Below are 57,671 nucleotides of genomic sequence, written 5' to 3' on the forward strand. Positions count from 1 at the left end.
CCATTGCGGCCCGGGAACTGGACGGTCGTGGCCTCGGCGTGGGTCTCGGCCGAGATCAGCTGCGGATTCATCAGGTCCGTGGCGAAGCGCAGCAGATCGTCTGCGCTGGAACGACAGGCGTGTGCGGGGCCCTTTGGGTCCGCGCGACACCGCACCCGCTGCTGCCCTCCGGCTGGCGCCGGGGTCGGGTAGACGCGAGACGGGCCGCGAACTGTGGGGCTCGGTCTCGCTTCGCTCGAAATTTGGGGGTGACCGACTGTCGTATCGGGTTGTGCCCGCAAGTAATCGGCGGCTTTCTTGTTTGTCGTGGGGTGGCCGATTTCGAGGTGAACTGCCTACGCGCTGTCGCGCTGCTCACGGAAGCCGGGCATCCAGGTGGCGGCCATCTGCATGAAGGGCACCTCGGCGTCGAGTTGGGCGCAGATGCCGATCGAACCAGCCAGGACCCGGAAGATCATCACATGCTCGGCGGGCAGCACGAGCGCGCGTGCGGTCTTCATCTCCGGGCTGGTGAAGTCCGAGGCCCGTCCGGCCACACGCTGCATCCACTTGCGGGTGAAGTGGAATGAATCAGATCTGATCGGATCGGTGAACGGGCGCAGATAGTCGGCGATCTCCTGATGAGTCAGCACGCGCCCTGGAATCACCCAGTTGTTATCGTGCAGCAGCGCGGTGAGCTGCTCGAACTCCTCATCGACCGCCAGCGCCAGGATCCGGCCGAGCAATTCGGGAAAGCCGTTGGGCAGCGGCGCGCAGGCACCGAAATCGATGACGGCGAGCTTGCCCTCCGGCGTCACCATGAAGTTGCCTGGATGCGGATCGGCATGCAGCCGACCGGCCAGTTCTGGTGAGGAGAAATGGAATCGGCCCATCAGCGTCGCGACCCGGTTGCGGAGTTCGCGGGTACCTTCGGGATCGGCGTTGCCCGCCGCGATGATCGCCGAAACCGCTGTGCCGTCGAGCCATTCGGTGACGATCACCTTCGGTGAGCTGGCCACTACTTTGGGCACCACGAACTCGGGATGGCCGTCGAAGGCCTTGGCGAAAGCGCGCTGATTGTTCGCCTCGTTGCGATAGTCGAGTTCTTCTTCGGTGCGCTCGGTGATCTCGGCGAGGATCGGCTTCACATCGGCGCCGGGAATCACCGAGGAGATGAGCCCGGTCATCCGCGACAGCGTCTTCAGATCCGCGCGCAGCGCCTCATCGGCGCCCGGATACTGCACCTTCACCGCGACCGCGCGCCCATCCGACCACACCGCCCGATGCACCTGGCCGATGCTCGCGGAGGCAGCGGGGGACTCGTCGAAGGAATGGAATCGGCTCCGCCACTGGGTGCCGAGCTGCTGATCGAGTACCCGGTGCACGGTCTCGATGGGCATCGGCGGTGCGGCCGCCTGTAGCTTGGTCAGCGCTTCCCGATAGTGCTCGCCGAACTCCTCGGGGACCGCCGCCTCCATGACGCTGAGCGCCTGCCCGAACTTCATGGCCCCGCCCTTGAGTTCGCCGAGCACGGTGAACAGCTGTTGTGCGGCCTTCTGGTTCAGCTGCGCGTTGATCTCACCCTTATCACCCCCGGCGAGCTTCTTGCCGAAACCTACGGCGGCTCGTCCAGCGATCCCGAGGGGAATCTTGGCTAACTTCGCATTGCGGGAGGAGCTGCGGCGCACGATCTCGGACACGTACCCATCATGGCCGACCGGACCGGTGCTGTGCCATGGAAATCCGCTGAGAATCGCGCTTTCGGAGTGGTAAGCGTCACGTCGCAGCGTCGATAACGGCCGGAATGCGGCGGCAGACACAGCGCGCGTGCGGCGCCCAGCGCCGGAGGCCGAGCCGATACGAATCCAGATCCAGCTCCAGCTGAGCGTCCAGTACCGCCGGCGGTCGCCGGACCGAACACGCGATGATCGACTCCACTTCGCGCAGCGCCAACGCCGCGGTGGCGTCGATACCGGATCGCGAACCGTGCCCGACGCGGCCGAGTAGTTGTGCGGCCAGCCGTGGCCAATCCGGGTCGTAGTCGGCGCGCAGCAGGTCGGCGCAGCGCAGGCAACTGGTCTGGCCGGGCAGCACCATCGGCCCGACCACACCGAGACCGTCGCGCAACCGCACCGGCAGGTGGGGGATTCGCTCCCGCAGCAACTGGTCGATGAGACGGGGGTCCGGCATCAGCGTATCGGTCAGCAGGACCAGGTCCGGCCGCTGGCGAAGATCGAGTCGGGCACCGCGCGAACGCACCGGACGCAACCCGAACCGGCGCAGACCCGCCGCGAGGGCATCGGTGAGCGGACCGAGGCCGTGTACCCGGACCCGGTGCACGCGCACCGCCGGAGTGTCGGGGTACACCAGCAGATCGGCGTCGTCGAGGAGGGCGAGCAGTTCGTTCGCCCGGCGCGCGGTGAGACCGAGTTCATGCGCCCGCCAGATGATCTGCGGCCGGGTGCGCAGGCCGTCGAGCAGATCGAGGAAGCGCAGGACAGTGTCGGCGTCGAGGCCGGGGATGGCCAGTTGACGGGCGGATTCCGGGTCCCAGCCGAGCTGGATCACACCGGAGGGCCTGGTCAGCACCAGCAGGCGCGGATGCAGCATCGGCCCGCGAACACACAGGGAAGTCATGGCGAGCAGTATGCGGAGCCACCCGCTGCGCATCCGGCGCGAAATCGGTGGTTATCCACAGGCCCGCGCCGGATCCCTCGCGGTCAGATGGCGGAACCACTCCCGGAATCGTCCGGCTTCTCACCGGCATCGCCGGACTTGTTGCGCTCATCGCGTTCGCGCGCCTCGGTTTCGGCCAACTGCGCCAACGGATCGTCGAAGGCGTTCGTACCGCCGCCGATCACCGTATCGATGAAACCGGCGGGCGAGTCGAGATCGCTGGCATCGGGCAGCAGATCGGGATGGGCCCAGACACCATCGCGTGCCTCCATCCCCGCGTCGGTGGTCAGCCGCTGCCACAGCGCCGCCGCCTCACGCAGCTTGCGCGGCCGCAACTCCAGCCCGACCAGGGTGGCGAAGGTCTGTTCGGCCGGACCTCCGGTGGCGCGGCGCCGGCGCAGAGTCTCGGCCAACGCGCCCGCACCGGGCAACCGTTCGCCGACCGCCTCGGCCACCACCACCTGCACCCAGCCCTCGATCAGGGCGAGCAGCGTCTCCAGCCGTTCCAGCGTCTGCTTCTGTTCCGGCGTGGTCTGCGGCTCGAACGTGCCCTGCGACAGGATCTCCTCGAGCTTGCCCGGATCGGTCAGCGACATCGGATCGATGCCCTGCGCCGCCTCCTCCAGCGCCGAGAAATCCATCTTGATACCGCGCGCGTAGCTCTCGACCGCGCCGAGCACCTGCGTACGCAGCCACGGCACATGCGCGAACAACCGCTGATGGGCCGCCTCGCGGGCGGCGAGGAACACCATGATCTCGCTCTCGGGCTGCTCGAGACCGGCGCTGAACTCCGAGATCGCGGCAGGCAGCAGCGCGGCGGTGCCAGCGGGTCCGAGCGGCAGACCGATATCGGTGGAGGTCAACACCTCCTTGGCGAGCTGGCCGAGCGCCTGGCCGAGCTGCGAACCGAACGCGAGCCCGCCCATCTGGCCGAGCATGCCCATCATCGGCGCCGCGAACTGTTTGGCCTCCTCGGGCAGGTTCGCTGTCCACATACCGGAGATCTGCTGGGCCACCGGATCACACAACCGCTGCCAGGTGGGCAGGGTCTCCTCGATCCAGTCGTTGGCCGTCCATGCGGTCGTCTTCGTCGCGCCCGCGGGCAATGTCGTCGCACCGTCGAGCCACAGCTCGGCCAGATGCGCGGCATCGGCCACCGCGCTGACGGTGCCCGCGGAGACCGGGGTGACGCTCGCACCGAGCTGCTGACGGGCCAGCCGCTTGGCGACGTCGTAGTTGACCGGACCGCTCTGCGCACCCGGCTGGGCCATACCCTGACCCATACCGCTGAGCATCTGGCCGAGCGAGGTCAACATCTGCCCGAGCTGGGAGGGATCGAATCCGCCCGCACCGGAACCGGCCATGCCGAAGCCGAACGGGTCGCCCGCGCCGGAACCGCTCGGCTCATCGCCTCGTTTGCGGTCATCGTCGTCGTCGCGGTTCGAGAATCCGAACGGATGGTCACTCATACCCATCACGTTACGCGGCGCGGACCGGCGGCGATGTTCGCGCGCCGCGAAATCGCCCGCGGCGCTCGCGCGGGTGTGCGGGCACCCACACGGCAGCCGATCCCGGCACTCGCGAACCGCGAAACCTCCGCCGGTTCCGCCCATGGACCGCGGCGATCGCTACTGTTGGCCGCGTGAATCGTCGGATCATCACTCTGCTCGCCGCGCTGCTCCCGGTGCTCGTGCTGGGCATCGCGGGGAGCTGGTTCAACGTGCCCTTCGTCGCGCTCGGCCCAGGGCCGACGTTCAACACCCTCGGTGAAGTGGACGGCAAACAGGTCGTCGACGTCACCGGTGTCGAAGTGGATCCCACGTCGGGCAACCTCAATATGACGACGGTCTCGGTACGTGACGGACTGAACATCTTCGAGGCGATCGGCTTCTGGTTCAGCGGTGAGCACGGCCTCGTCCCGCGCTCGGAGGTCTATCCCCCCGGTGTGTCGCGGGAGGAGATCGATAAGTCCAATCAGCAGGACTTCAAGGACTCCGAGAGCAATGCCGAGGTCGCGGCGATGAACTTCCTCGATCTGCCCACCGTCGTGCTCGCCCGCACCGTCGTCGACGACGGCCCGGCCAAGGCGGCGCTCGAAGCGGGCGACGAGATCGTCAGCATCAACGGCATCCCGATGGTGGAACCGAAGGACGTGGTCGACACCATCGGCAAGCTGCCGCCCGGTAGCGAGGTCACCGTGGTGAGCCGCCGCGACAACACCGAACGCACTGCCACCGTCACCCTCGGTGCACGCGAAGACGACCCGGCCAAAGGCTATTTCGGCGTCATCCCCGGTGCAGGCGCACGCCCACCCATGGAGGTCACCTTCAACCTGGCCGATATCGGCGGCCCGTCCGCCGGACTGATGTTCAGCCTCGCACTCATCGACAAGCTCACCCCGGGCGAACTCGACGGCGGCACATTCGTCGCGGGCACCGGATCGATCGACCAGGACGGCAAGGTCGGCCCGATCGGCGGCATCCAGTACAAGATGATGGCCGCACGCGAAGCGGGCGCCGAGACATTCCTCGTCCCGGCCGCCAACTGCAACGAGGCCAGACAGCGCACCCCCGACGGGCTGCGCCTGGTGAAGGTGGACGATCTCGCCGGCGCGGTCCGGTCGCTCGAAGATCTCAGCGCCGGACGCCCGACGATCGGCTGCGGCTAGCCCGAACCCGGACAGCGGTCGGCCCCGCTGCGGTGAGCGCGACGATTCGCGCCGCAGCGGCTCAGTCCAGCGTGTGCCGCAACGCCTCGGCCACATTCGCGGCCAGATTCGGATAGGTCCGCAACTCCAGATCGGCGAACTCGTCGGCGTCGTCATCGGGACGCACCTGGAGCAGACACAACGTCTGCCCCTCCCGCAGCGCCGCCGCGAACAACCGGGCCTCCCGGCGCTCGGGATGCGCATGCGCCGCCGCGCGGCCCGCCGCATCGGCGGCATCGTCATCGGCGAGCAGCGGCGTCAACGCATCATCGAGAGTGCTCTCCGCGGTGGGCGGCAACACCACGATCTCCTGAACCAGTACACATCCCGCGACCGCGGGCGGCCAACTGGTGGTGGCCAGCACCTCCTCCAGCGCAATCGAACCGCCCCTGACGTCCTCCGGGAACGGTTCCTGAGCGACCGGCGTGAGTTCGTCGCCCGCATCGAGCTGATCCATGAGCCCCGGCTCGGCGGCTACCAGATCGGCCGTCGGGACCAGCGCGAACATCTGCGGCGGACGTCCCCACCCCTCGCCGTCGACGAACTCGGCCACCTCCCGGACGGCCCGGGACAACACCACTTCGGCATGCAGTTCAGCGCTCACTGTGTCCATTCTGCGCCGCCTGCGGCGGCGCGTGTTCGCGGGGCTGTGTCTGATTTGCGGCGCCTTCGGCGCCGCGGGTTCGCGGCCCCTTGGGGTCTCGCGTCTCCGCTGCCGCTGCTTGCCTTCGGCTTGCGCAGCGGCAGGGGAGACGCGAGACGGGCCGCGAACTTTGGGGTTCGGTCTCGCTTCGCTCGAAAACGGGGTGCGACCTGCCGTTGTTCGGGATGCCGGTGCTGGTGCGGTGGCTGTGTCGGATTTGTCCTGGTTTGTCTCGGCGGGCGGGTCGACCATCTTTGTGCTGCCCTGCCAGCTGCGTGGTGTCCGATTTTCCGTAGAGTGGGCGCAAACGGTCCGAAACGGACCATCCGCAACATCGGACTGCGGCGTGCAGGCCTTGGCGCCGCCGGACCCTGGAGAGTGGCATCGTGGGCATGCGGCCCCCCTCGGGCTTACCTTCGTTGTCCCGCCGCAGCCGTGTGCTGCTGGTGGCGGCCGTCGTTCTGGCGGCGCTACTGCTGGTGGGACCACGACTGGTCGACACCTATACGAACTGGCTGTGGTTCGGCGAGGTCGGCTTCCGTGACGTCTACGTCACGGTCCTGTGGACCAGAATCCTGATCTTCGCCGTGGTGGGGCTGTTCGTCGGACTGGTGGTGTGGGCGGCGCTGCTACTGGCGTATCGCTCCCGGCCGGTGTTCGTGCCGACGGCGGGGCCCAACGATCCCATCGCGCGCTACCGCACCACCGTCATGAGCCGACTGCGGCTGTTCGGCATCGGCATCCCGGTGCTGTTCGGTGTGCTCTCCGGCCTGGTGGCGCAGTCGAATTGGGTCACCGTGCAGTTGTTCCTGCACGGCGGTTCCTTCGGCCAGACCGATCCCCAGTTCAATCTCGACGTCGGCTTCTACGCCTTCGATCTGCCGTTCTACCGGATGATCCTGAACTGGCTGTTCGTCGCCATCGTCATCGCGTTCTTCGCGAATCTGGTCACCCACTACATATTCGGCGGGCTGCGCCTGTCCGGCCGCGAGGGCACCCTCACCAACGCCGCGCGCATCCAGCTCGCGGTGCTGGCCGGAACATTCGTGCTGTTCAAGGCCATCGCGTACTGGTTCGACCGCTACGAACTGCTGATGAGCAGCCGTAAGGAACCGACCTTCAACGGTGGTTCGTTCACCGATATCAACGCGGTGCTGCCCGCCAAGCTGATCCTGATGTCGATCGCCATCATCTGCGCGATCGCCTTCTTCGCCGGCATCGTGCTGCGTGATCTTCGAGTGCCGGCAATGGCCGCTGCCCTGCTGGTGCTGTCCTCGGTGCTGGTCGGCGCGGTGTGGCCGCTGATGGTCGAACAGTTCTCGGTGCGTCCGAACGCCGCGGAGAAGGAAAGCGAGTACATCGAGCGCAATATCGCGGCCACCAGGAACGCCTACGACATCACCGACGACAAGATCGACTACGTCTCCTATTCCGGTGAGAGCAGTAAGAACCCGGCCACCATTCCGGTCGACAACGCCACCATCGCCAACGCGCGGCTGCTCGATCCGAACATCCTGTCGCCGACGTTCACCCAGCTGCGTCAGCTGAAGAACTTCTACGGCTTCCCCGAGTCACTGGATATCGACCGCTACACCCTCAACGGCCAGGTACAGGACTTCATCGTCGGCGCACGCGAACTGTCGCCGTCCTCGCTGAGCGGTAACCAGACCGACTGGATCAACAAGCACACCGTCTACACCCATGGCAACGGCTTCGTCGCCGCGCCGGCCAACCGCGTCAACCGGCCGCAGTCGGAGGATCCCAACGCGGCCGGCGGCAGCAGCGACTCCGGCTATCCGATCTTCATGGTCAGCGATCTGTCCACGAAGAAGGAAGATCAGCGCATCCAGGTCGATCAGCCGCGTATCTACTACGGCGAGCTGATCTCGCAGTCCAACCCGGACTACGCGATCGTCGGCGCCGCGGAGGGCCAGACTCCGCGTGAGTACGACACCGACAACGCCCGATTCACCTACGACGGCGCCGGTGGCGTGCCGATCGGGAACTGGTTCAACCGCCTGGCCTTCGCGGCGAAGTACGCCGAGCGCAACATCCTGTTCTCCTCGGCCATCGGCGACGAATCCAAGATCCTGTTCAACCGCGACCCACGAGACCGGGTGCAGAAGGTGGCGCCGTGGCTGACCACCGACGGCAACACCTACCCGTCGGTCGTCGACGGCCGGATCGTCTGGATCGTCGACGCCTACACCACGCTGGACAACTACCCCTACGCCCAGATCTCCTCGCTGGAGGGTGCGGTCGAGGACAGTATCGACCGCAAGACCGGCCGATTGCTGCCGCGCAAGGAGGTCAGCTACATCCGCAACTCGGTCAAGGCCACCGTCGACGCCTACGACGGCTCGGTGACCCTGTACGAGGTGGATTCCTCCGACCCGGTGCTGAAGGCCTGGCAGGGAGTGTTCCCCGACGCCGTGAAGCCCGCCAGCGAGATCAGCCCCGAACTGCGTGAACACTTCCGGTACCCGGAGGATCTGTTCAAGGTGCAGCGCGACATGCTCACCAAGTATCACGTCGACGATCCGCGCGAGTTCTTCACCAACAACGCGTTCTGGTCGGTGCCCGCCGATCCCACCGTCGAGGGGGTGACGGCCAGCCAGCCGCCGTACTACGTGCTGCTCGGTGACCCGGAGACCGGTAAGCCGGTGTTCAACCTGACCAGCGCGATGGTCGGCTACAACCGGCAGTTCCTGTCCGCGTACATCTCGGTGCGGTCGGATCCGGACGGTTACGGCAAGTTCCGCATCCTGCAATTGCCGACCGACACCCAGACCCAGGGTCCGCAGCAGACGCAGAACACGATGACGACAGCGCCGCAGGTCTCGCAGGAGAAGACGCTGCTGTCGAACTCGAACAAGATCAGATACGGCAATCTGCTGACGCTGCCGGTCGCCGACGGCGGCATCCTGTACGTCGAGCCGTTCTACAACGAGCGTAATACCGGCCCGAACACCGCGACCTTCCCGCAGCTGCTGCGCGTGCTGGTCAGCTATCGCGATCAGGCGGGCAGTGTGAAGGTCGGCTACGCCTCGACGCTGGCCGAAGCGCTGAACCAGGTGCTTCCGGGTGCGGGTGCGCTCGCGACGCCGCCGGGCGGTGATCCGGCCATCCGGCCACAGCCGGGAACGGCGCCACCGGTCGAAGGCTCGACGCCACCACCGGCGGAGAACGGTACCGAGCCGCCGGTCGAGGGTTCGACGCCACCACCGGCGGGCTCCTCCGGTGCCAAGGATGCCGCGGCCGCCGAGCTGAACCGCAAGATCGAGGCGGTCCGCACCGCGATGCGGACGGGCAACTTCGCCGACTTCGGTCAGGCGCTCGACGAGTTGGAGGCCGCGGTCAAGGCGTATCAGGACGCCGGACGCTGATCCGCTGAACACAGAAACGGCGCTGTCATCCGGGTGGATGACAGCGCCGTTTCGTATGCACTGCCGAGTCGGGCATCAGCGGCCGAGCCGCATGCCTATCGAACTCAGAGGTAGGCGCCGCAGGTCGGCCAGGCGCCGGCACCCTGGGTGGCCAGCACGTTCTCGGCCACGCGGATCTGCTCCTCGCGGCTGGCGTTGTGCGCGTAACCGCTACCGCCGTTGGCCTCCCAGGTGCTCTGCGAGAACTGGAGGCCGCCGTAGTAGCCGTTACCGGTGTTGATGGACCAGTCGCCACCGCTCTCGCACGCGGCGACGGCGTCCCAGTTGCCCGAGGCAGCCGAAGCGGTGGCGGTGGAAAGACCGAACGGGACGGCAACGAGAGCCCCTGCAATGGCGGCGAGGCCGAGGGCGCGGGTGCTGAACTTCCGGTTCTGAGTCATGTGGTTTCCCTCCCTGTGCCCACCAGCTCGGCGGATGTTCTCCGTCGGCCCCTGTCCCCAGGTGAATGTCGGGGTACTCCGAACCGTGGGACAGGGTCTCCGGTGTTCGTCGGTTCGGGTTCGAGCCCATCTCGGTTTGATCCGGGCCGTGGCAACGACGGTAACGAACAAATCTCGTTCAATCACGTCTTGATAACTTCCAATTTATTGCCCGTGAATCGGTAGCATTAGATCGTATTCGCTGGTGAGAAACCGGATTCGCCCCTACCCAATAGGCATTGTGATAACACCGTTATGTGTTCGGGATCACTCCGAAATCGTTGTTCGGGTCACAGGATCTGCCGGTTTCCGGCGTCTCGCTACCGTCGGGCAACCGTGTCGCCGGAGTCCGTGGCGTCTGGCTCGACCGGGTGCGGGCACCTGTCGGTGGGGTGGGTGCCCGGCGGCGCGTGGACGTGTCGGTAGGGCTGCTCGTTGATGGCTGGATGCCACGGGAAGCGGCTGCGGACATCGTCTGTGACCGGCCGAAAAGGCGCTCGACCTGCTGGTTTGCGATCGTCTCGAACCCGTGTGTAATGTTGTGTTCACCGACGCGGGGTGGAGCAGCTCGGTAGCTCGCTGGGCTCATAACCCAGAGGTCGCAGGTTCAAATCCTGTCCCCGCTACTACAGGCCCGGCCTGAAGGTATACAACCTTCAGGCCGGGCCTTTCCGTTTCCGGTGCCGGATCGGCCCTCATCCGCTGGCGCAGCGCCCCAGCATCCCAGTCGAGCGGAAACCGGCAAGTATCCAGCAGATCGACCATATGACGAATAGCCGCTCATCGAGATATAAAGGCGGCACAATTGCGCCGAGCCCCGCCCATCACCGAATAATGACCGAACCGCGCCGTCATGCACCCGGCCGCGTGATATCCACCGTTGCGGCCCGCCCTGATGGCAGTATCGGCTCATGTCCGCCTCGCCGCATCCATCCGCCCGATCCGATGACGGACGCTCCTTCCTCGTCCCCGACGCCGCCGACAGCGCCTACATCCCCGGTTCGCTCGTGGTCATCGACGCCGACGGGCACCGGCAACTCGGACTCGTCGAACAACGATCGGAAACCACACCCGTCCAACTGCGTGGCCGACTGATCGGTGAACTCACCGCCGAGGGCATCGACACCCGCACCAGCCACGCCTTCGGATACGGCGGCCTGGAAACGGTCGACACGGGCACGGTCCAAGCCCTGCACGAGACCACCGGCGCCGTCCTCGACATCGGCGTCGCCCTCGCCGCCCCCGGCGGACCCGCACGACTGCTACCGAAACGATTCAACCGCCACACCTTCTGGTGCGGGCAGAGCGGCTCCGGCAAGACCTATGCACTCGGCGTCGTCCTCGAACAACTCATCGCCCACACCGCCCTTCCCGTGGTGATCTTCGACCCGAACTCCGACTTCATCCGCCTCGGCGAAGTCGCCCCCGAGGCCACCGGCCCCACCGCGGCCGCGCTCCGGGAACGCGACATCCGCGTGCTGCGCCCCAACGCCGACACACCCCAGTCACTGCTACGGGCACGATTCACGACGATGCCGCTGGCCTCCAAGGCGGCCATCCTCCAGATCGACCCCATCGCCGACCGCGAAGAATTCAACGAACTGCTCCACATCGGCCCCCTGCTGGCGACCACCGATCTCGGCCAGCTGCTGCCGACCCTGCTCGAATCGGGCACCGGCGTACGACGCAGCCTCGCCCAGCGCGTGGAGAATCTCGGCCTGCTCGACTGGGAGGTCTGGGCGCTGGACAACGCCGCGGTCACCGAGATCGTCGCCGAACGGCCCGACGCCACCGTGCTCGACCTCGGCGGCTTCTCCACCCCCGAACAACAGCTGGTGGTCGCGCTGTCGCTGCTCGACGAACTATGGGAGCGCCGCGAGGAACGCAAGCCGGTACTGCTGGTCATCGATGAAGCCCACAACCTGGCCTCACCGCGCCTGGACTCCGCGCTCGCCATCGCCGTGCGCGAGCGACTCATCCAGATCGCCGCGGAAGGCCGCAAGTTCGGCCTCTGGCTCCTGCTGTCCACCCAGCGCCCGTCCAAAGTGCATCCCGGCATCACCTCCCAATGCGACAACCTGGCACTGATGAAGATGACCTCACCGGTCGACCTCACCGAACTGGGCACCTACTTCGGCTACGCCCCCAGCGCACTGCTCGCCCGCTCACCATGGTTCCGCCAGGGCGAGGCCCTGTTCGCCGGTGGATTCGTCCCCGCACCCACCCTGGTGAAGGTCAACACCAGGATCACCCCCGAAGGCGGTATCGACGTCCCCGTCCCACTGCGCTGACCACCCGATATGCCCCCGCACCGCAGCCGATTACGTTCTCACGCCACAGGTGTGTAAGCTGATGATTACCGACGCGGGGTGGAGCAGCTCGGTAGCTCGCTGGGCTCATAACCCAGAGGTCGCAGGTTCAAATCCTGTCCCCGCTACTAGGGAAAGGCCCGGAACGCACAGTTCCGGGCCTTTCTTGTGTCCTGCGGCAGCGCACCCGACTCGCCGCACGCGGTAGCGATCAGCGGGTTCGGAGCACAGCGATGATCGGGTTGAGTGGTTCGCAGGTCATGCCGTGTTCTTCGGCTTCGCGGGTCAGGTCGTCGATGCCTACGGTGCGCCAGATGTGGTCGGCGGTGAACTCGCGGACGACGGTCTCACCTTCCCGGACCACGTAGCGCATCGTCCAATGCTGGGATTCCGCGTCGGCGGGTTCGCCGCTGATGTGGACCTCGTTGTCGCGCTGCCCGATTCGCTGGTTGGCGATCATCATCTCCGGGACGGGTTGCGGGCGATCCAGTGGCATGTACTCGACGACGATGGGAGCTTGCGGGGTGAGTCGGTCGCGCAGGCGAGCCCAGAGCTGTTGGCGCGCCGGTCGATCGAGATATCCGATCACACCGAAGAGTACGGCCGCGCCGAGGGTCTCGGGCAGGGCGACCTTCTCGGCGATTTCGGGATGGACGGTGACACGGGCGGCGTGGTCGGGGTGGGCGAGCAGGCGGGAGACGAGTGCCGCGCGCATGGCCGCAGACGGTTCGACCGCGTGGATGGGTACCTCGGGTACGGTCTCGGCGATCGTCATGGTGGATAGACCGCTACCCGCGCCGATGTCGATGATCGGCGCGGTGATCGGCCCCGAGCCGGTGAGCGCCTCGACGAGAACGGCACGCTTTAATTCCCAGTGCGGCGCCGCCATCACATCGTAGAACTCGGCCGACAGCGCATAGGGATCATTGTTGGTAATGGTTGTCATTTCAGTAGACTAGCCGCTGTGTTCGGCGAGTGTTCGAAAGTCTCCGCGGCTGTGCGGCGATACCGGTGGTCGGTTGTGTTGCTGACGGCCGGGCTGTGGCTGCTGGTGGCACCTCCAGCGGTCGGCTCCGCCGAAAGTGACGCTTCAGGGCTGGAACTGGCGATATCCGAACCGATGCTGACGCGGGCTCTGTCGTGCCCGAATGAACTGGTCCACATCGACCGTCCGGTCGTCCTCCTCATTCCGGGTACCGGCCTGACCGGAGCGGAATCCTTCGCGCACGGGCTCGGACCGCGGTTGGTGGCCGCGGGCTTCGATTGGTGCACGGTCGAATTCCCGGACCTCGGTCTGGGAGATGTGCACACCAATGTCGAATTCGTGGTGTCGGCGGTGCGGGCACTGGTCGAACGGGCCGGACGCCAGGTATCGCTGGTCGGACACAGCCAGGGCGCGGTGCACGCACGTGCCGCGGTGCGCTGGTGGCCGGACCTGCGTGATCGAGTGTCCGCGGTGGTCACGGTCGCGGGGGCGAATCAGGGGCTGGCGCTGGCCTCGGCGCGGTGTGCGCTCGCTCCGTGCTATCCCGTTGCGTGGCAGCTGGATTCGAATTCCCGATTCATGGCGGCACTGAACGACGGACCGGTTCCGCCGGGGCCCACCTATACCGCGATCGGCAGCATCGATGATCTGGTCATCAATCCCGGTCGCCTGCCGGGGGAGGCGGCACCGTACTTTCTCCGCGGCCTCGGGCGGGCGAACATCCTCGTGCAAGAGGTGTGCCCGGGACGGGCGGTCGGGCATATGACCGCACTGTTCGATCCGGTCGTCGCCGCGATCGTGGTCGATGCGCTGTCGCACTCGGATGGTTTCCGTGGGCTTCCCGCCGGCGGGTGTGCGTCGGTGGGTGAGCCGGACCTGCTCCGGGCAGCCGCGAGGTTGGCCGATTCGATGGTCCGCCAGAGCAACCCGTTCGATCCTCGATTGGTCTCCGCCGAGCCGCCCTCCCCGGACTACGTCCGCGACTGACGGTCGCGTCGGCGCGCCTCATCGGCATTGCCCGTGCTGGGGAGGCTGGATTGCAAATGACAATCATTATCATCTAAGCTCGCTCCAGCTCTGCCCGATCGCTCGGGGCCGAGTGCCCGTCCGTGCGGTGGGTGCCGGTGTTCGCGTGGTGATCAAGGCGGGTGGTCGCTGGTCGCGGTAGGGCCGGTGACAGGCGGAGGTGTGGAGATGAACGACCTGATGACGGATGAGCCCTGCCCTGGAACGACCGGCACGCTGCGTGAACGGACGATGTCGGGTGTCGTCGACCACTGGGTGTCCGAACGGCCGGAGGCGATCGCGCTGCGCGAGGTCGGGCCACATGGTGCGATCGAGCGAACCTACGGCGAACTGGCCGAGCAGATACACGGCCTCGCCGCCGTCTTCGGCGAATTCGACGCGGGTCAACGCGTTCCGATGGTGTTGCCCGGTGGCGTGGACTACCTCGCCGGATTTCTCGCCGCGGTGCGGGCGGGCCTGATCCCGGTGCCGATCTCCCTGCCGAGCGTGCGGTCGGCCGAACGTGATCTGACCAGGGTGGAAACCATCCTGGCCGATTGCGCGCCCGGCCTCGTCTACACCAGTCCTGATCTGGTGGACGTGGTGACGGCGAATCCGGTGCTGGCCGGGCTCCCGGTGGTCGGCGCGGACGACCGAGGCCATGGCGCCGCCGAGCGTGCGGCCGGAGCGGAAACGGTTGCCTTCCTCCAGTATTCATCGGGGTCGACGGGGCAGCCGAAGGGCGTGATGAACACCCACGCGTCCATCATGCGGCAGATCGACATCATCATCGCCGTATGGAACCGGTCCGAAGACATCCGCACCGTCAGCTGGTTGCCGCTCTACCACGACATGGGCATGTTCTGGGGCGCGCTCGGACCGCTGCTCACCGGTGGTACGGCGACGCTGATCGCGCCGCACGATTTCGTCCGTAGCCCACGGTTGTGGCTGGAATCGGTTTCGCGCTATCGCGGAAACTGGATCGCGGGACCGGATTTCGGCTACCGCCGCTGCGTCGAGGCCTTCGATGACGCCGCGGTCGCGGCATTGGATCTGTCCGGCCTGCATCTGGCGACGAATGGCGCGGAACCGGTGCGCGCCGACACCTTGGACGGATTCACCACCCGGTTCCGTCCCGCGGGACTGCGGGACGCGGTGATGGTGCCGCAGTACGGGCTGGCCGAGGCCGGACTCTGCGTGAGCGGGGCAACCCGGGTTCGGTCGTATGTGCAGACGAGTTTCGAGGTCGCCGAACTCGAGCAGGGTCATGCGATCGAGGCCGCGGCGGATCGTGCCTCCGACGCGCGCGTCCGGACGATGGTCGGCTGCGGTGACGACACCGTCGGCTGGGAGGTGCGCATCGTCGACGCCGAGACCCGGACCGCCCTGCCCGAGGGGCGTATCGGCGAGATCTGGGTTCGTGGAGCCGGACTACCGGCCGGTTACTGGCGCCGCCCGGAGCAGACCGCGCAGACCTTCGGCGCATATCTCGACGACGGCACCGGCCCCTTCCTGCGCACCGGCGACGCCGGGTTCCGGTATCGCGGTGAGCTGTACATCAGCGGCCGGATCCGCGATCTGATCATCGTGGCCGGGACCAATCACTTCCCGAACGATATCGAGGCGACCGTCGAGAACAGCGGTTGCGGAGTCGGGCCGGGTGGCGCGTGTGCGGTGCAGCCGACGGCCGACGCGGGGCAGTGGTGGCTGGTGATCGAAACCAGTGGTGCACCAGAAGATCTCGACGATTTCGCCCGCATCCTCCGGCGGCGGATCCTGGCCGGACACGACACCGCGCCGGACCGGATCGTCTGGGTGGCCGAACGGAGTCTGTCGACGACCACCTCGGGCAAGATCCGCCGCGCCGAGACCCTGCGCCGACTCGAAGCGGGCGAACTCGACATCGTGCACGAGGCGCCGGTGTCGATACCGCAGTCGCACACGGGCCCCACCCCACTCGCCGAGCAACTCGCATGGATGCTGGGGCGTCGGCCCGAGGAACTCGGCCCGGAGACCGATCTGGTCGCGCTCGGCCTCACCTCGATGATGACGGCGCGGATCGTCGAGTGGGCGGCAGCGCGGGCTCGGCGGCTCGACTTCGCCGAGCTCTATCGCGAGCCCACCCTCGCGCAATGGCAGCGGCAGTATGACGACGCACCCACCTACTCCGGGCCGACCGACCCGACCGTTGCCACCCGCGAGCCCACGACCACGGCGTTGCAGCACGCGTATTGGGTGGGTCGCGCGCCCGAACAGCCGCTCGGCGGGGTGGGCTGCCAAACCTATTTCGAACTGACCGGCGCTGCCATCGAACCGTCCGTACTCGCTTCCGCGATCGATGAGCTGGTGCGATGTCATCCGATGCTGCGGGCCCGATTCCCGGCACCGGATCGGTGCCACATCGAGGAGACCGCGCCGCCCTATCGGCTGCCGGTCCATGATCTGACCGCCGCCGCGTCCGGCACGGTCCTCACCCATCTGGCGCAGGTACGTGAACGACTGCGCGGACACCGTTTCGCTGTCGAATCCGGTGAATGCTGGGCCATCGAGCTGACGCGCACCGGCGACCACGCGGTGGTTCATATCGCGATCGATCTGATCATCGCCGACGTGACGGGTATCGGGATCCTGCTCGAGGATCTGGCCGAGCTTTGTCGCGGTGGGTCCGTGTCGCCGAGCCCGATGCCCGTTCCGCAGGTGCCGCCCATCGCTGGTTCGGAACCGACGACGCCACGCGCCCTCCCCGAGGGGCCGCGGCTACCGCGCATCGATGAGTCCGGGCTGGTGTTCGGACGGCACAGTTTCTCCCTGGACGCCCCGGCTACTGCTGCCCTGGATGCCGCCTGCCGTGCGGCGGGCATCACCAGAGCCGCCGCGCTGCTCACCTGTTTCGAGCTGGTATTGCGCCGCTGGTCGGGTGACGACGATTTCCTGGTGACGGTGACGACATTCGGTCGCACCCCCGAATCGGCGCGCACGGTGGGCGATTTCACCGAGACCCGGCTCCAGATCGTCAGCGGAACCGTAGCACCCGATTTCGCCGCCGAAGCCGCCCGGACCCAGCAGGGCCTGCGCAGTGCACTGCACGCCCCACCGGCCGGAACAGTGCTCGGTGACGCGGTCCGCGCGGGCACCGGACATTCGGGTCTGTCCCCGGTGGTGTTCACCTACGCCGCCGACGTTCCGCTGCTGAGCATGGAGACCGCCGAAACGCTCGGCACTGTCACCGAAGTCCGGTCGATGACGCCTCAGGTGCTCATCGATCATCAGGCCTGCACTCTCGGCGAGCATCTCGTGCTGTCCTGGGACTGCCGCGAGAGCTGTTTCCCCGACGGTGTGCTGACGGAGATGTTCGACACCTATCGCGCACTGGTGGTAGGTCTCGCGGAGCGGGACTGGTCCGCCGACGCCACGGTGCGGCTTCCCGATTCGGCGCTCGCGGCCCGCGCCCGGCGCAACGACACCTCGGCTGTCGTTGCGGACGGTGTGCTGACCGACCGCTTTCTCCAGCGCGCCACCGAGGAACCGCACCGCATCGCACTGTGCTGGCAGACAGGCGAATTCGATGAGCTGACGCTCGATCCCCGACTGCTCGACGCGGGTGCGCTGACCTACGGGCAACTCGACGACCACGCTCGCCGGGTCGCCGCCGCACTCGCTGCCGAGCATGAGCCAGGAGCCCTGATCGGCATCCAGTTGCCGAAGGGGCCGATGCAGATCGTCGCCGTGCTCGGCACCCTGCTGGCGGGCTGTGTGTATCTGCCGATCGCGATGGATCAGCCCGCGCAGCGATTCCAGCGGATCTGCGCCGGTTCGGGGCTGGCGGGCGTCATCCGGTACGGGCGCAACCAGCCGCCCGTACCACCGGCGAACGCCGTCGTGCACGATATCGCGGCGATGCTCGACAGCGCGCCGGGCCAACCGCGCCCCGTCGATCCGTCCGGCCCGGCCTACATCATCTACACCTCGGGATCGACCGGAGAACCCAAAGGTGTGGTCGTATCCCATACGGCCGCACTGAATACGGTGGTCGACATCAACCGGCGCAATGAGATCGGCGCCGATGACGCGGTGCTCGCGGTATCGGGGCTCGACTTCGATCTCAGCGTCTACGACATCTTCGGTCCGCTCGCTTGCGGTGCGCGGATCGTCACCCTGTCCGACGAGGCGCGCCGCGACGCCTTCCACTGGCGCCGACTCATCCGCGACCTCGGGGTGACCGTCTGGAATTCGGCGCCGGGACTGATGGAGATGCTGCTCATCGCGGCGGGGGAAACGCCGGGTGCGCTCGACGTGCTGCGCCGGGTGTTCCTGTCCGGCGACTGGATTCCGCTCGATCTGCCGCCCCGGCTGCGGGTCGTGGCGCCGCAGGCCACGCTCGTGGCGATGGGTGGCGCGACGGAGGCCGCGATCTGGTCCAACGAATACATCGTCGACGAGGTGGATCCCGGCTGGGCATCGATTCCCTACGGGTACCCGCTGGCGAATCAGCGGTTCCGCGTGGTCGACCCCGACGGCGCTGATCAACCGACCCATGTCCCCGGTGAACTGTGGATCGGTGGGACGGGCGTCGCGCTCGGATATCACCATGCGCCCGAGCGCACCGCTGAACGATTCGTTCGCGATGCCGACGGTGTGCGCTGGTATCGCACCGGTGATCTCGGCTGCTACTGGGCCGATGGCACCCTGCAATTCCTCGGCCGTATCGACGCGCAGGTCAAGATTCGCGGATATCGGGTGGAATGCGGCGAGATCGAACACGTCCTGCGTTCGCATCCCGCCGTGGACAACGCCGTGGTGGTGCCGATCAGGAACCGTAGCGCCCTCGGTGCGGTGGTGGTCGGCCCGGCGGACGCGGACGTCACCGAGGAGCAGTTGCGCGGCCATGCCGCCCAACAGCTGCCCGGCTATATGACACCGGCGGTGGTGGTGCGGACCACAGATCTGGTGTTGACGAACAACGGCAAGGTCGATCGCCGATGGGCCGAACGTCTGCTGTCGGAGCAGACCACCGCCACCGCGACGACCGGGCCGGATACGACCGTCGAGCGGCTCGTGGCCGAAGTCTGGGCGCAGGTGCTCGACACCGCCGATATCGATGCCGAGACGAACTTCTTCGCGCTCGGCGGCGACAGTCTGCGCGCCACCGTGGTGTGTGCCCGGCTGACCGGGCGCGGTGTGCTGGGCGCGGAGGTGGAGACACTGCTCGGCCGTCCGACGCTGCGGGAGTTCAGCGCCGCGTGCACGATGGGCGCGATCCCGTCGCCGGGCGCGATCGAGACCGGTGACCCCGTGCCTCCGCAGACGCCGTTCCCGCTGACCCGGCTGCAACAGGCGTATGTCCTCGGTGCACAGGGATTGCGCGGGTCGGCGCGCGCCTCGACCGTCTTCACCATCGTTGTCGGCGCGGCCGACGGCAGCCCGATCGATCTCGAGCGCTTCGCGGGAGCGGTGAACGGTTGCGTCGCCGAATTCGACATCCTGCGTTGTCATCTGGACACCGATGTGACCCAATGCGTCGATCCGTGGGTTCAGCCGGTGACCGTCGATGTGGTCGACGGTATCGGCGACGACCCGGACGCACTGCTGCACGCCATGGCCGAGCTGCCGGTGGAACTCGGTGCCGTTCCGGTGATCCGGTGTCTCGCGCCGTCGGGCCGAACCTCGTCGGTCGGCCTGGTGATCAACTATCTGGCCCTCGACGCGCGCAGCCTCGTCACGGTCGTCACCGAGATCATGGATCGGTACGCGGGCACCAACGGCTCCCGCAAGATCGATCCGACCATCGAGGTCTTTCGCGACTACACCGCGCTCGGGAGCGCCGCTGTGGGCGACCGGACCGGGACCGAGGTGTTCCCGCCGCCGAACCTGCCCTCGCACCTCGAATCGGTGGGGGAGACCGTGCGCTTCGCGCGGCGTACGTTCCGGCTGGACCCGGCGCGGTACCGATCGTTGCGTCGGATAGCGGCCGAGCGTCGGGTGACGCCCAACGCCCTACTCTTCGAGGCCTTCACCGCCGCACTGCACAGCATCGGTGCGGGCGATCACTTCGGTATCACGGTGCCGCGCACCCACCGACCGGCGACGGTGAGCGACGAGATCGAGGTGCTCGGTAACTTCACCCGTCTATCCGTATGCACCGCCGACTACCGTGCGCGCCAGCCCGGATCACCCGCCGCCGTGGCCGCCGCGCATGAGCAACTGCGCCGCGCGGCGGGCGCGGCTGCCGATGCGACCGGTGATCTGGCGACCGCCCGGTCGGCCGATCCGGGTGGCTATCCCGTGGTGTTCACCAGCACGCTGGGGATGGGCCGCCACCGGGTAGCCGACGCCGGAGGCGATGCGCTGGTGAAGCTGCGGACGCTCACCCAGACGCCAGGGGTGTACCTCGACTGTCAGATCGAAGACGATGCCGACGGGCTCACGGCCAGCTGGGACGTCGCGGTCGGGACCATCGCCGAAGATGCTCTGGTTCGGGCATTCTCGGCGTTCGAGAACGCAGTGCTCCGGCACCTCGGCGAGAGCTATACCGGCCTTTCCGCGTCCGGCGACAGCGGACCGGAGGCGATCATCTCCGCCGCGCTGGCCGCACTCACCGGGTCCGCGATTCGTCCCGAGTACCGTCGGGTCGTCGACCACTGGCGGAGCGTGCCGCCGGGCCCGCCTGCTGACGCGACCGCTGTGCGTGCGGGCCGACGCCTGGCCGAGATCGTCAGCGGCACGGCCACACCGCACCGCCTCCTCGACGATCCCGAACTGTCCCCGGAGGCGCTGCTGCTGCGCGACCACCGGACCACGGCCTCGCTCACCCAGCTGAGCGAGCGGATCTACGACCACGCCCGCACACTCGGGCGTCGGCTACGGATCGTCGAGATCGGCTCGGGCACCGGCCGCGCGACCGCCGAACTGGCCGCCCGAGTCGCACCGGTCACCGATAGCTATCTCGCCCTGGAGCCGAACCCGATCCTCACCGAGATCGCCACTGCGCGCCCGGTACCCGGCATCGTTCGCTTCGGCGGATGGGACGCATTGGCGTCGGTTACCGAGGTCGATGTGGTGCTCTGCTGCGGCTCCCTGCATCGGACGGAGGGTGCCGCCGCGATTCTCGCCGAGATCGATGTGCATCCGCGCGGGTGGCTCTGGCTGGCCGAGAACAGTGACATCACACCGGCCACCCTGGTGAGCGCGGCGCTCCTGCGCCCGGACGTGCTCGACCCCACCACCACACCGCTGCGCCGCGCCGACCAGTGGTGGCGCTACCTGGTCGACAACGGCTGGCAGCCCTCGTCGATGACCAGTGACGGGCCAGCTGTCATCGTGTTCGCCCAGCGCGCGAGGGGAGGCGGCGTAACCACCGATTCGGCCCCGCGGCGCGAACCAGCGCACGCTGCCGGTGCCACGGAGCTGCCGAGTTCCGTGCTATCGCATGCGGTCCAGTCGGATCCGCTCAGGTCGGGAGGGGTATTGCCGTGGCCGACGTCGACTGGGTCGGCATCTGCACCCGCACCCGCATCTGCTCCCGAGACCACGTTTCGGATCGCATCTGCGCCCCCGTTCACCGCTCCTACACCGCCAGCCGACACGGTCGCCTTCCTGACCACGCTGTGGCGGCGGCATCTCGGCGTCGAGCAGCCGAAGGTGACCGACGACTTCTTCCTGCTGGGTGGCGACAGTCTGGTGGCGACCAGGGTCTATTCGGACCTGCGTGCCGCCGGTTTCGCTGTGGCCATGGTGGATCTGTTCAACCATCCGGTTCTCGGGGAGTTGGCGGCCCGCATCGGCCTCGGGGCCGAACATGCTCCGGGTGATGCTGTGGTGGAGGACATTTCGCCGGAACAGCTGGCGGAGTATCCGCTCACTCCGGTGCAGCGCGCGTATGCGTCCGGCCGGGTGCCGGGATATGTCCTCAGCGGTGTCGCGGCGCACTGCTATTTCGAATTCGCCGTCACCGATCTGGATACCGAGCGCCTGGCCGACGCGGTTCGTGCACTGATCCGCAGGCATCCGGGATTGCGCACCACCATGTCGGCCACCACCGCGACCGTGCACGACACACCGAGGGAACCGGTGCTGCGCGCGCACGCCGATGTCCGGTCCGCGATGCGCGAGCAGGTGATCGATCTGAGCGCGCGCTCGGGTATCGACGTCGGCGTGCAGGTGCTCGATGATCGCCGCAGCCTCGTCGGTATCAGCATGGACAATGCGGTGCTCGACGGCGCGAGCATGATGACCGCGCTCGCCGAACTCGACCACCTCTACGCGGGACGGCCGAGTGCGCAACTGCCCGTCCCGGCGACAACCTTCGCCCACTATGTGCACAGTCATCCGGCGCTGCACCCCGACGCCGACGAAACGGCCCTGCCGCAGCTGCGGGCGAGCCGGGACTATTGGCGGGCGAGGTTCGATACGTTGCCCACCGCACCCGCGCTGGTGGATACCGCGACCCTGGTGGAGATCGAACGACCCCGGTTCGACCGGGTGACGGCCTCGATTCCGAAGCCCCGCTGGCAGCAGCTGTTGCAGCAGTGCCGGGACGCCGGGGTGACATCGGCGGCACTGGTACTCGCCTGCTACGCACGGGAATTGGCGCGCTGGTCGGGTACCGACCACTTCTGCGTCAATGTCACGCTGTTCGATCGAGACCCGTCCATCGGCGGTATCGAGCACGTCATCGGCGATTTCACCTCGCTGGTGTTGCTCGAATGCCGTATGGCGCCCGAGCTGCCGCTGGTGGAGCAGGCCCGCGCCATCCAACGTCAGCTGATGGCCGACCTACCGCATCGGGCCGCCGACGGGGTGTGGTTGCAGCGCGAACTGCTCCGCCATCACGGTTCCCCCGCTGCCGCGACCTTCCCGGTCGTGTTCACCAGTGGCCTCGGATTGCGGGAGATCAGCACATCGGGGGCCCTCAGTTTCGGTGAGCAGGTCTTCGGCGCCTCGCAGACACCCCAGACCCTGCTGGACTTCCAGGTCTGGGAGGACGACGGCGCCCTACGCCTGTCCTGGGATTTCGTCACCCAGGCCATCGCACCGGAGACCGCGGCACAGCGGTTGACCGGTTTGGTCGATGCGTTGACCGGACCGGACCGCGCCGAGGAGCCGACCCGCGCCGAGGAGCCCACACCGTTGGCGTCGGTGCTCACCATCTGCGCCGAAGCGCTCGGCCGCACCCAGCTGGCACCCGATGACAACTTCTTCCAGCTCGGCGCGGATTCAGTCACCGCGACCCGAGTGGTGGATCGGATCGCCAGGGAGGTCAGCCCGGCGGCGTCGCTGCGCATGCTGTTCGCCCATCCGGTGATCGCCGATTTCGTGGAACGACTGACCGCCGCGCAGGCCGACATCGTCGACGCGGATCTCGAGGAAGGGACCCTATGAACCCCGCCGACCTACTGGAGCAGCTCCGAGCCGACGGCGTACAGCTGTGGATCGACGGCGGCGATCTGCGCTTCACCGCTCCGCGTGGCGTATTCGGCCCCGACCGCAAGGCCGCGCTGGTCGCCGTCAAATCCGAGGTCATGGCCATCCTCGCCGCCGAAACCGCGGTGCTGCGCGATCCCGACGGCCGCTACGAACGGTTCCCGCTCACCGATGTGCAGGCATCCTACCTCGTCGGCCGCACCACCGCGTTCCGCTGGGGTGGGGTCGGCTGTCACGGTTACGCCGAATTCGAGATCGACCGCACCCGCGCACAGCCCGACGCCGAGCAGTACCGCGATGCGTGGCACAAGGTCGTCGAACGCCATGACATGCTGCGCTGCGTCGTCCATCCGGACGGATACCAGAGCATCCAGCGTGAACTGGGCGACGGTATGACCATCCACACCAGCGCCTCGGCCGACGAGATCGCTGCGTTGCGCCGCGATATCGCCCACACCCTGGCGCACCGCACCTACACACCGGGCATCGGGCCGATGTACGACGTGGTCGTCACCATCGGACCGGCGGACACGATCGTGCACCTGTCCATCGACCTGCTGATCGCGGATTTCGTGAGCATCGCGATCGTGATGGGCGATTTCGAGCGCTGTCTGCTCGATCCGGCCACACAGCTGCCGCCGCTCGGGTTCGGCTTCCGCGACTACGTGCTCAACCTCACCCGCGCCCAGCACGCACCGGCCGAAACCGCGCGCAGACAAGCCGATCTCGACTACTGGACGAACCGGCTCGACGAGCTGCCGCCGCCGATCGGCCTGCCGCTGCTCGCCGAACAGCCCTCGGCCGCACCGAGTTTCACCCGGCGATCGACCGCAGTGCGCGCCGAGCAGTGGGCGCGATTCACCGCCTGCGCCGCCGAACTCGGCATCACGCCCACCGCGGCCCTGCTGTGCGCCTTCGGCCGGGTACTCGGCCGGTACGGCGACCGCGACCATTTCCTGCTCACGCTCACCACGATGGGCCGTACCCCGTTCGTCCCCGAGGTCGGGCAGATCGTCGGCGATTTCACCGGTACCAGCGTGCTCGAGGTCGATGTCCGCGGCGCCGAACCGTTCTCGGTGGCCGCACGCCGATTGGGTGTGCGACTGTTCGACGATATGGACCACGCCAGGGTCAGCGGTGTCGATATCGTGCGCATGCTGGCGCGCCGCGACGATGAGCGCGGCCAGATGTCGCCGGTGGTTTTCACCTCCACGCTCGGTGTGCGGGAGCAGCGGGAACACGCGCTGTTGGTGCCGCGCCGCGATCACGGGCTGAGCCAGACACCGCAGGTGCTGCTCGACTGCCAGGTCAGTGAGGTCGACGGCGGCATCGAAGTCAACTGGGACAGCCGCGATCACGCCATCGCACCCGAGGTGCTCGATCTCGCGTTCGCGGATTTCACCCGCGTGGTCGAGGAATTGTGCACCGGCTCCGCCGCATGGGAGCGCACCGTGCTGCCGGTGGCCGCGATACCGCAGACCACGGTCGAGGCCACCGCCGCGCCTCGGCTGCTGCACACCGATATTCTCCGGCACGCCGTGCAGACGCCGGAGGCGATCGCACTGCGACGGGCCGATGACGCATATACCTTCGCGCAGCTGGCGGGGGCCGGTCAGGCGGTCGCGGAAGAACTTCGGCGGGCGGGTGTGACGCCGGGCGATCAGGTCGGCGTACAGCTCGCCGCCGGACCACGGCAGATCGCGGCCATCCTCGGTGTGCTGATGGCGTCGGCCGTCTACGTGCCGCTGGATTGCCGGTGGCCCGCGGCGCGGGTGGAGCAGATCAGCGAACAGTGCGATCTCGCCGCCCGCATCGCAGCTGATGACGAGATCGACCGGTTGCTCGCCGACCCGCGGACCTGGTGCCCGGTCTCGTCTGCCACCGCTTCGACGGCGCAGCCACAGGACCCCGCCTATGTCATCTTCACCTCCGGCTCCACCGGCAGACCCAAAGGTGTGGTGATGTCGCATGCGGCGGTGACGAACACGCTCGACGACATCAATGCCCGGTTGAACATCACCGCGGCCGACAGCGTGCTCGCGGTCTCCCAGCACACCTTCGATCTGTCGGTGTACAACATCTTCGGCGTGCTCGGTGCGGGCGGCTGCCTGGTGCATCCGGCCGGTGACCAGCGCGCCGATCCCGAGGCGTGGCAGCGGGCGATCATCGAGCATCGGGTGACGATCTGGAATTCGGTGCCCGCGCAGCTCCAGTTGTTGCTCGACGTCGCCGGTCCGGGCGGGCTGCCGTCGCTGCGCCGCATCCTGCTGTCCGGTGACTGGATTCCGGTCCAGCAGCCACGTCGGATTGCCACGGCGGCGCCGAACGCCGCGACGCTGGCGCTCGGTGGTGCGACCGAGGCGGCGATCTGGTCGATCTGCCACCCCATCGACCCCGACCACACCTACCAGCGCAGCGTTCCCTATGGCACCGCGATGAACAATCAGAGTGTCCGGGTGCTCACGCATCGGGGTGAGCAGGCGGCGCCGTGGCAGATCGGTGAGATCCACATCGGCGGTATCGGTCTGTCCGATGGATATCTCGGTGATGCCGAGCGGACCGCCGCGTCCTTCATCACCCATCCCGAAACGGGTGAGCGGCTGTACCGCACCGGCGATTACGGTCGCACCCTGTCCGATGGCGTGATCGAACTGCTCGGCCGTCGCGACAATCAGGTCAAGATTCGGGGCCATCGCATCGAACTGGCCGAAATCGATGAGGCCTGCGCCGAACTCGCCGGTGTGCGGGAGGCGGTGACCTGCGTGGTGGGGGATCGGCACACGCCGTCGTTGGCGGCCGCGGTCGTCGCGGAAGCGGCCGATGGCGCCGAGCTGTCGCGTCGTCGGAAACGGACCTCAGCGACCGTCGAGACCGCGCGGCTGGCGCATGAACGCTGCACAGCGGGCCTCGATAGCGCTGCCCTGGACCAGTTCATCGAGGCGGCACGCACCACGGCGTTGAACAGCATGTGCGCCGCGCTCGGCACCGTGCTCGATCCCGGTGCCCGCGTCGATGACGCGGAACTCGGCCGCAGGCTCGCGGTGGCGCCGGGCAATCGGCGGCTGCTGCGCCACTGGCTCGATGTGCTCGGAGAGGAGGCGCGCGTCATCCGGCACAGCGATGGTCTGATCGAACTGACCGCGCGTCATGATCTGCGCGACTGTGTCGTCGAGTGGGACCGGGTGCGCGAACTCGGTCGGGCCATCGATTACGGAGACGAGCTGCTGGCCTATGTCGGGCACTGCATCGACGTGCTGCCGCAGCTGTTGTCCGGTGAGGTAGATCCGCTCGCCCTGCTGTTCCCGCACGGCAGCACCGATACCGCTACCGCGGCCTACCGGGACAATCTGATCAGCCGCTACGCCAATGCCATAGTGGTCGCCTCGGTCGTCGCGCACGCCGACCAGCAGCCACTGGGGCGACCGCTGCGCATCCTCGAGGTGGGCGCGGGTGTCGGCGGCACCAGTGCCGAACTCATTCCCGCTCTGGCCGATCACGCTGTCCGCTACACCTTCTCGGATGTGTCGCGGTTCTTCCTCACCCAGGCCGCACAGGACTTCGCCGCCTACGATTTCGTCGACTACGCCCTGTTCGATCTGAACGCTCCCGCCGCCGCACAGGGTTTCGCCCCCGGATCGTTCGACCTGATCGTGTGCGCGAACGTCCTGCACAATGCCGTGAACATCGATGCGAGCCTTTCGGCACTGCATCGCCTGCTGGCTCCCAGTGGCGCGCTGGTGTGCATCGACTCCACCGCCACCAACCATCCGTTGATGATTTCGATGGAATTCAAGGAGGGTCTGGACGGATTCACCGATGCCCGCGCCGGTGCGCATTCGGCATTCCTGAGCCATGCCCAATGGGATGCGGCGCTGGAGCGTTCACCCTTCGACGAGGTATCGAGTTTCCCGCCCGCCGGGCATCCGCTGGAGCGGCTCGGCCAGCATGTGTTCTGGTGCCCGTCGGGTTCGACGGCGCAGACGGTGTATCCCGATGACATCATCGCCGGGCTGGAACGAAAGCTGCCGAGCTACCAGGTGCCACCGCGGGTGACGGTCCTGCCGTCGCTCCCGCTCACCGCCAACGGCAAACTCGACCGCCGTGCACTGGGCGAGGAGTTCGCCCAGCTCGCGACGGCGGCGCGTGATCGGCCGGAGATGGCAGCCGCGGCGGGGCAACTCGAACCCATGCAGGCCCGCATCGCCGAGATCTGGGCCGCCGTCCTCGGCCTGCCCGGTACGGCCGGGCTCACCCCGAGCGCGGACTTCTTCGCCCTCGGCGGCGATTCGCTCCTGCTGGCGCAATGTATCGGCCGAATCCGCCAGGAGATCCCGGAAGCCGCACAGCTGGCCTGGGACGACCTGTTGCGCGCCATGGTGTCGGACCCGACGCTGGCCGCCGCCGCGGCCGCGGTGGGTGGCGCAACCGACCCGGACGGCACGGAAACCGCACCGCGAACCGAATCGCCGCTGGTCTGCCTGGACACCGGCGAACCTCGGCCGGGACAACCGATCACGGTGCTGGTGCACGACGGCAGCGGCGGTCTGGCGCCGTATCAGCAGTTGATCGACGCCCTGCGCGCCGCCGAATCGGACGATATGCGGCTCTACGGCCTGCGCCGCACCGTCGCCGACGGATACACCGAGATCGCGCCGGAGGAGCTGTTCGAAACCCTCGCCGTCCGGTATGCCGCCGCGATCGTCGACCTCGCACCCGGCCGGGTGCATCTGGTCGGGTACTGCATGGGTGGTCTCGTGGCGACCGAGATCGCCAAGATCCTGGAGGAGAGCGGGATCTCGATTGCGCCGGTGACGGTGGTGAGTTCGTACCGGGTGCCGCTCGAGATCGAGGACGATGACGTCCTGGACTACTGCTTCGGCCAGATCATGGGCGCGGGCCCCGAGGCGCTCGGATTGCCCGACGACGACGAGGCGTTCGCGACCGCCTTCACCCGCGCACGCGACCGCCATCCCGAGGCGATCGCGGCCGGTGCCTTGCGCGAGGCCGCCGATCCCGAGCTGGCCGCCGGGCTGGCACGCACCACCGGGCCGCAGCGGTTGCGCGCGCTCGCGGCCTCGGGTGCGGTCGGCGCGGCCTGGACCGAACAATCGTTGACCGACCTGCGCGCGGTCTTCGTGCACAGTCTGCGCGCGGTGGTGCGCGGCGCCCGCGATCCGTTCCTCGGCGACGTCCATTTCCTGCGCCAGCGCGGCGATATTCACTTCCTACCGACCCTCAAGGAGGATATGACCGCCTTCTGGCGGGAGTACACCCTCGGCACCCTGACCGTCACCGATATCGAGGGCAATCACTTCGACTGTCTCGACGGCGACAATGCCGCGGCGGTCGCCGGGCTGCTGCGGACCTCGTGGCAGCAGGTTCCCGAGGCCGTCGGATGACCGCCGTCCTGCTGCTCGGCGGTACCGGCGCTGTCGGGCGCGGCTGCCTGGATGCGCTGCGCCGGACGGCCGATGTCACGGTGACCTTGGCCGGACGCGATGAGCAACGCCTGGCCGCGCTCGCCGACCCCGCGACGACCGTGGTACACGCCGATCTGCGCGCACCCGACCGGATCGCTGATCTGGCCGCCGAGGCCGATGTGGTGATCAACTGCGCCGGTCCATCACATCGCTACAGCGCGGCTGTCGCGGGTGCGGTGATCGCGGCGGGGGCGGCCTACGTCGATCCGGGCGGCGATGACGCACTGCTGGAACGCCTGCGCGCGCAGGCACCGACAGCACCGGTCGTGCTGCAAGCCGGTGTGCAGCCGGGTATTTCGGGTCTGGCGCTGCGTGCGATCGCCGAGCGACTCGACGGTGAGGTAGACGAGTTCACTGTGTGGTGTGGTGGACTGCAACCGCTGACCGCCGCGGCGATCGAGGAGTACCTCGCCAGCCTGCGCGGCGATACGGGCACCGGTACGGTGCTGCGCGGGTCGCGGCGCATGCGCGTTCCGGCGAACTCGATGCCGCGCCCACCCGCGCCGCATTTCCCGGAATCGGCCGTCGCACACATCCATCTCGACGAGGAGACCGCGGCCGTCGCGGCCGCGCTCGGTGTATCCGAGGTGTCCTGGGCGAATGTATCCGACGGCAGCCACACCACCTCGGCGATCGGGCGGCTGCACGCCGAGACCGGGGATCAGCCGCTCACCTCGGACCGGCTCGCGGCCACACTCGCCGCCGCCCGGCTCGATCTGTTCGGTCGCGCACCCTATTTCACGCTGGTCGCGCGGGCCGAAGGACCGAGCGGTGCGGCGTCGTCGACATTCACCTGCACCGACAGCTACGCGGCCAGCGGTGCGGTGGCGGCCGTCGCGGCCCTGAACACGGCGGCGACGCCGATCGGTGTCCACCCGCTGTGGGCTCTCGAGCCGATGCCGTTGTTCGCGGCGCTCGCCGCCGCGGTGCCGGGCCTGCGCATCGACATCGGGACGGACGCCGAAACCGCTGTGGAACAGGGGGCCCTATGAGGAAACGCGCCATCGTCGTCGGAGCCAGTTTCCCCGTCTACGCCGAAGCCCTTGCGGGGCCGGACGCACCGGTCGAACTGATCGGGGTGCTCAGCCGCGGTTCGCAGACCGCCGATGCGCTGGCGAACCGGCTCGGGGTGGCGTCCTATCACCGGATCGAGGATCTGCCGCCGGTCGATATCGCCTTTGTCGTGGTGCGCTCGGGCATCGTCGGCGGGGCGGGCACCGAGATCAGTGCGCAACTGCTGCGGCGCGGTATCCATGTGCTCCAGGAGCAGCCGGTCCACGCCGACGAGATCATGTCCCTGCTCGCGATCGCGCGCAGCTGCTCGGTCCGGTACGCGGTCAACGATTTCTACAGCGCGGTGGCCCCGGTGCGGCAGTTCATCGCGGCGGCGACCGCATTGACCCGGCAGGCGGCGGTGACCTATGTGCACGCGCGGGCCTCGCTCCAGGTGGCCTTCCCGTTGTTCACGATCCTCGCCCAAGTGGTGCCCCGGCTGACGCCGTCGACGATCGAGGCCGCACCCGCGACGGCGGGTCCGTTCACCTTCGGCCGGCTGACGCTCGCGACCGTGCCGGTCGACATCCTGATGCAGAACGAGCTGTGCCCCGAGGACCCGGACAGCCACGCCCGGTTGCTGCACGAGATCACCCTCGGCACCGACGCCGGAGAACTGATCCTCACCCACACCCACGGCAGCACCCGCTGGCAGCCACGTCAGCACCGCACACTGGTCGAACAGGGCGATCGCGCGCTGTCCGATATCGTCGGCACGCCCTACGACCCGACCGTGCACGAGGTGCGGCATGTGCTGTGGCCCGATGCCGTGCGCACAGCGGCAGCCGCGTTCGCCGAGGCGGTCGACCGGCCGCATCCCCTTGTCTCCCAACGTTTCCTGAAGGCGACCCGACTGTGGTCGGAGTTCACCGCCGCGCTCGGCCCGGCCGCATCCATTGCGCCCGCACCGATCCCGCCGGTGGTCGCCGGAGAGCTGATCACCTCATGACCATACGAATCGAACGACTGACCCGATCCGATGCGCGCGGCGGCACCGCGCTGGTGGTATTTCCGCATGCCGGAGGCAGTCCGCGCTACTACGCGCCATGGAGTCTGCTGTCACCGGCGCCGCTGGACCTCCACGGCATCACCTACCCCGGACGCGACCTACTGATCGATGAACCGGTCGCCGACAGCGTCGGCGAACTGGCCGCGGAATGCGCGAGCGCGCTCGGCCCGATCGCGCAGGCGTCCCCGGTCGTATTCTTCGGCCACTCCATGGGCGGGTTCGTCGCCTTCGAGACCGCCCGCGCACTCGAACGCGACGGCATCTCGATCGCCGCGCTGATCGTCTCCGGATGCGACGCCGCCCATCTCGGCACCACCGATCGCTGGCATCTGGCCTCCGATGACGATCTGATCGCCCATATCGCCGCGCTCGACCCTCGCGCGGGCGCGGCGCTGGCGGTGCCCGCGCTGCGCCGACTGTTCCTGCCGACCCTGCGCGCCGACTATCGCCTCTCCGAAACCTACCGCGGACGTATCGATGATTCGGTCGGCTGCCCCGTGCACGCGGTGTACGGGACAGCCGATCCCGATATCACTGCGGGCGGACCACAACGCTGGGAAATGCATGCCCGCAACGAGTTCCAGGTCGAGACCTTCCCCGGCGGGCACTTCTACGTCGCCGAGCACGGCGCGCGGATTCTCGACTACATCGCCAGGGCCGCGGGTCTCGGCGTGCCGCAGAATCACAGGTGATCCGGGTATGAAGGTCTCCGGTGCGGCCGGGACGCGGGTCGGCGGCCCGAAGCGTTATCTGTGGATGCTCGGTTTCGTCGCGCCCGCCTGTGCGCTACTGCCCTCGCAGCTGGTGTACCGGACCGGTGTCGAGCTGTTCTGGTGGATCGGTCCGATCATCGTGTTCCTCGTGATCCCGGTGCTGGATCGGCTGGTGGGCGACGACAGCAGCGACCTGAGTGCCGACGAGTACGCCGCTGTGGCCGAGGGCCGTTTCTACCGTTGGTGCCTCTATTCGTTCCTGCCGGTGCAATTCGCGAGCCTGGTGGTCGCGAGCTATCTGTGGGCGGGCGATGAACTGAGCACGATGGCCGAACTCGGTCTCGCGGTGACCGTCGGATTCGTCAGCGGTATCGGAGCGAACGTCGCGCACGAGCTGGGCCACCGGGTGCGGCGACTGGAACGCGTACTGGCCATGGCAGCGCTCGCTCAGTCCGGCTACGGCCATTTCCCGGTGGAGCACAACCGCGGGCATCACGTGTGGGTCGCGACGCCGCGTGATCCGGCCAGCAGCAGGCTCGGTGAATCGCTGTGGGAATTCCTGCCGCGATGCGTGTTCGGCGGATTTCGTTCGGCGCTGCGGCTGGAGCGGGAACGGTTGCGGCGCAAGGGTAAGTCCTGGTGGTGTGTCGACAACCAGATCCTGTCGGCGTGGGCGGCGACCGCCGTGCTGTTCGGTGCGTTGATGCTGGCGTTCGGTCCGGGGGTGCTGCCGTGGCTCGTGGTGCAGGCGGTTGTCGGCATCGTATTGCTGGAGGCGGTGAACTACGTCGAGCATTACGGCCTGCTGCGCGAGCAGCTGCCCGACGGCCGCTATCGGCGCTGCACGCCGCGCGACAGCTGGAACAGCGACCGCATCCTCACCAATGCCTTCCTGTTCAACCTGCAACGCCACAGCGACCATCACATGTATCCGGGTCGCCGCTATCACACACTGCGCAGCGCCGCCGGTGCACCGCAATTGCCCGCGGGGTACATCACGATGCTGATGCTGGCCGCCATCGCGCCGTGGTGGCGAGCGGTCATGGACAAACGAGTGCTCGACCACTATTCGGGCGATGTGACGCTGGCGAATCTGCATCCACGCAAACGTGATTCGCTGCTGGCGAAGTACGGGGCGGTGCACCCCGACGATGTCGGGCGCGAGGTGGTTCGGCACGGGCCGGTGGTGAACCGGCCGGGGATCGCGCGCTACAGTATCGATTGACAATGATTGTCATTAACGGAAATGTCTGGGTCGGGGACTCATGACGATCGAAGGGTTGGGTATGTCAGATCGCTCCGTCGTGGCAGCGCCTTCGGTTCTCGCCGCCGGTCGATCGACCTTGATCGGATGTGCCGTCCTCACCGCGGTCAGCGCGCTGGCCGGGATGGCGCCGCTGATCGCGGTGGTCGAGATCAGCAGGCGGTTGCTGGCCGGCGATACCGAGGTGTGGCCGATCATCGTGGTGGCACTGGTGGGCCTCGCGGTGCGCCAGCTCGGGACCTTCGGCGCCGGGGTACTGACCCACCTGGCCGATATCCGGGTCTCGTTCCGCATCCGACGTGATCTGCTCGCCAAACTCGAGCGGGTTCCGCTGACCTGGTTCACCGACCGCAACTCCGGTCTGGTGAAGAAGACCGTGGAAGACGATGTGGCGGCGCTGCATCAGCTCATCGCGCATTCGGTGGTCGAACTCACCGCCGCCGCGGTGCCGCCGGTGGTCGCCATCGGCTACCTGTTCTACGTCGATTGGCGGATGGCGCTGATCACGTTGCTACCCATGATCATCGGTCTGCTCGTCTACCAACGTGCGATGGCGGGGGCGGGGTCCAAATACCCGGAGTTCATGCAGTGGCTCGAACGCCTCAACGGCGCCGCGGTGGAATTCGTCAACGGCATCGGCGTGGTGAAAGCGTTCGGCACGCCAGGGGTGGCTAACCGCCGGTTCCAGGATGTCTCGACCAACTTCGCGCACTTCTTCCTCAGCTGGTCCAAGTCGACGAGTGTCGCGGGCGTCATCGCCGAGGTACTGGTGTCACCGCCGAGCGTGCTGGTGGTTGTCGCGAGCGCGGGATCCGTGCTCACCCTCACCGGACATCTGCCGCTGGTGAGCCTGGTGGCCTTCCTGGTCTTCGGCACCGTCATCACCGCGGGGTTGATGACCGTCATGATGACGGTGCATCCGCTGGTCACCGCACTGCAAGTGGCGCAGAGCATCCGGGAGCTGCTGTCGGGCCCCGAACTGCCGACCGCCGCCGACCCGAAGCCCTTCGATCCCACCTACGACGGTCCGGTGGTGCGGATGCGCGGCGTCCGATACACCTACGGCGACACCATCGCCCTCGACGGTATCGACCTCGCACTCCACCGCGGCACCATCACCGCGCTGGTCGGCCCCTCCGGCTCCGGCAAGTCCACCCTCGCGAAACTGCTGCCGCGCTTCGACGATCCGGCGGCGGGCTCGGTGGAACTGTACGGCGTGGACCTGCGGGAAGCCGATCCGGCGCAGCTGTATCAGCAGGTGGCCTTCGTCCTCCAGGACGCCGATCTGCTCCGCATGAGCATCCGGGACAATATCCGCCTCGGCCGCCCGGACGCCGACGACGCCGCGGTCATCGAGGCGGCGCGGAAAGCGCAGATCCTCGAACGCGTCATCGAGCTGCCCCGCGGACTGGACTCGGTGGTCGGCGAGGACGCGCAGCTGTCCGGTGGTGAACAACAACGCGTCTGCATCGCCCGCGCCATTCTGGCCGACCGCCCGGTGCTGGTGCTCGATGAGGCCACCGCCAGTGCGGACCCGGAGAACGAAGCCAGGATTCAGGATGCGTTGAGCGAGGTCGCGGCGGGCCGGACGGTGCTGGTGATCGCCCACCGGCTCAGCACGATTCGCGGCGCGGACCGCATCGTCGTGCTCGACGGTGGCGGTATCGCCGAACAAGGGACGCACGAGGAACTTCTGGCCGGAGCCGGTCTGTACGCCCGGCTGTGGGAACACGATCAGCGCGCCCATACGGTCGTCGCGGCGGAGATGGGGGTCGGTCGATGATTACGATGATTCGCTATCTGATGGAGTTGCTCGACGACGGTGGCCGCCGCCGACTGCGCACCATGCTGTGGCTGCAAGGCGCACAGGGTGTGCTTCAGGGGCTCGGGTTCCTGTTCGTCGCGCCGTTGATCGGCGCGCTGGCGGCCGATCCGGTCGACGGCACGGCCGTCGGAGGTTGGATCGCGGCGATCGCGGCGGTGGTCGGTGTGCACCATGTGCTGTTCTCCTGGAGCACTTCGATGGGATATCTGGTGGGCACCGATGTGCTCACCAGTTTCCACACCAGGATCGGAAACCATCTGGCGCGCTTGCCGATCGGCTGGTTCGACGGTGATCGCACCGGGCCGGTCGGCCGTCTGCTCAGCAAGGCCACCATGGACGTGGCCAATATTCCGGCGCATCTGCTGCGGCATGTGGTGGTCGGTGTCACCGCCCCGATCACCATGATCATCGGCAGCTACGTCCTCGATTGGCGGATCGGGCTGGCCTTCACCGCGGGCACCGTGCTGTGCGCCTTCGCGCTGTGGCTGTTGATGGTGATCATCCACCGCAATGATGATCAGTACGAGCACGATATCGGCGTCTCCGCCTCCCGGATCGTCGAGTTCGCCCGGCAGCAACCGACCCTGCGCGCCTACGGTGTGCGTCGACGGCCCGAACTCGGCACGCTCGAGGAATCGCTGGAACGCCAGCAGCTGTCGCAATCGCGGCTCACCATTCGCGGCGCCTGGGGCATGATCGCCTTCTTCGGCACGGTGCAGCTCGTCCTCACCGGTGTCATCGCATTGGCCGTGGCATTCGCAGTGGACGGAACCCTCGCGGTGCCCACCATGATCGGGCTGTTGATCATCACGCTGCGGATGCTCGACCCACTGGCCCAGCTCGGTGAACTCGCCGGACATGTGCAGGTGAACGCCGATGCCATCCAGCGGGTGCGGGCGCTGCTCGCGGTGGCGCCGCTGCCCGAACCGGCGCAGGGCGCCGAACCCGCGGGCGCCGATGTCGAACTGCGGGGTGTCACCTTCGGCTATGGCGGAGCCGATACGGTGCTCACCGGTATCGATGCCCATCTGCCGCAGGGATCGCTCACCGCGGTGGTCGGCCCGTCCGGGGCGGGGAAGTCCACCCTGCTCAAACTCGTGGCGCGCTTCTTCGACGTCGATGACGGCGCGGTGCTCATCGGCGGCCGTGACGTCCGCGAACTCGGCAGCGACGGAGTATCCAGGGTGACCGCGCAGGTATTCCAGAACGTGTACCTGTTCGAGGGCACCATCGCCGACAACCTGCGCATGGCCGACCCCACCGCATCCGATGAAGATCTGGCCCGAGTCGCCCGGATCGCGCGGTTGGACGAGGTGATCGAACGCCTACCCGACGGCTGGGACACCCGCGTCGGCGAGGCCGGTTCCACCCTGTCCGGTGGGGAGAAACAGCGCGTGTCGATCGCGCGCGCCCTGCTCAAGGACGCGCCGATCGTGCTGCTCGACGAAGCGACAGCGGCGCTCGACCCCGTCAACGAGGCCGCCGTCGCCGACGCGATCCACGAACTGGCCGCCGACCGGACCGTCGTCGTGGTCGCGCACCGGTTGTCGACGGTCCTCGCCGCCGACCAGATCCTGGTCCTCGACCGCGGCCGCATCGTCGAGCGCGGAACGCATGAGGATCTGCTGACGGCGGCGGGAGTCTACGCACGATTCTGGAACGAACGACTACGCGCCAAGGGCTGGCAACTCAGCGCCGCCGACGGATCTCGAGTACAGGCAGGACAATCGTGAGCACGCCGCAGGTCGAACAGCGACGCACCATCGATATCCGGATGAGTCCGCGCGATCTCATCACCATCGGAATCTTCGGCGCGCTCTACACCGTGATCGTCTTCGCCATCAACGCGCTCGGATTCCTCAACCCGACGATCATGCTGCTCGCCCTCGCCGCCAGCATCGTCGCCGGTGGGGTGCCGTTCATGCTGTTCCTCACCAGGGTGCGCCACGCGGGGATGGTCACCGTCTTCGCGATCGTCACCGCCGGATTGCTCACGCTCACCGGGCATCCGGTCGTCGGGTTCGTCATCACGGTCGGTTGCGCGCTACTCGCCGAGGTCATCCTGTGGCTCGGCCGCTACCGATCCCGCTGGGCCGGTGTCTTCGCCTACGCGGTCTACGCGATGTGGTACGTCGGCCCGCTGCTTCCGGTGTTCTACGACCGCGACGCCTACTTCTCGAGTCCGTCCATGCAACAGATGGGCTCGGACTATCTGGAACAGATGGACCGGCTGCTCTCACCGACCGTGCTGATCGCCTTCGACCTGTCCACCGTGGTCCTCGGCTTCCTCGGCGGACTGCTCGGATCCCGTTTGCTCGACAAGCATTTCGAGAAGGCGGGCCTGGCTTGACCGTCCCGATGTGCGGCCGGTGACGTCGATGGCCACCCTCACCCAGGACCCACCGATCCGGTCGTGGCGTGACCGGCGACTACGCCTGGATCCACGCACGAAGATCCTGCTGGTCCTCGGCGCCAGTGTCATCGTGATGGCTCCGGGCGGGCTCCGATTCTGTGCGGCCTGCCTCATCGTGGGGGTGCTGCTGGCGATCGGTGAGGGCGCATGGACGCGGGTGATCGTATTGCCCGCCGCGGCAGCGGTTCTCGCCGCGGTGGCCTTCGCGCTGCCCGCACTGGTCCGGCATCCGGTGCTCGGCGTCATCGGGACGGTCGCGGCCTATCTGTTGCGGCTGCTCGCCATCGGTGGGATCGCTGCGCACCTGGTCCGGACGACGGGCCCCGCGGATTTCACGGCCGCGCTGCGCGCCGCGCGGGTGCCGAGGGCGCTGACGGTCAGCGCGGCGGTGATGCTGCGATTCGTGCCGACCATCATCGCCGAGGCGCTGGCCGTCCGCGACGCCATGCGCCTGCGTGGGCTCGGTGGTGTCCGCGGCTGGCTCCGGCACCCGATCCTGAGCATCGAGTACTTCACCGTGCCGCTCATCGCCTCCAGTCTTCGGGTGGCCGACGATCTCTCGGCCGCCGCGCTGTTGCGCGGACTCGGCTCCACCACCACACCGACGAGCATGCATCCGCCGCGTCTGCGCCTCGCCGACGCCATCGCGGTGATCCTCGCCGCGGCGCTGGTGCTGGCCACACTGTGGTACGGAGGTCAGCCGTGATCGAGATCGACAGCGTCCGATGGAGTTACGCGGGCGGTGCCGCACCGACTCTGGACGGCCTCGATCTGCATATCGCGCCGGGGGAGACGGTGGTGCTGTGCGGTGCGAGCGGATCGGGCAAGAGCACCGCGCTTCGCCTGATGAACGGGCTCATCCCGCATTTCCACACCGGCGTCCTCGACGGCGGCGTGCGCGTCGGCGGTCGGGATCTGGCCGAGCTGGCCCTGGACGAGATCGGCCGGTTCACCGGAACGGTCCTGCAACATCCACGCCGCCAGTTCTTCACCGATACCGCCGAACACGAAATCGCCTTCGCCCTGGAGAACTTCGGCACCGAACCGGCGCGGATCCGCGAGCGGGTCGCCGCCCTCGTCGATCGCCATGATCTGGCCGACCTCACCGGACGCAGACTGCACGAGCTGTCCGGGGGACAGCAGCAGCGGGTGGCGGCCGCGGCGGCCGTCGGCCACCGGCCCGATGTGGTGCTCTTCGACGAACCGACCGCCAACCTGTCCACCGAGGCCGTCGCCCGGTTCACCGACACCCTTCGCCTACTGCGCGAGGCCGGTACCACCGTCGTCATCGCCGAACACCGTCTCGACTACCTGCGTGGTCTGACGGACCGCGTCGTCCTGCTCGCCGATGGGCGGGTGGCCGAAGAATGGGGTGGCGCGGAATTCGACGGACTCTCCGACGAGGTGCTCGCCGCGGCCGGTCTGCGGGTGCGATCCGTGCCCGCGGCGACCGTTCCCGCATACGCGCAGGGGCCGAGCGTCGCGGTCGCCGCCGAGTCGATGGTATCGCCGGACGAGTCGGGGGTCACCCTGCACGACCTGCGCTGTTTCCTCGGCGGTCGCCCGGTGCTCGATATCGGGTCGGCGCACTTGCCCGCGGGCGCGATCACGGCGATCACCGGCCCCAACGGCGCGGGTAAGACCACGTTGGCGCGCGTCCTGACCGGGTTACAACGGCACAGGGGGACGGTGTGCCTGGACGGGCGGCGCTGGCAGCGCCGGGACCGGCTGCGTGAATCGGCGATCGTGATGCAGGACGTCCAACGTCAGCTGTTCACCGACAGCGTCACCGCCGAACTGGCGCTCGGCTCGGCCCCCGGCACCACATCGCAGAACACGGACCTCCTGGCTGAGCTGGGACTCGCCGGGCTCGGTGACCGGCATCCGCTGGCTCTGTCCGGTGGACAGCAGCAGCGCCTGGTCATCTCGGCCGCTCGGGTCAGCGGGCGCCGGCTCGTGGTCTTCGACGAACCGAGTTCCGGCGTCGACGGCCGCCATCTGCGCTCGATCACCGCGGTCATGCGTGAACTCGCCGCCGCCGGGACGGTGGTGGTCGTGATCAGCCACGATGAACAGCTCCTCGCGCACGCGGCCGACCGTGATCTGCGCCTGCGCCCGCTCGGGAGCTGAGCCGATGGGTGCCTGACCCGCCTCGCTGCTCGGCCGCCACCGAGTCCGGTCAGCGGCGCATGACCGGCAGCTCATCGGACCACCGAATCATGCGCGAAAGGTCATGGTCGGTTGCGGAATTCGTCGTTGATCCCGGTGGCGGCGACCCGCGAGGGTGATAGACATCCGGATCTCATATCCGCGATATCTCTGTCCATTCCTGCGGGAGACACCAAATGACTGTGGTTTTTCTGGCTTCGGCCCTGTTGATCGGAGGCCTGCTCGCCGTGCAAGCCTCGGTGAACTTGCAATTGAACAAAGCGGTGGGCACCCCCTACGGCGCCTCCACCCTGCAACTGGCGATCTCCGCCGTGCTCCTGGCTCTGGTGGCCGGAATCGCCGGTGGCTGGGGCGCATTGGGCACCGTCGGCGAAGTACTGGCGCACGAGCCGTGGAAGCTGCTCGGCGGTATCGCCTCACCGATCTACATCACCAGCGCGATCCTGCTCTTTCCGCGGCTGGGCGCGCTGGCCTCGGTCGGACTGTTCGTCACCGGACAGATGTTCGCCTCCATCGTGCTCGATGTGGGCGGGCTGCTCGGTGTACAGCAGCGCGCCCTCGGGCCCGGCACCATCCTCGGCGCGCTCGCGGTACTGGCCGGAATCGTGGTCGTCATCCGCAGCCAGGGCGGCAAGGTGCAGTCCTCGACCGCCTCGCGCAGTGCGTGGATCGTGCTCGGCCTGGTCGCCGGTGCGGTCCTGCCGGTGCAGGGTGCGGTCAACGCTGCTCTGCGCGCGGAGTTCGACGATCCGATGGCGACCGGCATGTGGTCGTTCCTCGTGGCCACCGCGACCATCGCCATCGTGCTGATCGCCCTGCTGGTCACCGGGCGGACGCCGCGCCCGCAGGTGGCGCCGCTGCGGACGGTGCCGTGGTGGGGCTGGCTCGGCGGTGTCGCGGCGGCAATCTACGTCACCGTCACCTTCACGGTGATCCCGCATATCGGCGCGGCGACGACGATCGCGCTCACCGTCACCGGTCAGCAGCTGGCCTCGGCGGCCATCGACCACCGCGGGTGGTTCCAGCTGCCCGCGAAACCGGTGACCACCGTCCGGCTCGGCGGACTCGTCGCCTTGATCACCGGGTGTGTTCTGGTGCAATTGGCCTGATAACCCGGCGGGTGGCGGACTCGGTACACTGCCTGGCATGTCGGTGGTTTCGCCACAACCGCGGAATCCGGCGGCGGTCAGTGGCTATGAGGCTCGCTGGGAGCGGCACAACAGCGAGCGCCAGCTGACGATCCTGCGGGCCGCGGTCGAACTGCTCGAGGAGAGCCCGGCGGGCGCCGATATCGCGGTGCATCGCATCGCCAAGCGGGCCGGTGTCGCCAAATCGGTGGTGTATCGGCAGTTCAGCGGCCGCGAGGAACTGGACCGGCGGATCCGCTCATATCTGATCGATGATTTCGCCGCCCAGCTCGATGAGCAGCTCGATATGTCCACCGGCTCGGTGCGCGAGATCCTGACCCGCACCATCCGCGCGGTCGCGGATTGGATGTCGGATCATCCGCGCCTCACCGAGTTCGCCCGGACCGGACCGCCCTATGGCGGCGAGGACACCGTCGACGCCGTCGCCAGTCTGAAACTGCGGATCGCGGCCAGGGGCAGTGAGCTGATCTCCGCGGTCGCGCAGCTGATGGGGACCGACGCCACCCCCTTCGACTCGGTCCCGTTCGCGGTGGTGACCATGGTCGAAGGGGTGCTGTCCACCTGGGTCGCCGATACGGCGCCGGATCGTTCGCGGGGCCAAGTGGTCGACGAACTCGCCACCATCACCTGGTTCGTCCTCGACGGTGCAGCCCGCACCACCGGCATTCACGTCGACCCCGACCGCGAACTCGCCTCGGTACTGCGCGAATTCACCGGGCCCGCCGATAGTTAGCTCCGAACTCGTGGCCCGCGCAGGCGCGGGCCACGCGTTGCTCAGGCGGCGTGGCGCACCCGGCGATCGGGTTCGCTGCGATAGCGCGCATGATCGCCACCGATCCCCAGCGCGTTCCACAACCGTCGCGTGACCGGGTTCATCAGCCCGATCTCATCGGCGAGGGCGCGCATATCGCCGAAATATCCGGACAGGATCTTGCGTGACTGCGGGCTGCGCCAGAACGCTTCCTTGATCACCTCGCGCGGAATATCGAATTTCTCCGCGAACGACCGCGGTGGTGCGATGATCTCGCCCGCCAGCCAGCGCATGGCCAGTGGGAAGGCGATCGCGCAGACCTGGGTGCTCACCGGGTTCATCTTCGCGATATGCGCCTTGAGGAATTCACCGGCGAACGAGATGTGCCGCGCCTCTTCGGCGATATGGATCTCCATGGTGCGCAGCACCATCGGCGGCAGATTCGCGCCATCGCGGATCAGCGCCTTCTGGAAATGGTCGATCGGCTCCTCACCGCCGAGAATGCCGATGAACAGGATGACATGCGCGTAGCCGCCCGCCACACCGATGAACGGCGACAGCGCCTTGAAGACCGGCCGCATACCGGGCACATCCACACCGATCCGGTTGACCAGCTCCTGGAACATCTGGATGTGGTTGCACTCTTCGGTCATCTCGTGCAAGCAGTAACGGAACTCCGGCGACCCGTTGGGCAGCTTCATGATGTACTGCATCATTCCGCGGATCAGGATCGTCTCGAACGCGGCGCCGACCTTGATGGAATTGGCGACCCGCCATTTGCCGATCTCGATCTGCCGGTCCACCGACTGGTCCCGATACCACTGGGTGGCGCCGAGTGGATCGATCTCGGGGGACAGGATCCAGCGTGGGTCCTTCGGGTCCAGTGCCATTTCCGGCGAATCCCAGTCGATGTCCAGGTACGGGTCGAAGCGTCGGTTGACCGACCCTTCCGACAGCGTGTGCAGGGCATCGCGGTAGTCGTTGCCGACATTCTGGGTGAGCGGCACAGTCGACGGCGTCATCGGAGTCTCCTCGTGCGTGTGGTGTAGATCTCGCTACCACCAATTTACTGGGACTTTGCGTCTCAGTAAATACCGCATACAGCCCGGTATGAAATCGATCCCGTCGCCAGCGGTGAGAAGCGCGCTGATCAGCGTGAATGCGCGAGCAGCGCGGTTCGGGGTTCGCCTTCGGCGGCCACGCGCCCGTCGCGCAGGTGAATGCAGTGGTCCGCGCGCAGGGCGTCGTCGAGGTCGTGCGTCGCGTGCACGACGGTCACTCCCGCGGCGCTGACCTCGGCGATCGAGCGGCCGATCTGTTCGCGGGCCTGCGCGTCGAGTCCGGTGGCGGGCTCATCGAGCAGCAATAGCTCCGATTCCTGGGCGAGGGCCTGTGCGAGCAGGGCGCGTTGGCGCTGTCCGCCGGAGAGGGTGTCGAGGCGGCGATGCGCCAGATCGGTGATCGCGAGCCGGTCCAGGCATTCGGTCACGATCGCGCGATCGCGGGCGGTGAGCCTGCGCCACGGGCCGCGGTGGGCCCAGCGCCCCATCGTCACCGTCTCGCGGACGGTGATCGGCAACGTGGCGGGCACGGCGCTCTGTTGTACGACCAGGGCGGGCCGGTGGTCGCCGCGTCCGGTGACGGTCCCGCCCAGCGGCCGCACCACCCCGGCCAGCACCGCGAGCAGCGTCGATTTGCCGGAGCCGTTGGGGCCGAGCAGGGCGGTGATCTTTCCCGCCGGAATGGTCGCGGTGACCTCGTGCAGCACCCGATTCCCGTGGTAGCCCGCGGTGAGTCCGGCCAGGTGGATATCCGGTGATTGCATGATGCGACTCCCGTCACCTAACTTGTAATGAAAATCGTTTCCATTCTAGGGTGTCGCATCATGGATTGGCTGTTCACCCCGTTCGAGGTGTCCTTCGTACAGCGGGCGCTCTGGGGCGGATTGCTGGTTTCGTGTCTGTGTGCCCTGGCCGGGACGTGGGTCGTGGTGCGCGGCATGGCCTTCCTGAGCGATGCCATGGCACATGGGATGCTGCCGGGAGTCGCGGTGGCCTCGCTGCTCGGCGGCAACCTGTTGCTCGGGGCGCTGGCAAGCTCGGCGGCGATGGCGGCGGGGGTGACCGTGCTGAGCCGGAATCGGCGGCTGTCGGCCGACACCGGTATCGGCCTGCTGTTCGTCGGGATGCTGGCACTCGGGGTGATCATCGTGTCGCACTCGCAATCGTTCGCGGTGGATCTCACCGGATTCCTCTTCGGTGATGTCCTGGCCACGGGGGAGCGCGACCTGGTGTTCCTGCTGGTCGCCTTACTGGTCGCGCTGGTGGTGACGGTGCTCGGGCATCGCGCCTTCCTCGCGCTCAGCTTCGACGCGCGTACCGCTCACACGCTCGGGTTGCGTCCGCGGCTGGCGCAGTTCGCGCTGACCGGTCTGCTCACCCTGGCGATCGTGGCGTCATTCCATATCGTGGGGACGCTGCTGGTGTTCGGTCTGCTCATCGCACCACCGGCCGCGGCGATGTTCTTCGCGCACCGGATTCCGATGGTGATGGCGTTGGCGGCCGCGTTCGGCTCGGCATCGACAGTCATCGGCCTGCTCATCTCGTGGCATGCCGGTACCGCGGCAGGGGCGACCATCGCGGCGACGGCGGTGGCGCTGTTCTTCGTATCGGCAGCGGTGGCGCGGTTGCGGGAGCGGATCGACCTGCGTGCCGCCACCCAGCCGGTGGCGGTGATCGCGCTGCTGTCGCTGGTCTTCCCGCTGATCGGATGCGGTGCAGAAACCGAATCCGCACCCACCGCACCGACGCCGCACGGCTATGTCGCCGGTGCGGAGGAAACGGCCGAGGCGCAGCCGAGACTTGTTGTCGCCGACCGCGCTTCCGGTGCCGTTCGGGTCGTGGATCTGATCACCGAAGAAGTGGTGGAACTCGATCCGGTCGAGGCCGTGACCGCGATAGCGGGCGACGGTCGCTACGCCTACCTCTCGGCATCGGGTTCGACGCGGGTGATCGACAGCGGCAGTTGGATGGTCGATCACGGCGATCACGTGCACTACTACCGGGCGTCCGCGCGGGACGTCGGTGCGCTCGATACACCCCCGATGACGGCGGCGTACAGCGATAAGACGGTCGTGACCGCCCTCGGCGAATCCGGGGCCACCCTGCTCGATCGCGCGACGCTCGACAACGGATCGGTACGGGTGCTCGGCGATATCGCGGACGCGACCGCGGTGCCATATGCGGGCAGGTTGGTCGTCGCGTCGTCGTCGGGCCGGATCGAGGTGCGTTCCCGCGACGGCGCCGAGGTGACCGCACTGGACACACCCTGCGCTGATCCGCGTGGACAGGCCCGCACCCGCCGCGGCGTCGTGTTCGGTTGCGCCGACGGCGCAGTCCTCGTCGCCGAGCAGGAGACGGGATTCGCCGCGACGAGGATCCCCCTCGCGGAAGGCATGGGCGCACCCGCGGGTGGGTTCTTCCATCGCCCCGGAAGCACGACGCTGGTCACGCGCTCGGGTGTCGATGGCGTCGGCGTCCTCGAGGTGAGCACCCGACGCTGGTCCCGGATCGATACCGGGCCGGTCATCGCGACCACGACCGCGGGCGCGGGCACCGCCATCCTCGCCCTCACCGCCGACGGCATCCTGCACGGCTATGACCCGGCGACCGGTACCGAGACCGCCCGGACCAAGGTGCTGGCCGCGCCGGTCGCGGCAGATGCGGCCGTACCCGTGCTCGTGGTCGACGCCAACCGCGCCTATGTCAACGATCCGGCCGCCCGGGTCGTCCATGAGATCGACTACAACGACAATCTGCGAATCGCACGGACTTTCACCCTCGATATCGCACCGGACCTGATGGTGGAGACCGGCCGATGATCTCGTCCTTCCGGGTGCTCGTCACCCTGCTCGCCGCTCTGCTCACCCTCACCGGGTGCGCCGCCTCCGGCCCGGACCGGGGCGCGATCGTGGTCACCACCGACATTCTCGGTGACATCACACAGGCGATCGTCGGTGACGCCGCACCGGTCACCGTGCTCATGCCGCGCGGGGCCGATCCGCACTCCTTCGCCGTCTCGGCCCAGCAGGCCGCGGGACTCGAACAGGCCGGACTGATCGTCGCCAACGGTCTCGGTCTCGAAGAAGGTGTGCTCCACAATGTCGAAGCCGCCGCCGACGCCGGAGTGGCGACGGTGTACGTCGGCGCCGAGATCGACCCGATCCGGTTCGGCTCGGGCGCCACCGCCGGACAACCCGACCCGCATTTCTGGACCGATCCGCAGCGGGTGCGGCGTGCGGTCGAAGTGATCAGGGACCGGGTCCTCGCGCAGGTGCCCGGTATCGATGCCGACACCGTCCGCGCGAACGCCGACCACTATCTGACCGAACTGGACGGGCTCGCCGCCTGGATGACCGAGCGGTTCGCCACCGTGCCCGTCGAACGACGCACACTCGTCACCAACCACCACGTCTTCGGCTATCTGGCACAGCGTTTCGGCTTCGAAGTCCTCGGTGCGGTGATCCCGAGCGGCACCACCCTCGCCTCACCCAGCCCCTCGGATCTGGCCGATCTGGCGGGCGCCATCCGCGCCGCGAACGTGCCAGCCGTGTTCGCCGACTCGGCGCAACCGGACCGCCTCGCCCGCGTCCTCGCCGAACAGGCCGGTGTGCAGGTGCGGGTGGTCGGACTGTATTCGGAATCGCTCACGCCGCCCGGCCAGGGGGCGGGCACCTACCTGGAGATGATGCGGGCCAATACCGACGCCATCGTCACCGGACTGACCCGGTGAACACAGACCTCGACGGTGCCTTCACACCGCGAACCCCGGCAGTACCAGAACGGAGCACAATGCGTACTCGAACACGAACCACAACGGTGGCGCTCTCGGGCCTGCTGGCCTCGGTGGTGGCGCTGAGCGGCTGCGGCAGCGACGATTCGGAGCGGACCGATCCGCCTGCCGTCGCCGATCCGCTGGCCGTCACCTACGACGGCGGCATCTATCTGCTCGACCCGAACACCCTCGCGACCACCGGTGAGGTCGAGCTGGCGGGGTTCAACCGGCTCAACCCGGCCGGTGACGACCGGCATCTGCTGGTCTCCACCAAGGACGGCTTCCAGGTGCTCGACGCGGTAGCGGGCCGGTTCACCGGCGTCGACTTCCCCGCCGCGAAGCCGGGACATGTGGTCCGCCACGCCGGGCGCACCGTCCTGTTCGCCGACGGCAGCGGCGAGATCACCTCCTTCGACCCGACCGAACTCGCTGACGGTAAACCCGAGACCGAGGTGTACAAGACGCCAGCGCCGCACCACGGTGTCGCGGTCGAATTGGCCGGTGGTGAGCTGGTGGTGACCGTCGGCACCGAGGAATCCAGGGTCGGTCTCGCGGTGCTCGACGCCGACCGCAAGGAGATCGCCCGCAACGAGGACTGCCCCGGTGTGCACGGTGAGGCGACCGCACAGGGCGAGGCCGTGGTCGTCGGCTGCCAGACCGGTGCGCTGGTCTACCGTGACGGCACGATCACCAAGGTCACCAGCCCGACCCCGTACGGTCGGATCGGCAACCAGGCGGGTAGCGATGTCTCGCCCATCGTGCTCGGTGACTACAAGCAGGACAAGGACGCCGAACTCGAGCGTCCGCAACAGGTTTCGTTGATCGACACCACCACCGCCACCGTGCGGCTGGTCGATATCGGTACCAGCTACACCTTCCGCTCGCTGGCCCGCGGACCGCAGGGCGAGGCGCTGGTGCTCGGCACCGACGGCAAGATCCACGTCATCGACCCCGTGGCGGGTACGGTCACCAGGACCATCCCGGTCGTGCAACCGTGGCAGGAACCGCTGGAATGGCAGCAGGCGCGTCCGGCGATCTTCGTGCGCGAGGGCATCGCCTACGTCACCGATACCGCGACGAAGTCGGTGCACCGCGTCGACCTCGCGTCCGGGGCCGTGACCGCCACGGCGACGCTGCCCGAAAGCCCGAACGAACTCAGCGGCGTGCTGTCCTGACGCCGGGGGTCGGAGCAAGGACCCCACCGGACCCGTTTCGCCGTTAGGCTGCTCGCATCAGAGCTGTTCATCCTGGTGCGAGCCGTTTCGGCGGCGGGAAGATGGTGGTCTGATGAGCGGTGACGTCGGGCTCAGCGGCATTCCACTGACCATGCTGTGGACCTTGCACAACCGGGCCTCCGAATCGCTGCGCCCCGACGCGATCCTGCACGACCCCGACTGCGTGCGGATCTACGAATCCATCGACTTCGACTACGAGAAGTACTTCGGCAAACCCGACGGCACCCACGCCGTGCGTTCGCTGCGCTTCGACGAAGTGCTGCGCCCCTGGCTCGCCGCGCACCCCGGCGGCACCGTCGTGGAACTGGCGGCCGGGCTGGAAACCCAGTTCCAGCGGTGTGATGACGGCCGGGTGCGGTGGCTGTGCGTCGACGTGCCGCAGGCCATCGAGATCAGGCAGCGCTTCCTACCCGCAACCGACCGCTGCCGTCATCTGCCGGTCAGCGCGCTCGACCTGTCCTGGCTCGACCATGTCGACGGCCCGGAACGTGGCGTCTTCGTCTCGGCGCAAGGGCTTTTCATGTACTTCGAGCCCGAGGACGTCCGGCGCCTGTGCGTGGCGATCACGGCGCGCTTCCCCGGCGCCGAGCTGATGTTCGACACGATCCCGCCGTGGTTCTCCGCCAAGACCATGACGGGTTTCCGCACAACGCCCGCCTACACGACACCGCCCATGCCGTGGGGTGTCAAGCGCAGTCGCGTCGAAAGCCTGCTGCGGGGGTGGAGCCCGAAGATCGCCGAGGTCAGGGTCTGCTCGTACGGGCCATCGCACGGGGTGCTCGCGGTGAGCGCACCGTTCTTCGATCGCCTACCGGTGCTGCGCGATATTCCGCCGAGCATCGTGTGGGTGCGCGCGCAGGGGTAGGCGCCGACCATGGGCCGAATGACTCGGCGTCAGCTCTTCGATCGAGCGGCGCCCGAACTGCCCTGGTCCGAGAACCGGACTCGAGCAGGCGGATCAGCCCTGGACCGGAACCCGTTCGGTGAACACGCCGACGGTATGGATACGCGGAGCGTCCGCGGCGAAGTCGAGCGTGACGAGAGCCGGTGCGCCGCCCCGCTCCACGCTCACCGTCACCGTGCGCCCGGCCGCGATCGTCTTGCCCGCACGCAGACCCACCGACGCCCAATCGGTGAACTCATCGGCGGAAACCACGGTCCCCACAGGACATTCGATCACCGTGCCCGCACCGAGCAGCCGACGCACATGGGCGGTGTCGCCGGAGCCCGCGGCCTGGAACAGTTCCGCGGCCACCCGCTTGCCCGTCCGGCCGACTCCGGTGAACCCACGCGCCATACCGGCCGCGCCGCCCACCCCTTGATTGCGCACCAGCGCCGCGCCCAGCTTCATCCCCGCGCCGAATCCACGTGCGCCCGTGCGCAACAGCTGGGCGACCATGGCCGGAAGTTCCCAGTGCGCGGCGAGATGGGTGATCCGCAGTCCGCCGTCGACCTCGGCGAGGTCATAGCGCAGGTGCATCGGCACAAGCACGCATGCGCCGGTGGACATGGTGGTCCGGATGCTCAGATCGCGGACAACGCTCGCGGGTCCGAGGAAATCGTGATCCACCCGGAATTCGATGGTGTTCGGTGCGATGAAGGTGTCGTAGAACCGTTCGATGGCCGCGCGTCCGATGTGCGGGCGCGCGCCGACGGGATCGCGAACCGTCGCATCGGCGGTGAACAGACCCACCCACGTCGGTCGGTCGTGTGCGGCGACGGCGTGCGGTGAGGCCTGCACGGCGGCGAGCAGGCTCGCGTCCGATGCGTCGAGTGACACGGCAACTCCTTCGTCTGGCGAACCGCGAACCGCGGCTCCACCATGGTAGAACCAGTTCTAATTTCCCGGCACGTCGATGGACCGTTCAGGCGCCAGGCCTCGTATCGATGCCCAGGTGAACGGGGGCTTTCCTGCCGGCCGGGCTCTGCCACACTGGAGTGATACCGAACCGCTCCCGTTCGGGGGCGTTGGGCCGAGTGAATCGAGGCCGGACATGGGCAGCGCCGATATCCAGCAGAACCTGAACCGTCTGATCCAGACCGTGCACACAGCCCTGTTGCTGCTGATCATCTCGTGGTGAGTGGGCACGTCACGGGCGTAGGCCCGCCCGGATGACCTTGCCGGTGGCATTGCGGGGCAGGGCGGTGGTGGTCAGCCGCCATCGGGCCGGAACCTTGTAGTACGCCAGACGTGCGCGCGCGAACTCGCGCAACTCGGCGTCGTCGGTGGCCGTGAGATTCTCGACCACCACGACCGCGGCGACCGCCTGCCCGAGATCGGGATCGGGCACACCGAGCACGGCGCTTTCCAGCACCGCGGGATGCTCGTCGAGGCACTGTTCGATCTCGGTGGGATAGACGTTCTCGCCGCCGCGCAGGATCAGATCCGAGCGCCGCCCGGACAAACGCAACCGGCCGTCTTCGAACACTCCGATATCGCCGGTGCGCAGCCAGCGGTCCGGGGTGATCGCGGCCGCTGTCGCGGCGGGATCGTCCCAATATCCGAGCATCACATACGGTCCACGCACCCAGATCTCGCCTTCCTCGCCGTCGGGGAGCGGGGCGCCGGTCTCGTCGTGGATCTCCACCGATACGCCCATCACCGGGCGGCCGACGGTATCCGGGAAGGCGGCGAGTTCGGCGGGTGCGGCCAAGGTGGCGGCCGTACTGCATTCGGTGAGGCCATAACTGGTGACCAGCGCGCCGCGCGCCACCGGAAGCTGCTCGCGCAGCCGCTGTTGCAGCGCCGCCGAGGAAGGCGCCGAGTTCAGCGAGAAGGCGCGCAGCGAGGACAGGTCGTACTCGCCGAGATCGCGGTCGAGCAGTCTGGTCGCCATCGTCGGCATCGCGCCCCAGTTGCTGATCCGTTCGCGCTCGATCAGCCGCAGCACCCGGTCGGCGTCGAACGAACCCTGATGGATCACCGCCGTATCGCCGCTGACCAGGCGCGGAACCACCAGATTGTGCAGGCTGGCGATATGGAACAGCGGTGAGGTGAGCAGGAATCGCCGGCCGCCGTCATCGGCGCTGCCGGTCAGCTCCGCCGCCAACGCATCGTTGAAGCGGTGGTAGCCGATGACGGCGATGAGGTTGCGATGGGAATGGGTCACGCCCTTCGGGCGACCGCTGGTCCCGCTGGTGTACAGAATGACCGCGGGATCGTCCTCCTGTACCGGCGTCCTCGGCAATTCGTCGTCGGCGAACTCTGCTATCAGGGCCGGGATATCGCGTTCCATCGTCAGCGTCGGGACGTCGAGGCCGAGTTCCCCGACGCGTTCGGCCCGTTTGGCGTCGGTGATCAGTACCGACGGCGTGGTGTGGCCGACGCCGTAGGCGATCTCCGGCGGCGCCCACCACGCGTTGTATCCCACCGCGATGGCGCCGAGACATTGCGCCGCCCAGAACGCCACCACCCATTCCGGGGTGTTGGCCGCCAGGATGCCGACCCGATCGCCGACGCCGACGCCGTAGCGCTCGCGCAGCGCCCTGGCCAGCGCGCCCGCGGCGGCCGCGTGCTCGGTGAACGACAGCCGGGTGTTCTCGGTGACCAGATAATCGCGATCGCCCCAGTGTGTGGAGGCCGCGAGGACATCGCCCAGACAGCACTCGCGGTGGACGAGCAGCGGGGTCGGCGCACCGAGTACCTGCTGCACCGTCATCTCGAACGGCCCGCCCGGTCCGGTGAGCCTGCCGATGGCGGCCATGGTCAGCGCCTGCTGATCGACGGTTTCGGTCATCGTTTTCCTGCCGTTCGTCTCTTCCCGGAGCGGTAGAACGTGTTCTATTGTTATCGCATACGGGTCATCGCGGTGGCGAGATCGGCGCGATCGATGTCGATTCGTCGGAGCCCGCCGCACGCGGTCGCGCGGGCGGGATTCACCGGGTGCGGGGAGAACCTGTCGGTGGGGTGCGGCATCATCTGTGCACGCAGGCCCCTTCACGAAACGCGAGAATTGCCCGGAGAGCACCATGTCGTCGCCTCGAACAAAGTCCAAGAACGCACCGCAACCCCTGTCCGCCACCGAGATTCAGCAGATCGCCACCGAGATCGCCGACGGCCGCCCGCCCATGGTGTGGTTCACCGCCGCGGCCGTGGGCATACCGGAAGGACGGTCGGGCAAGGTCATTGCGCTCGGTGAGCCGTCCGATGGTGATTTCCTCCAGATCCGGCCCACCGGTTCCAAAGATGTACTGTCCTTTTCGCCGACCGAGGTGACCCTCACCAAGCCCGCGCGGGATCGGGCCGCGGGCGCCCCGGCACAGCCGAAGCCGACCACGAGGAAGGAACCGACCACCGTGACCAAGCCGTCGGCCCCGACAGGCACCGCGTCCTCCGCTCCCGCACCGCAGCCGGCCGCGAAACCGGCGGCCGCCGCGAAACCGGCCGCCGAACCCACCTCGAACGGAGCCGCCACCGCGGCCTCCGCGCGGCAGCAGCCCGCCGTGCCCGCCCAGCCCAAGGCCGCCAAGGCGCCCGCGCGCAAGACCAGGGCGGCCGAGGTCACCGTCACGATCACCGGCACCGCCGACGGTGAGTGGAGCGTCGACGTGGTCAACGGTAAGAAGCGCACCGTGCGCGCGTTGCCGGTGAGCAGCTCCGCCGTCTCCCAGGCAGCCAAGCTGCTGCATCCCGAGGTCGCCGAGGTGGTCGCCGGGATCCTGGAGGCCGTACGCGGCGCGCAGCTGTCCAAGGTCGAGCAGTTGCAGGCCGAACTGGAACAGGCCAAACAGCTGCTCGCCGAACTGTCGGAGTGAGGGGCCCGGTCGCTCAGACCGCCGTTTCGCGGTGCCAGGGGCGGCGGCCGGTCTCGGGCGCCGCGCGGGTCTCGTCCCGGAACGCGTCGTAGAAGACGTAGCCGAGCGAGTACTCCTTGGCGTGATACATCGCCGAATCCGCTTCACGGAGCAGGTCGAAGATATCGGCTTCGGCGGCGCGCGGCCCGCTGCACGTCAAGCCGATGCTCGCGGTGATCGGCACCTCGCCCGCACTGAGTTCGAAGGGCCGGATGAAGGTGCACAGCAGCCGTTTGGCCAGGCCTTCGGCCGCCTGGCGATCCAGTGGGGCGAGCACGACGAATTCGTCGCCGCCGTAGCGCGCCACCACATCGTCGCGGCGCACCGCGCGCCGGATCCGCGATGCCGCGTTGGCGATGAGTTCGTCGCCGACCGCGTGGCCATAGCTGTCGTTGATCATCTTGAACCCGTCCAGGTCGATGAACAGCAGGCACAGCGGCTGTTCGGCCCAGTGATCACGATTGCGGGTGAGCGCGCGTAACAGCGCCGCCCGGTTCAGCAGACCGGTGAGCAGATCGTGATCGGCCTGATACTGGGCTCGTTTCTCGCTGCGGGCACTGCGCACGATGGCGCGTTCGCTGCGCACCAGCACCCCGATCAGCAGCAGCGCGCACAGCGACGACACCACCACCCGGTCCATCGTGCCCAGATTCGAGCCGACCACCGGGATCAACGACGCCACGATCAGCGCGACCGCGATGAAACTGGCCCGCTGCCGGGAATGGTGTGGATGGATGGGATGCGGTGCGCCGAGCGAGGTCATGGTCGGATGCAGGGCTGCGATGCCGACCAGTGTGTACGCCAGCAGCAGCGGAGCCAGCAGCACATCGCGACCCGCCACGGGAGTGCCCGCCACCTCGAGGTTGTAGCCGAGATCGCCGAGCAGTGCCAGCAGCAGGCCGCCGTGCAGCAGCCGCAGCGAGGTTTCCGAGCGGGTGGTCGTCGCCACCGAATAGGCGACCAAGGTCAGGAGCAATGCGTCGAGGATGGGATAGATCGCCGTCGCCACGGTATGGCCGAAGTGGCCGTCGGTGCGCAACGCGGGCGAGATCAGGAAGGTCCACGAGGCCAGGAGCGCACCGAGGCCGATCAATCCCGAATCGAGCAGCAGATCGTAGTCGGTGTGGATCTGTCTGGGGCGCAACCAGGCCACGGCCGCGACCCCGATGCCGAGATAGCCACCGAGGGTGAAGATGTCATCGAGGGGCCGAGTGGGTGCGTCGGCGAAATCACGCAGGGCGATGCCCCCGGCGAACAGCACCGCCGAGGCCGACAGCAGATACCACGGCAGCGGGCGTCGCGGACCGTGCCGATGCAGGCCAGCGCCGATCATGGTGAGTGCGCCCGCGACAACGAGAGCCATCGTCGTCAGCGACAGCGCAGGCGAATCGATCAGAGTTTGTAGCACGATCGCGACGATCGCGACGCCGGGGACGAACCTGATCCACCGATGTCCGAAGTGCGATCGCCCACCCGTCGACTGCTCTTCGGTAAGTTCCATCAGCCCCCCTTCATCGCTCCCGTTCCGAAGAATCGGGCCGCGTAGTAGGTCTGGGAATCCTCAACTGCTACTGCGACGTCTGCCTGCTCCTCGAGCACCGCTCGGATGCCGTCGGCAAAGGAGAACCGAGTGTTGTTGTACGAACAGATGTCCCAGCCGACCGCGGCACGTTCGGCCACCAGAACCTGGACAACTGATTCGATCATGACATGAAACGCGGCCCCCTGTCGCGTACTTGGCGCAACAAGGGTGAAACCCGCGTAGTAGATCGCATCGCGGGCCGCGTGGTCCGGATATCGCGCGAGGAAATACTCGGGACTGATCCACGGCACGGTTTCCAGTTCCTTGGTCAGCGTGGTGACGCCGACGGGTGCACCGTCGCCGGTGCGCGCGACATATTTGAGTACCCGCGGATCGCTCATCTCGGCGATGAACTCCTCGCGATGCAGCACCTGCCTGGCCGCCGCCCGCGTCCGCAGCGGACCGAACGCCTCTTCGTAGAGGTTGTGGAACAGTTCGACGGCGGCACCGTCGATCGTGGTCTCGGTGGTCACGTGCAGGTCGGTCATAGTCGGTGCCAGCCGGTCGCGCCGAATGCGGCGAGGACCACCGCGCAGACCGGACTCCCATCCGATCGAGTTTCGGTGGTGTGCAATCGAACCGGCGCGAAATCGCCGCGACGGTGTTCGGTCATATCGGCCAGGCTGGCTCGGACAAGGTGTTCGACCTCATCGGCGGTCGCCGCCTCGTGTTCGACGAACAGACCGGCCCCGTCGGCGCGGGTGGTCCAGCCGATTCCCGCGGCCGCGTGCCCTCCCGCGGTGTCGGCGTGTCCCGCCGCGTATACGCAATAGAGTCGATCGCCCCAGCGGATCGGTGTGCTGATCCGCTCGGTGCGTTCGAGCCGTGCGCCCGGCGGTATCACCGAGGAGAGCCGGATCAGATTGGCCTCGCCGACACCGATCCCGCGCAGGGCGGCGTCGAACGCCGATAGTGCGGTGGGTCCGATTCCGGTGGCGGCGGCGATCTCGATGGTCAACGGCCGCGCCGAGCGCTGCCGAACAGCGCGCGGCCAGCGAGGCCAGGACAAGCCGATACGGCGTCGGGCGGTGTCGATCACGGAGCTCCCCATGCGGCCGGGCCCGCGCTGCGCGGGCGGTCATCCCTTCGGACCGAGCGTGACCCACCATGGTGCATCCCGCATCGTGTCGCGGTGAAACCACAGCTGGCACGGCGTGTCTCGTAGGGTGGAGCGGTGCCCGACGACGATTTCGACGCTGCCATGGCCACCTGGGTCGCACCGGGGCGAGTCAACGTCATCGGCGAGCACACCGACTACAACGACGGGTTCGTGCTGCCCATCGCGCTACCGATGAGCACCGCGTGCGGTGCGCGGCGGCGGGCGGATGCCGTGGTCGCGGTGCGTTCCCGGCAGCGTCCGGGCGAACATATCGCCCGCGCGCTCGGTGGCCTCGATACGGCACGCGACGAGGTGCCCGGCTGGGCGCGGTATCCGATGGGTGTGGTGGCCGAGTTCATGCGGCGCGGATATTCGGTCGGCGGTGTCGAGCTGCGGATCGACGGCCGGGTGCCGATCGGGGCCGGGCTGTCGTCATCGGCGGCGCTGTGCTGTGCGGTCGCGGTCGCACTGCGAGATCTGTTCGATGTCACGGTGTCCGACCGCGAGTTGATCGAGCTGATGAGTGCGGCCGAGAACAACTATGTGGGCGCGCCGACCGGCATCCTCGACCAGTGCGCGGCTCTGCTGTGCACCGCGGGACACGCGCTGTTCCTCGATGTGCGGAGCTTCGCTCAGAGGAAACCCGATGCCTACGAGCAGATTCCGTTCGACCTGGCCGCGCACGGGCTCGAATTGCTCGTCATCGACACCGGCCACCCGCATCGGCTCACCGACGGCGCCTATGCCGAACGCCGTGCGCAATGTGACGCTGCGGCAGCCGATCTGGGGGTGCGGTCGTTGCGGGAAGTCGACTCCCTCGCTGTGGTCGACCGGTTGGCCGATCCGGTGCTGCGGCGCCGGGCCCGGCATGTCGTCACGGAGAACTCCAGAGTCGCCGACGTTGTCGCCGTGCTGCGCGCGGGCGGTGATCCGCGCCGGATCGGTCCGATGCTCACCGCGTCCCATACCTCGCTGCGTGATGATTTCGACGTGTCGACGCCCGCGCTGAACGCCGCCGTCTCGGCCGCACTATCGGCGGGCGCGTACGGTGCCCGCCTGGTCGGTGGTGGTTTCGGCGGCAGCGTCATCGCCCTGATCGACCACGACGGCGTCGAGCAGGTTCGCGCTGCCGTACGAGAGCGGTTCGCCGGAAACGGTTTTCCCGAGCCACACACATTCGCTGCTGTTCCGTCGGCGGGCGCGCGCCGGATCGGGTGACCGTCGCCCCGATCGGTGGTTGTCGGGGTCTTGCGCTAGCATCTGTGCTCGGCCGTTCGGGTCGGCCGTATTCAATCGTCCAGGGGGAAAGCTGATGTCATTCGTCGACCTGTTGACGGGTCTCGAGCCGCAGGTGTGGGCCGACGGCAACGTGTGGGCCGGTTCGGTGGAATCGAACCTGGCCCGGCGCGGAGGTGGGGGCGGAGGTGGCGGCGGTGACGAGTTCAACTGGTTCTGGGGAATTCTCTGCATCCTCGTCTTCGTGATCATCATCGGTGTCCTCATCTGGCTCAAGTACTCCGAGCGCAGCGACCGGGAGCGACAGCAACAGCAGCCGCAGTACCCGGCACCGATTCCACCGCACCAGCAGGCGCCTTTCGCGCAACAGCATCAGTCGCAGCCGCAGTTCCCGCATCCACCTCAGTCGCATCCGCAGCAGCCGATGCCGCAATACCCGCCGCAGCCGTACCAGCCGCAGTCGTACGGGCAGCCGCCCCACGGTCAGCCCGGATACGGACAGCAGCCTCCTCCGCCGTACCCCCACGGCGCGTACCCACCCCCGAACCAGCCGTACCCGCCGCAATACCGGCCGTAGGTCCAGGGGCCCCATACCCGAGCGGCCCAGCTGTAGGCCCACTCGATCGGCCTCTGTTGCTGCGCAAGGGAGTTCGGGCGCGGTTCACCCGGCCCGAGGCGTCCACCGAGTCGCGCGTCCGGCACCGCTCCCGCCGACCCGCCCCACGAGCTCGCTGCGCGTTGAATCCGAGTATTCGATGTGGCTCGGCCGCGTACCGACAACGAGTCACGGCACGTCGACGAATCCGGAAGTGTCGAAGTCGCCCCGCCGCCGAGTGACCCGACAGACGCTCCGTATTCGGATGCGCAACGAAAGTTCTTTGTTACCGGAGAGTATTCTTCTCTTGTTACCGGAAAGTATTGTGTCGCAGGTCTCTTTGTGAGGCAAACGTCATTTGAGCTGCGTATCTGATGCTCTAGGCTGGTCGATGTCGACGATGACAAGGACCTCATCGAGGGCGTGACGCGCGCCCTCGACATTCGCGAAAATGCGAAACAATTTATCCAAAGGTTGAATTCGAAAAACAATGGAACACGCACCCCACGGGCAAGTCGACGATGTCATGCACAACCGTTCCGAATTTCGATCCGCTTGGAAATGCTGGTCCATCACAGCACTGAGCCTGCTCACCCTCGTACTTCTGTTCCAGCCGTGGTTGTCGGCCTCGGGCCCCCACGGCGACGTGCAGACCGACGCGTTCGGCCGGATGGACGGCTCCGTCCCCGCGCTCCGCATCTTCGGCGAGCCCGTAGTCTCCATCAACGGTTTGTGGGGGATGCTCATCGGTGTGACCGCGATAGCCGCCCTGTTCGGGGCGCAGCTGCATCGGATCATCGGTGTCGGACGGTCCCTGGCGATCGGCGCCAGTACGGCCAATGCCGTACTCGTTCCGTTGACCCTGTTGTATCTCAACGGGAAG

At 67.7% G+C, this 57,671-nt stretch carries 37 protein-coding genes, 2 tRNA genes and 1 pseudogene (1 of these 40 running past the window's edge); 27 read left to right on the forward strand and 13 right to left on the reverse strand.

Annotated features, from left to right (window positions below; genetic code table 11):
* Positions 1-335 precede the first annotated feature (335 nt).
* The 3 genes from QH168_RS14050 to QH168_RS14060 form a co-directional block, all read right to left on the reverse strand.
* Positions 336-1,679 carry an ABC1 kinase family protein gene (locus tag QH168_RS14050; protein WP_280235078.1) on the reverse strand — a complete coding sequence of 448 codons (1,344 nt, stop codon included), beginning with the start codon at positions 1,677-1,679 and terminating at the stop codon, positions 336-338.
* A gap of 76 nt (positions 1,680-1,755) precedes the next feature.
* Complete coding sequence (locus QH168_RS14055; RefSeq protein WP_280235079.1) at positions 1,756-2,616, reverse strand: hypothetical protein; 861 nt, start codon at positions 2,614-2,616, stop codon at positions 1,756-1,758.
* Positions 2,617-2,699: 83 nt separating this feature from the next.
* A complete protein-coding gene (locus tag QH168_RS14060; RefSeq protein ID WP_280235080.1) occupies positions 2,700-4,124 on the reverse strand; it encodes a zinc-dependent metalloprotease in 1,425 nt (474 codons plus the stop codon).
* Between the two features lie 173 nt (positions 4,125-4,297).
* Here QH168_RS14060 and QH168_RS14065 point away from each other — a divergent pair, with 173 nt between their 5' ends.
* Complete coding sequence (locus QH168_RS14065; protein WP_280235081.1) at positions 4,298-5,323, forward strand: YlbL family protein; 1,026 nt, start codon at positions 4,298-4,300, stop codon at positions 5,321-5,323.
* A 61-nt stretch (positions 5,324-5,384) separates the two neighbouring features.
* Here the strand turns inward: QH168_RS14065 and QH168_RS14070 are convergent, their stop codons facing one another.
* Positions 5,385-5,966: a PPA1309 family protein gene (locus QH168_RS14070; protein WP_432421096.1), complete on the reverse strand. Its 582-nt coding sequence runs from the start codon at positions 5,964-5,966 to the stop codon at positions 5,385-5,387.
* A 425-nt stretch (positions 5,967-6,391) separates the two neighbouring features.
* On the opposite strand from QH168_RS14070, the gene QH168_RS14075 reads away from it, so the two are divergent.
* A complete protein-coding gene (locus tag QH168_RS14075; RefSeq protein ID WP_280235083.1) occupies positions 6,392-9,391 on the forward strand; it encodes a UPF0182 family protein in 3,000 nt (999 codons plus the stop codon).
* Between the two features lie 107 nt (positions 9,392-9,498).
* Here QH168_RS14075 and QH168_RS14080 read toward each other — a convergent pair.
* Positions 9,499-9,831: pseudogene (locus QH168_RS14080) on the reverse strand (transglycosylase family protein); the annotation flags it as partial.
* Positions 9,832-10,422: 591 nt separating this feature from the next.
* On the opposite strand from QH168_RS14080, the gene QH168_RS14085 reads away from it, so the two are divergent.
* The 3 genes from QH168_RS14085 to QH168_RS14095 all read left to right on the forward strand — a co-directional run bounded on the left by QH168_RS14085 (position 10,423) and on the right by QH168_RS14095 (position 12,307).
* Positions 10,423-10,496 (forward strand) — tRNA-Met (locus QH168_RS14085).
* Positions 10,497-10,781: 285 nt separating this feature from the next.
* The gene (locus tag QH168_RS14090) at positions 10,782-12,161 is read left to right on the forward strand and encodes an ATP-binding protein (RefSeq protein ID WP_280235084.1); all 1,380 of its coding nucleotides are present in this window, start codon (positions 10,782-10,784) and stop codon (positions 12,159-12,161) included.
* 72 nt (positions 12,162-12,233) lie between these two features.
* Positions 12,234-12,307: transfer RNA gene (locus QH168_RS14095), tRNA-Met, on the forward strand.
* An 83-nt stretch (positions 12,308-12,390) separates the two neighbouring features.
* On the opposite strand, the gene QH168_RS14100 is transcribed toward QH168_RS14095, so the two are convergent.
* Positions 12,391-13,125 (reverse strand): class I SAM-dependent methyltransferase, encoded by a 735-nt coding sequence (locus tag QH168_RS14100; protein ID WP_280235085.1) that lies wholly within the window; start codon positions 13,123-13,125, stop codon positions 12,391-12,393.
* Positions 13,126-13,200: 75 nt separating this feature from the next.
* Between QH168_RS14100 and QH168_RS14105 the strand changes: the two genes are divergently transcribed.
* The 14 genes from QH168_RS14105 to QH168_RS14170 all read left to right on the forward strand — a co-directional run bounded on the left by QH168_RS14105 (position 13,201) and on the right by QH168_RS14170 (position 41,396).
* Entirely contained in the window at positions 13,201-14,151 is a 951-nt protein-coding gene (locus QH168_RS14105) for a lipase family alpha/beta hydrolase (protein WP_280235087.1), read from the forward strand.
* Positions 14,152-14,358: 207 nt separating this feature from the next.
* Entirely contained in the window at positions 14,359-23,547 is a 9,189-nt protein-coding gene (locus QH168_RS14110; RefSeq protein ID WP_280235088.1) for a non-ribosomal peptide synthetase, read from the forward strand.
* Positions 23,544-28,988, forward strand: coding sequence for a non-ribosomal peptide synthetase (locus tag QH168_RS14115; RefSeq protein WP_280235089.1), 5,445 nt, complete (start codon positions 23,544-23,546; stop codon positions 28,986-28,988). The genes QH168_RS14110 and QH168_RS14115 overlap by 4 nt, the downstream gene beginning before the upstream one ends.
* Complete coding sequence (locus tag QH168_RS14120; RefSeq protein WP_280235090.1) at positions 28,985-30,061, forward strand: saccharopine dehydrogenase NADP-binding domain-containing protein; 1,077 nt, start codon at positions 28,985-28,987, stop codon at positions 30,059-30,061. Before QH168_RS14115 ends, QH168_RS14120 begins: the two co-directional genes overlap by 4 nt.
* The gene (locus QH168_RS14125) at positions 30,058-31,071 is read left to right on the forward strand and encodes a Gfo/Idh/MocA family oxidoreductase (protein ID WP_280235091.1); all 1,014 of its coding nucleotides are present in this window, start codon (positions 30,058-30,060) and stop codon (positions 31,069-31,071) included. Before QH168_RS14120 ends, QH168_RS14125 begins: the two co-directional genes overlap by 4 nt.
* Positions 31,068-31,823, forward strand: coding sequence for a thioesterase II family protein (locus tag QH168_RS14130; protein WP_280235092.1), 756 nt, complete (start codon positions 31,068-31,070; stop codon positions 31,821-31,823). Before QH168_RS14125 ends, QH168_RS14130 begins: the two co-directional genes overlap by 4 nt.
* 7 nt (positions 31,824-31,830) lie before the next feature.
* On the forward strand, positions 31,831-33,069 hold the full coding sequence (locus QH168_RS14135) for an alkane 1-monooxygenase (RefSeq protein WP_280235093.1): 1,239 nt from the start codon (positions 31,831-31,833) through the stop codon (positions 33,067-33,069).
* A gap of 61 nt (positions 33,070-33,130) precedes the next feature.
* Positions 33,131-34,891, forward strand: coding sequence for an ABC transporter ATP-binding protein (locus tag QH168_RS14140; RefSeq protein ID WP_280235094.1), 1,761 nt, complete (start codon positions 33,131-33,133; stop codon positions 34,889-34,891).
* Positions 34,888-36,666, forward strand: a complete 1,779-nt coding sequence (locus QH168_RS14145; protein WP_280235095.1) for an ABC transporter ATP-binding protein — start codon at positions 34,888-34,890, stop codon at positions 36,664-36,666. The genes QH168_RS14140 and QH168_RS14145 overlap by 4 nt, the downstream gene beginning before the upstream one ends.
* Positions 36,663-37,283, forward strand: a complete 621-nt coding sequence (locus QH168_RS14150) for an MptD family putative ECF transporter S component (protein ID WP_280235096.1) — start codon at positions 36,663-36,665, stop codon at positions 37,281-37,283. Before QH168_RS14145 ends, QH168_RS14150 begins: the two co-directional genes overlap by 4 nt.
* 10 nt (positions 37,284-37,293) lie before the next feature.
* Positions 37,294-38,052 carry an energy-coupling factor transporter transmembrane component T gene (locus tag QH168_RS14155; RefSeq protein WP_280235097.1) on the forward strand — a complete coding sequence of 253 codons (759 nt, stop codon included), beginning with the start codon at positions 37,294-37,296 and terminating at the stop codon, positions 38,050-38,052.
* Positions 38,049-39,476 (forward strand): ABC transporter ATP-binding protein, encoded by a 1,428-nt coding sequence (locus QH168_RS14160; protein WP_280235098.1) that lies wholly within the window; start codon positions 38,049-38,051, stop codon positions 39,474-39,476. Before QH168_RS14155 ends, QH168_RS14160 begins: the two co-directional genes overlap by 4 nt.
* A 215-nt stretch (positions 39,477-39,691) precedes the next feature.
* Entirely contained in the window at positions 39,692-40,624 is a 933-nt protein-coding gene (locus QH168_RS14165; protein ID WP_280235099.1) for a DMT family transporter, read from the forward strand.
* Positions 40,625-40,661: 37 nt separating this feature from the next.
* Complete coding sequence (locus tag QH168_RS14170) at positions 40,662-41,396, forward strand: TetR/AcrR family transcriptional regulator (protein WP_280235100.1); 735 nt, start codon at positions 40,662-40,664, stop codon at positions 41,394-41,396.
* 41 nt (positions 41,397-41,437) lie between these two features.
* On the opposite strand, the gene QH168_RS14175 is transcribed toward QH168_RS14170, so the two are convergent.
* On the reverse strand, positions 41,438-42,436 hold the full coding sequence (locus QH168_RS14175) for an AurF N-oxygenase family protein (protein WP_280235101.1): 999 nt from the start codon (positions 42,434-42,436) through the stop codon (positions 41,438-41,440).
* A gap of 128 nt (positions 42,437-42,564) precedes the next feature.
* The gene (aztA, locus tag QH168_RS14180) at positions 42,565-43,239 is read right to left on the reverse strand and encodes a zinc ABC transporter ATP-binding protein AztA (protein WP_280235102.1); all 675 of its coding nucleotides are present in this window, start codon (positions 43,237-43,239) and stop codon (positions 42,565-42,567) included.
* Between the two features lie 60 nt (positions 43,240-43,299).
* Between aztA and aztB the strand changes: the two genes are divergently transcribed.
* The 4 genes from aztB (at position 43,300) to QH168_RS14200 (ending at position 48,347) form a co-directional block, all read left to right on the forward strand.
* Positions 43,300-45,294: a zinc ABC transporter permease AztB gene (gene aztB / locus QH168_RS14185; protein ID WP_280235103.1), complete on the forward strand. Its 1,995-nt coding sequence runs from the start codon at positions 43,300-43,302 to the stop codon at positions 45,292-45,294.
* Complete coding sequence (aztC, locus tag QH168_RS14190; protein ID WP_280235105.1) at positions 45,291-46,205, forward strand: zinc ABC transporter substrate-binding protein AztC; 915 nt, start codon at positions 45,291-45,293, stop codon at positions 46,203-46,205. Before aztB ends, aztC begins: the two co-directional genes overlap by 4 nt.
* 59 nt (positions 46,206-46,264) lie before the next feature.
* Complete coding sequence (aztD, locus tag QH168_RS14195; protein ID WP_280235106.1) at positions 46,265-47,422, forward strand: zinc metallochaperone AztD; 1,158 nt, start codon at positions 46,265-46,267, stop codon at positions 47,420-47,422.
* 112 nt (positions 47,423-47,534) lie between these two features.
* Positions 47,535-48,347: a class I SAM-dependent methyltransferase gene (locus QH168_RS14200; protein ID WP_280235107.1), complete on the forward strand. Its 813-nt coding sequence runs from the start codon at positions 47,535-47,537 to the stop codon at positions 48,345-48,347.
* A gap of 93 nt (positions 48,348-48,440) precedes the next feature.
* On the opposite strand, the gene QH168_RS14205 is transcribed toward QH168_RS14200, so the two are convergent.
* Together QH168_RS14205 and QH168_RS14210 are read right to left on the reverse strand one after the other, a co-directional pair.
* Complete coding sequence (locus tag QH168_RS14205; protein ID WP_280235108.1) at positions 48,441-49,262, reverse strand: nuclear transport factor 2 family protein; 822 nt, start codon at positions 49,260-49,262, stop codon at positions 48,441-48,443.
* 310 nt (positions 49,263-49,572) lie between these two features.
* Positions 49,573-51,219, reverse strand: a complete 1,647-nt coding sequence (locus tag QH168_RS14210) for a class I adenylate-forming enzyme family protein (protein WP_280235109.1) — start codon at positions 51,217-51,219, stop codon at positions 49,573-49,575.
* Between the two features lie 232 nt (positions 51,220-51,451).
* On the opposite strand from QH168_RS14210, the gene QH168_RS14215 reads away from it, so the two are divergent.
* Positions 51,452-52,237: a DUF6319 family protein gene (locus QH168_RS14215; RefSeq protein ID WP_280235110.1), complete on the forward strand. Its 786-nt coding sequence runs from the start codon at positions 51,452-51,454 to the stop codon at positions 52,235-52,237.
* 13 nt (positions 52,238-52,250) lie between these two features.
* Here the strand turns inward: QH168_RS14215 and QH168_RS14220 are convergent, their stop codons facing one another.
* The 3 genes from QH168_RS14220 to QH168_RS14230 are packed head-to-tail and all read right to left on the reverse strand — an operon-like array spanning position 52,251 to position 54,897.
* Complete coding sequence (locus tag QH168_RS14220; protein ID WP_280235111.1) at positions 52,251-53,777, reverse strand: GGDEF domain-containing protein; 1,527 nt, start codon at positions 53,775-53,777, stop codon at positions 52,251-52,253.
* Positions 53,777-54,346, reverse strand: a complete 570-nt coding sequence (locus tag QH168_RS14225) for a hypothetical protein (protein WP_280235112.1) — start codon at positions 54,344-54,346, stop codon at positions 53,777-53,779. The genes QH168_RS14220 and QH168_RS14225 overlap by 1 nt, the downstream gene beginning before the upstream one ends.
* Positions 54,343-54,897, reverse strand: a complete 555-nt coding sequence (locus QH168_RS14230; protein WP_280235113.1) for a pyruvoyl-dependent arginine decarboxylase — start codon at positions 54,895-54,897, stop codon at positions 54,343-54,345. The genes QH168_RS14225 and QH168_RS14230 overlap by 4 nt, the downstream gene beginning before the upstream one ends.
* Before the next feature lie 162 nt (positions 54,898-55,059).
* Here QH168_RS14230 and galK point away from each other — a divergent pair, with 162 nt between their 5' ends.
* The 3 genes from galK to QH168_RS14245 all read left to right on the forward strand — a co-directional run.
* Positions 55,060-56,175: a galactokinase gene (galK, locus tag QH168_RS14235; protein WP_280235210.1), complete on the forward strand. Its 1,116-nt coding sequence runs from the start codon at positions 55,060-55,062 to the stop codon at positions 56,173-56,175.
* Between the two features lie 94 nt (positions 56,176-56,269).
* Entirely contained in the window at positions 56,270-56,770 is a 501-nt protein-coding gene (locus tag QH168_RS14240) for a hypothetical protein (protein ID WP_280235114.1), read from the forward strand.
* 508 nt (positions 56,771-57,278) lie between these two features.
* Positions 57,279-57,671, forward strand: the 5' portion of a protein-coding gene (locus QH168_RS14245; RefSeq protein WP_280235115.1) for a hypothetical protein. 621 nt of this gene lie beyond the right edge of the window; the window shows 393 of its 1,014 coding nt (coding positions 1-393); the start codon lies at positions 57,279-57,281; the stop codon falls past the right edge of the window.

The organism is Nocardia cyriacigeorgica (genome assembly GCF_029868385.1).
In the GTDB taxonomy this organism is placed as follows: Bacteria; Actinomycetota; Actinomycetes; order Mycobacteriales; family Mycobacteriaceae; genus Nocardia; species Nocardia cyriacigeorgica_F.

Excerpts from the sequence above, each read along its gene's own strand:
- aztC (WP_280235105.1), top strand. The coding sequence starts at position 45,291 with ATGATCTCGTCCTTCCGGGTGCTCGTCACCCTGCTCGCCGCTCTGCTC.
- QH168_RS14130 (WP_280235092.1), top strand. The coding sequence starts at position 31,068 with ATGACCATACGAATCGAACGACTGACCCGATCCGATGCGCGCGGCGGC.
- aztB (WP_280235103.1), top strand. The coding sequence starts at position 43,300 with ATGGATTGGCTGTTCACCCCGTTCGAGGTGTCCTTCGTACAGCGGGCG.
- QH168_RS14100 (WP_280235085.1), bottom strand. The coding sequence starts at position 13,125 with ATGACAACCATTACCAACAATGATCCCTATGCGCTGTCGGCCGAGTTC.
- QH168_RS14060 (WP_280235080.1), bottom strand. The coding sequence starts at position 4,124 with ATGAGTGACCATCCGTTCGGATTCTCGAACCGCGACGACGACGATGAC.
- QH168_RS14090 (WP_280235084.1), top strand. The coding sequence starts at position 10,782 with ATGTCCGCCTCGCCGCATCCATCCGCCCGATCCGATGACGGACGCTCC.
- QH168_RS14115 (WP_280235089.1), top strand. The coding sequence starts at position 23,544 with ATGAACCCCGCCGACCTACTGGAGCAGCTCCGAGCCGACGGCGTACAG.
- QH168_RS14170 (WP_280235100.1), top strand. The coding sequence starts at position 40,662 with ATGTCGGTGGTTTCGCCACAACCGCGGAATCCGGCGGCGGTCAGTGGC.
- QH168_RS14055 (WP_280235079.1), bottom strand. The coding sequence starts at position 2,616 with ATGACTTCCCTGTGTGTTCGCGGGCCGATGCTGCATCCGCGCCTGCTG.
- QH168_RS14145 (WP_280235095.1), top strand. The coding sequence starts at position 34,888 with ATGATTACGATGATTCGCTATCTGATGGAGTTGCTCGACGACGGTGGC.
- QH168_RS14210 (WP_280235109.1), bottom strand. The coding sequence starts at position 51,219 with ATGACCGAAACCGTCGATCAGCAGGCGCTGACCATGGCCGCCATCGGC.
- aztD (WP_280235106.1), top strand. The coding sequence starts at position 46,265 with ATGCGTACTCGAACACGAACCACAACGGTGGCGCTCTCGGGCCTGCTG.
- QH168_RS14240 (WP_280235114.1), top strand. The coding sequence starts at position 56,270 with ATGTCATTCGTCGACCTGTTGACGGGTCTCGAGCCGCAGGTGTGGGCC.
- QH168_RS14215 (WP_280235110.1), top strand. The coding sequence starts at position 51,452 with ATGTCGTCGCCTCGAACAAAGTCCAAGAACGCACCGCAACCCCTGTCC.
- QH168_RS14110 (WP_280235088.1), top strand. The coding sequence starts at position 14,359 with ATGAACGACCTGATGACGGATGAGCCCTGCCCTGGAACGACCGGCACG.
- QH168_RS14220 (WP_280235111.1), bottom strand. The coding sequence starts at position 53,777 with ATGGAACTTACCGAAGAGCAGTCGACGGGTGGGCGATCGCACTTCGGA.
- QH168_RS14165 (WP_280235099.1), top strand. The coding sequence starts at position 39,692 with ATGACTGTGGTTTTTCTGGCTTCGGCCCTGTTGATCGGAGGCCTGCTC.
- QH168_RS14120 (WP_280235090.1), top strand. The coding sequence starts at position 28,985 with ATGACCGCCGTCCTGCTGCTCGGCGGTACCGGCGCTGTCGGGCGCGGC.
- QH168_RS14175 (WP_280235101.1), bottom strand. The coding sequence starts at position 42,436 with ATGACGCCGTCGACTGTGCCGCTCACCCAGAATGTCGGCAACGACTAC.
- aztA (WP_280235102.1), bottom strand. The coding sequence starts at position 43,239 with ATGCAATCACCGGATATCCACCTGGCCGGACTCACCGCGGGCTACCAC.
- QH168_RS14225 (WP_280235112.1), bottom strand. The coding sequence starts at position 54,346 with ATGACCGACCTGCACGTGACCACCGAGACCACGATCGACGGTGCCGCC.
- QH168_RS14140 (WP_280235094.1), top strand. The coding sequence starts at position 33,131 with ATGTCAGATCGCTCCGTCGTGGCAGCGCCTTCGGTTCTCGCCGCCGGT.
- QH168_RS14200 (WP_280235107.1), top strand. The coding sequence starts at position 47,535 with ATGAGCGGTGACGTCGGGCTCAGCGGCATTCCACTGACCATGCTGTGG.
- galK (WP_280235210.1), top strand. The coding sequence starts at position 55,060 with ATGGCCACCTGGGTCGCACCGGGGCGAGTCAACGTCATCGGCGAGCAC.
- QH168_RS14125 (WP_280235091.1), top strand. The coding sequence starts at position 30,058 with ATGAGGAAACGCGCCATCGTCGTCGGAGCCAGTTTCCCCGTCTACGCC.
- QH168_RS14135 (WP_280235093.1), top strand. The coding sequence starts at position 31,831 with ATGAAGGTCTCCGGTGCGGCCGGGACGCGGGTCGGCGGCCCGAAGCGT.